Source organism: Micromonospora sp. SL1-18, assembly GCF_047921505.1.
Classification (GTDB): Bacteria; Actinomycetota; Actinomycetes; order Mycobacteriales; family Micromonosporaceae; genus Micromonospora.
Window position 1 is genome coordinate 1 of the sequence record NZ_JBLROA010000038.1, and the last position, 55,244, is coordinate 55,244.

The following is a 55,244-nucleotide window of genomic DNA, read 5'->3' on the forward strand; positions in this document are numbered from 1 at the left end:
TAGAAGTGGCGGCAGCGGCGCGGCCACCCAGCAGGGACCAGCCCGCCATGGCGGCGGCCCCACCCACGCTTGCCTCGAGAAACCTCCTCCGCGATAGTTCGCCTCGAGCCGTTGTGGCCCGACTGTTTTCTGCGTCCACCATGGCAGCCTCCTCGTTGGCCGTCGCACGACAGCAAGCCTGAACGAGTAACCATTAAGCGTGCTCGATTTGCAGGTCTGAGGTTAGACCACTGACGACAGTGCCTCAAGCCTCGCCGACCGCTGAATGGCTGCCGACGCTCGCCTCCGTGATGGCCCGCGTGGGAGGGCCGCCAAGGCCCGAGCGGCGCGGGTCACGTCGGGACCGGCCGGCACCGGGGAGGTGTCGGCCGCTCGACGGTGCGCGACCACCTGCGGCACGGCCGGAGTGTGCCCGGTGCTATCAGGCGATCCTCCTGTTTCTACGACATATCGGGCTGTCCTGGCTAGTCTCGACCCCGTCAGTTTGGCTGGACGGTACCGGGGGTCCGCGAGGATGGAAGTCGAAGTCAACATCCGGGTGGACGGGGCCCCGCGCCGACTGACCGTGGATGTCCGCACCACGCTGCTCGACGCGCTGCGCGAGCGGCTGGGTAACACCAGTGCCAAGAAGGGGTGCGACCACGGGCAGTGCGGTGCGTGCACGGTGCTACTCGACGGCCGGCGGGTCAACAGTTGCCTCGCGCTTGCCGTGGCGCACGATGGTGCGGAGATTGTGACGTCCGCTGGGCTGGCGTCGGACGGTGAGCTACATCCGATGCAACATGCCTTCATCCGCCACGATGCCTTCCAGTGCGGCTACTGCACGCCGGGTCAGGTTGTCTCGGCGGTCGGCATGCTGCGGGAGGCCGAGGTCGGCTGGCCGAGTGCGGTGACGGCAGGCCAGCCTGCTGGCATGGGCAGTGGCGGGGGTGACGGCCCGGCCGTGGTGATGTTGACCGACGACGAGGTCCGCGAGCGGATGAGCGGCAACCTGTGCCGCTGCGCCGCGTACGCCAACATTGTGCCGGCGATCCAGGAAGCGGCCCGGCGATGAGGCCGTTCCGCTACGAGCGCGCCGCCAGTGTGTCCGGCGCTGTTGCGCTGCTCGCCGAGGCGCCGCACGGAGCGTTCCTCGGCGGGGGGACCAACCTGGTGGACCTGATGAAGCTCGACGTAGCCCGTCCGGACCTGCTGGTCGACGTACGGCGGCTGACCTGCGACCGGGTCGAGGAGTTGCCCGACGGCGGTTTACGGATCGGCGCTGGTACTCCCAACAGCGAACTCGCCGCCGACGCGCTGATCCGGCGACGCTATCCGATGCTCTCCCAGGCGCTGCTGTCCGGAGCATCCGGGCAACTGCGCAATCTCGCCACCACCGCCGGGAACCTGTTACAGCGCACCCGCTGCCCGTACTTCCAGAACGTCACCACCCCGTGCAACAAACGCGAACCCGGGACCAGCTGCTCTGCCATCGAGGGTCACCAACGCGACCTCGCCATCCTCGGCACCTCCCCGGAGTGCGTAGCGACCCATCCGTCGGACCTGGCCGTCGCGCTGGCCGCGCTGGACGCGGTGGTGCGTACCGAGGGGCCGGACGGGGAACGGGTGATCCCGATGACCGAGCTGCACCGGCTGCCCGGGCCGGAACCGCAGAGGGACACCGTGCTCCAGCACGGTGAGTTGATCACCGCGGTCGACCTGCCGCCGCTGCCGTTCGCGACCCGCTCGTCCTTCCGCAAGGTCCGCGACCGGGCGTCGTACGCCTTCGCGCTGGTCGCAGTGGCCGCGGCGATCGACGTCGCGGATGGCGTCGTGCGTGACGTACGGGTGGCGCTCGGCGGGGTGGCGCACAAGCCGTGGCGGGCGATCAGGGCCGAGGATCTGTTGCGCGGTGGATCGGCCCGCGAGGAGCGGTTCCGCCAGGCCGCCGAGGCCGAGCTCGCCGGCGCCCGACCGTTGCCGGGAAACGCGTTCAAGGTCCCGTTGGCTCGCAACACCATGGTGCGTACGCTGCTGGATCTGACCGAGGGGTTGCGATGACCACCATCACGCCCCGGGCCATGGGCCAGGCGCTGGACCGGTTCGACGGCGCGGAGAAGGTCCGCGGTCTGGCCAGGTACGCCTTCGAGCAGCCGGTCGAGCACCCGGCGTACCTGTTCGCGGTGCAGAGCACCGTCGCCGCCGGCCGGATCACCGGAATCGACTGCAGCCAGGCGAGCGCCCAGCCGGGCGTGCTGGCCGTGCTGACGTACCAGAACGCGCCTCGAGTCGCCACTGACAACGGTGACCTGCGCATCCTGCAGTCCAACGAGGTCGCCTTCCGGGGCCAGTTCGTCGCTGCGGTGATCGGGGAGACCTCGGAGGTCGCCCGGCACGCCGCCAGCCTGGTCCGAGTGGACTACGAGGCGCGGCCCCATAACGTCGACCTACGGGGCGAGGTGCGGGCCCACCGGGAGAAACTGCGGGTGCCGAATGAGGTGATGCCGATCTTCCCGATGGGCACCGCCGAGGGTGACGTCGACGCCGCGCTGGCCTCGGCGGCCGTCCGAGTGGATCAGTCCTACAGCACCCCCTGGTGCACCCACAATGCGCTGGAGCCGCACACGACGATCGCCTGCTGGGCGGACGGCCGGTTCACCCTGCACCTGTCGACGCAGGGGGTGAACCGGATTCAGGCCGCGATAGCTGGTGCGTTCCGGCTCGCCCCCGACCGGGTACGGGTGATCTCGCCACACGTGGGCGGCGCGTTCGGGTCGAAGGTCTATCCGTGGGCCGACGTCGTGCTCGCGGCGATGGCAGCTCGGCTCGTGCCGGGTCGCCCGGTGAAGTTCGCGCTCACCCGGCAGCAGACGTTCTCCCAGACCGGCTACCGGCCGCCGACGATCCAGCGGGTCCGACTCGGCGCCGGCAGCGACGGGCGGCTGGTCGCGATCGACCACGACTCGATCGAGCAGACCTCGAAGGTCAGGGAGTTCGTCGAGCACAGCACAAGAGCCACCCCAGGCATGTACGCCGCACCGAACCGTCGTACCCGGCAGTGGGTGGCCGACCTGGACGTCCCCACGGCGACGATCATGCGGGCGCCCGGGGAGGCGTCCGGCATGTTCGCGCTCGAGTCGGCAATGGACGAGCTGGCCGTAGCCTGCGGCCTGGACCCGATAGAGCTGCGGATCCGCAACGAGCCGGACGTGCACCCCCACTTCGGCCTGCCGTTCTCCAGCCGTAACCTGGTCGCCTGCCTGCGCGAGGGTGCACGCCGGTTTGGCTGGGAGCAGCGCGACCCCACCCCCCGGGCGCGTCGCGAGGGGAACTGGCTGGTGGGCACCGGGGTGGCCGCCGCGTCGTACCCGGTGCTCCGGCTGCCCGGGTCGAAGGCGACCATCCGGGTCGGCCCGGACGGCCGCTACGTCGTGCTGATCGCGGCCGCGGACATCGGCACCGGCACCCGGACCGCGCTGACCCAGGTCGCCGCCGACGCGTTGCAGGTCGACGTCGAGCAGGTCGACCTGCGAATCGGGGATACCGCGTACCCGCCGGCCACCGAGGAGGGCGGATCGTCGGGGATCACCAGCTGGGGCGCGGCGATCTGCGCGGTCGCCGACCAGTTGCGCCAGCGGCTGGCCGCCGAGCACGGCGGTACGGTGCCGGCCTACGGGCTGGAGGTCACCGCCGATATGCCGGAGAATCCCTACCTCACGCAGTACGCGATGCACAGCTTCGGCGCGCAGTTCGCCGAAGTGCGGGTACACGAGGAGACCGGCGAGGTACGGGTACCCCGGCAGCTGGGGGTGTTCGCGTGCGGCCGGATCGTCAACCCCAAGACCGCCCGTTCGCAGCTGCTCGGCGGAATGACCTGGGGCCTGTCCATGGCCCTGCACGAGCAGAGCGTCCTCGATCCCCGGTTCGGTCACGTGGTCAACCACGACCTCGCCCAGTACCACGTCAGCAGCAACGCTGACGTCGGCGCGATCGAGGTGCACTTCATCGAGGAGGAGGATCCGTACGTCAACCCGATGGGGACCAAGGGCGTCGGTGAGATCGGCATCGTCGGCGCGGCAGCGGCGATCGCCAACGCCGTCCACCACGCCACCGGCGTCCGGGTCCGCGACCTGCCGATCACCCTGGACAAGCTCCTGCCTCCCGGCCCGGGTCATGGCCTGCCTGCCGCTGCCATGTGACACAGCGGCACACCTCGCGCTGCTGACGTACGACGACGCCCGCGCCGCCGCCGACCCCCGCGCGACGGTCCTCGCCTTCCTGGAGAGTGCCTACCAGGCCGGCGCCCGCCGCGCCGGCTGGGATACCAGCAAACTGCGCACCCAGTACGCACCCTGACCGCCGGCACCAAGGTGACCCGGTGTCCGTCGTGCCGATGGACCGGCAAGGTCATCTACCGGCCAGATAGGGCGGCGACCAGCGGCCCGGCGGATGACGCCGTCACCGTGCCTGCTCCGGCGACTGCCTGCGGAACAGCGGCGGGCCGGCTGTTGGCAGCTGCCCGGCTCGGCCGCTCAGGAGACCGAGCGCCCCCCGCGTGGTGGTCGACAGCAAATCTGCGAACGCGCGCAAGGGTGGGGTGATGGCCGAGGCGCGCGGATATTGTGGTGCGCGGCGACGACCGGTCGTCGCGCTGCTCGCCGAGAAGGGGGTGTCTTTGATGGCCGATGCGCCGATCTTGGTGCTTGACCGAGAAGGCGATCCTGGCTGGCGGCTGCCTTTGGCAGGCAAGACTCATGCGCAACCGCGCCGGTGTGCTCGCACCGCAGCGCTGGACAGATTTCGACTTCACTGCCATTAGAGAATGGCTGCCCCGGCTGTCAGACGACGCGGGACGGGTGCCACCAGTCGGCCCATCGGAGAAGAGCCTGACGGGGGGACCGCTGGATCGGGTGCCTGTGCCGTCGAGCGCTGCGGCAATGCCGGCCTGGTGCTCGTTTTCCTGCCGCAACGATCCGGGACGTAGGCCCGGGGTCGGGTGTCGACCACGAGACGCTGCGCAACTAGCTCAGCCGCAGCAGGAACCAGTGCAGCAGGGTGGGTCTCGACATGGTGGCACGACCCGTTAGGTGAATGATTACCAATGGTAGTGACGGCTTGGGGGTGGGCGATTGGCCGGAGGTGGCAGGTTGACCCGGCTGTCCCGTACCGTCGGTCTGCTGGGGCTACGCTATCCCGGCGGGCCGGAGCTGAACGAAGAGCGGCACGCCACCTGGCTTGAACTCTTCTTCGACCTGGTATTCGTCCTGGCCCTGTTGGGCGTGACCGCACGGTTGGACACTCGGGCATCGCCGAGTGCAGCAGAGCTCGTCGTGGCCGTCGTGCTCTACGTGCTCATCCAGTGGTCATGGATCGGCCAGTCTTTCTACGACACCCGCTACGACCCGGACGACACTCTGCACCGACTGCTCGTGCTGACTGCGACGGTTGGTGCTGGCGCCATTACCCTCGGTGTGCCGGAGGCGCCATCCGGGCTGCTGTTGCCAGTCGGGTACCTGATCGTGCGTGGCTGTCTGCTCCTGATGTACCTGCGAGTCCTCGCAGCCGATCGGTCCGCCTGGGATCTGGTCGCCGTCTATCTCACCGGATTCGGTACCGGGTGGTTGCTCTGGGCTGGGTCACTGGCCATCTCCCCGGCCGCGCGACCGGCAGTGTGGATCACCGCCCTGGCTATCGAGCTGCTCACCCCGTGGCTCGGCCGCCGCCGGCTCCGCCGCCATCCCGTACACAGCACCCACCTGCCTGAACGGCTGGGGCAGTTCACCATCATTCTGCTCGGCGCCACGTTGACCAACCTGCGTGACGCGGTACCCACCGCCCACCCGCCCGCCCGCGTGGTGGCCGCCGCCTTTGCGGCCTTCCTTCTGCCAGCCAGCATCTGGTGGATTTACACCACCTATGTGAACAGCAGGCTCGCCGTGCCGCAGTTGGGCAGCGGTCAGGGCTACGCCTATCTCCACTCACCCGCTGGGGCCGCCGTGCTCTTCCTAGGCTGGGCGCTGGGTGTAGTGGTGTACGAGATCGGTCAGTCGCGTCAGATGCCGCTCAACGCGCGACTCGTGCTGGGCGGGTCGATCGTCACGTGGATGCTGTGCGGGTTGGGTCTGCACCGCTTCGCTCTCGGTCGCATGCCCCGGCGCCGGTTCATCGTTGGCCTGGTGGGAATCACGCTGGCCATCGTGGTGACGCTGGTGGTTACCGAACCTGGCCTGCTGCTCGGGCTCACCTCGGCGCTTCTCGTCGGGTACGCCATCGTGGTCAGCCCGCAGATCGTCAAGGCCACTAAAGGCTATCGATGAGCTTTCCTGCGGTATCGGTGGCCGCCCGCCCGAACGGTGCCCGCTCAGCCTGTTCGACCCATCGCGCCCAAGGGGGCTAGTCGGGGGCTAGTCGCTACGCCGGTCAGTTAGGCGGTGAGGGCTTCGGTCACCAGACCAGGCATCGCCGGCGGCTGGTTGTCCGACTCCGGCTGATGGGTGACACGGCGGCTTCACCTGATGGGTGACAACGATCAGCAGCCGGCCGGGCCAGCGCGTAACCGTCCGTGACCAGATGCGCCGAACTGACGACGCTTCCGGCGTTCACGTCGCTTCCGCTTCCGGCCGGTGTGCGGACGGCTAGGATTTCACGGGAGCGACCGGCGACCCGGAGGCGGTGCAGAGCGTGCGCCGGCGGGCCGCGACTTCATCCCTGCGGCGTGAGGTTACCGCTGTCTGAGGGTTCCGACGATTGCTGCAGCCCTTCCGAAGGAGCATCATGAGCGAGCCGACGACCAATGCCCTGCCGATCGTGCTGATCCACGGGCTTTGGATGACCGCCCGAAGCTGGGACCGCTGGGTGGAGCACTACCGGGCGAAGGGCCATGAGGTCTTCGTGCCGACGTACCCGGGATTCGAGATCGAGGTAGAGGCGTTGCGGGAGAGACCCGAGGTCATCGCCGAGGCCTCCGTTCCCGCAACGCTCGACCATCTCAGCGAGGTGGTCGAGAGCCTGGACCGTCCGCCGATCATCATGGGCCACTCCTTCGGGGGGACCTTCACCCAACTCTTAGTGAACCGCGGGTTGGGCGCCGCCGCGGTGGTGATCGACTCGGCGCCACCCGAGGGCGTGCGGGTGAACCCGCCGGCCCAGACCAAGTCCTTGTTCCCGATCCTCAAGAACCCGGCTAACCGGCACCGCGCGGTGGGCTTCACCAAGGAGCAGTTCCACTATGCCTTCGCCAACACGGTCAGCCGGGAGGAGTCCGACGCCGCGTACGACCGCCTCCACATCCCGGCGCCCGGCAGTTGGGTCTGGACCTATGGCCTGACAGCCAACTGGAGGCCGGGCCACCAGGAGACCTGGGTCGACTACGACCTGGACGATCGTGCTCCGTTGTTGTTCATCGTTGGCGGCAAAGACCACCTGATGCCGCCCTCGGTGATCCGCTCGAACGCGAAGAAATACCGCAACTCCGAGGCGACGACTGAGACCTACGAGTTTCCGGACCGCTCACACTTCACCGGTGTCGAGCCTGGCTGGGAGCAGGTGGCCGACTACGCGCTCGAGTGGGCGACGAGCCACGCGCGAACGTGACAGGGCTGACCAACCGCTGCTCGGCCCGTCGATCGTGGGTCAACAGCCAGTCCGGGAAGCTGCTTGGCCTGCGGGCACATCGCCAAAGCCAACCGGCCAGTCCACTTTCCGATGCACGTCGTGCGGCTTCGCTGAGCACGCCGACGTGAACGCAGCCCGCAACATCGCCACACGCGGTGCCGCGGACTGGGCAGCCGTCAGCCTGCCGAACGCGGCGTGAACGGTGCAGCCAGCACTGGGCACGATCTGCAAGCTCGGCCCTTCAGCTTCAGGGCCGAGAAGCTGACCCGCCCGGCTTCGAACATGCAAGATCCAAAAGACATCCCCGCCCTGGGATCTTCACGAGCAGCGCCTGATTCGGACGCCGCCCGTTGTAGTGGCGAGCGTATTGATCGAGTGTTCGCCGTAGGTGTGGTCCACCGACGATGAGCGCCCCACATCACCAGCCTGATGACCAAGACCGGCAGTCCCAACCCGGGTACGCCTGGCCCTGTTCGCCCGCGGCGCGCCTTCGTCACCGGGCTTCCGCACTGGTCGACGACCTGCCGTAAACATCCCAGAGTTCGCCGAGGAACAGCCGGCCGAACTGCTCGAGCGCGTGCGCCCGTTGCGGCCCGTGCGTCCGGAACGTGGTGAGCTGGCGCAGGAAGTCCGGTAGGTGAATGGTGACGATGCCGCTGGCGACCGTAGGGGCGGCGGCATCGCCGTCCGGTGCCACGTGGCCGCCGAGTACGCGTAGGTAGAGCGTTGACGTGTCGCGCCAGACGTCAAAACCCGGGTCGTCGTGGACGTCCTTGTGGCCGACCAGGGTGAGCGGGTTCGCGCCGCCGTCCAGCAGGTGCAGCCGAAGCCGGTGACACCGCGTTCTGGACGCCGAGCCGCTCCTTCGTGAAGGGTGACGCCGTCATGTACGACCGCGCCCGGTACACCGCCACGCGCCCGACGCGGAACGAGAAGCCCGGCACCGTGAGCGGTGCCTGGAAGGCGTCCAACGGCTGAGCGCGTCGACCGCCGGTCGGTGGGGTCCGGCTCGCAGCTGCTGCGGGTCGGGCCCCACCCCGTGAGCGGGGCGGGCCCGAAAACTGAGTAAAGACCCGATGAAATGATCGATTGGAGCCAAAGAATCAAAGGTTCTATTCCTTTCTCTGGTCCATACATCCGATGACTGTTACCGTCTCCGTGAACTCACCCTTCGACGCAACGGAGCAGAAGGAATGCGTGTCCCCCTCACCCCTCACTGTGGGCGGTCCGCTGCCCGAACTGTCCGCGGCGCGATCGCCGCGGTCACCGCGGCCGTGGTCATCGGAGCGCTGGTGACCCCCGGCGCGGCATCCGCCGCCGAGACCGACGACCTCGACATCACCTTTGCCGGCTCGCTGGTCGGCACGACGGCGTACACCACCGTCGAAGGTGAGACCATGCGTGGCGCCGTGCACCGCATGAACGGCGCCGAGGAGCAGATTCCCGGCGGTGGCGTTGCCCTCGACGGAGGCACGCAGGGCATCCGCTTCGATGCCTCCGCGTTCAGCCTCGCCGGCGCCTCACCCACGACCGGATTCGTCGCGGAGCTGTCGGTCAAGCCGCAGAGCTCGCAGGTGAACATGGCGACGCTGTTCGCCGTGGGCGGGAACCTGTTCGTCCGCATCGAGAACGGCATGCTCCACTACGGGTTCGACTCGCTCAGCGGCAGCACCTGGACCAAGCACAGCCTCACTGCGCCCGCCCCCGCGGGCGGTGCGGACCACGACCTGTCGGTGCAGTACATCCGGGTCGGCGCAGGAGCGGAGCTGCACGTCGCCCTCGACGGCGTCGTGCTCGCCCCCGTCATCGCATCCGCACCCGCGCGGATCAACGACTACGCGGCGGCTTCGTTCGGCTTCGGCAACGACGTGCACACAGCCGCAGGGAACCGCGGCTACAAGGGCGACCTGCACCGCGTGCGCGTCGCATCAGGCCTGACCGCGTACAGCCCGGAGCAGAACACCTATCAGCCGGCACCGGCAGCCAAGAGCCTGCTGAACACCGCATTCTCGGGATCGCTATCGGGCACGAGCTACTCCGCCGTGTTCGGCGAGACCGTCGACGGGTCGCTGACCGTGCGTAACGGTGCCACCCTCTCATCGGGCCGGCTGGTGCTTGCCAGCGCCGGACAGGCGGCTGACTTCACGGCATCCGAGACGCCCTTCGCCGGCACCACTCTCGACGCCGGTTTTGTGACGGAGGTCGAGTTCACCGCGGACGCCGCGCAGAAGGACCTTGCGACGCTCGTCGCGGTCGGCGGCAACTTCTCGGCGCGCTACCGCGCGGGCGGCCTGCAGTACGGGTTCAGCTCGAACAAGTCGGGCACGTGGGTCGACCACATGAGCACGGTCGCGCTGCCGGCCACGGGCAAGGCGCACATCCTCTCGGTCGCGTACCAGCCGCTCGACGGTGGTGGCGCCGAGGTGATCGCCTGGCTCGACGGCGTCGAGTTGCCCAAGGTCACCGCGGCCGAGCGCTCCACCCGCAACACCGGCTACACGGGCACCGCGGCGTTCGGCAACGAGATCCCGAACATCGGCGGCCGCGCGTTCATTGGCTCGATCGACCGGGCTCGCTTCGCACTGCTCACCGAGCCGTTCAGCGCCAAGGCCTTCGAGTTCCAGCAGCTCAAGCCCGTCATCCCCTGCGCCGACATCACCGACATCGAACCCGGCAACTACGTCAGCATCTCGGTCGACGACTGCCCGGCCAACGTCATCGCCAAGTCGACGCTGGTGCGTCCGACGCCGCAGCAGCTGCGCTGGCAGGAGCTGGGCCTCACGGCGTTCCTGCACTTCGGTATCAACACCTTCTACAACCAGGAGTGGGGCCACGGCACCGAGGATCCGGCGCGGTTCGACCCGACCGGCGAGGTCGATGTCGACGGCTGGATGAAGACTCTGCGCGACTCCGGTCACCGCATGGCCATCCTCACGCTGAAGCACCACGACGGTTTCGTGCTCTACCCCTCGCGCTACACCGACTACGACATCGCGGCGACGCCGTGGAAGGGCGGCAAGGGCGACCTCGTGCGCGAGTTCACCAATGCCGCCCGCAAGTACGGCATGAAGGTCGGACTGTACATGTCGCCGGCGGACTCTCATGAGGAGCTCGTCGGACGCTTCGGCAACGGCAGCCCCAAGTCCACCCGCACGATCCCCACCCTCGTCGAAGGCGATGACCGCGCCGGCAAGGACATCCCTACCTTCACCTACCAGGCGACCGACTACGGCGCGTACTTCCTGAACTCGCTGTACGAAATCCTCACCCAGTACGGTCAGATCGACGAGGTCTGGTTCGACGGCTCGAACGGCAACACCGAGAAGCAGGAGCTGTTCGACTACCCGGCGTTCTACGATCTGATCGGCAAGCTGCAGCCGAATGCCGTCGTCGCCGTCGGCGGCCGCGACGTGCGCTGGGTCGGAAATGAGTCGGGCACCGCGCGCCAGAATGAGTGGGCGCCGATGGCCGTGAGCGTTCCCGCGGACGGCGGCAAGATCGGCGTCGTCGCGGGCGGGTCCTTCGAGCAGGTCGGCTCGACGGACACGCTCATCGCTGGCTCCCGCGGCGGGGCGAACGCCCTGCACTGGTGGCCCACCGAGTCCGACATGAAGCTCACCCAGGGCTGGTTCGCACACCCTACCGACACGCCCAAGAGCGGACCGACGCTGCTGAACCACTACCTGAACACCGTGGGCCGCAACTCGGTGATGCTGCTGAACAACCCGCCCACGGTGAACGGATCGTTCGCCCCGGCATCCGTCGACGCACTGGAGTCGTTCGCGGCCGAGCGCCGCAAGGCCTTCGGCGCCGACCTCGCCCTCGGCCTGCCCGTGGAGGCACCCGACGGCGCGACGACCGCGCTCACCGACGGCAGCCGACGCTCTGCGTGGAAGGGCGATGGGGCTCCCTCGACCTTCGCGATCGACCTGGGCACCCCGCAGACGGTCACCCGGGTGACCCTCGCCGAGGGTGTGGATGTCGCAGGGCAGTCGGTCGACGCCTTCCACATCGAGGCCGAGGTCGACGGCGCGTGGAAGCGCGTGGGCGCCGCGGGCACGATCGGTGTCAGCCGGATCGTCACCCTCAGCGCACCGACCACCGCACAGCGATTCCGTGTGGTCGTCGACTCGGCGCGCGGCTCATTCGCCCTGGCGAAGCTGGCACTTCACCCCACCCTGACCGCTGACCCGGGCCGGCTCTCCGAGGTGTGGCTGGACTGCACCGCCGAGCGGGCGGGCGATGGTTCGCAGGAGCGTCCGTTCTCGTCGCTGGAGCAGTTCCGCGAGGCGGAGCTCGCGCCGGGCGCGGCCGTGCACCTGCGTGCAGGCACGACGTGCGCCGACTCCGACACCCCGTTCTGGGGCTACGGCACCGTGGACGAGCCGATCGTCGTCGATCTGTACGACGGCCGCGTGCCGCCCACCTTCGGCGACCGCACCGCCCGCGACGTATTCGCTGGTCTCGAGGCGCAGGGCTGGCGACTCGACTTCCGCGACAGCCCGGCCGACGTCGTCGTCGACTCCGACCGGGTAGAGGTGGGAGACAGCGTCGTCGTGTCGGTCACCGGCTTCGCCGCCGAGTCCGAGGTGGCCGTCGGGTTCGAGGACTCCGCCCGCCCCCGTGGCACGATCACGACGGATGCCGACGGCGCGGGATCGGTCACGCTCCGCATCGCCGGGATCGCCCCGGGAACCCACCTGCTGGTCGCGACCGGAGCCGACGGGACCCGCGCCGAGGTGGAGGTCGTGATCCGCGCCGGCCGCAGCGACGGGCACCGTCAGGGCGGCGGCGGGATCGAGATCGCGCCGGCCTGATCGGCGACGATCGCAGCGCCGGATGCGGGTGACACCCGCATCCGGCGCTGTCGTGGTCCGGGCGCGGGTCTGTGAAGGCGTCAAGAGGGCATTGGTAACAAGCGACGCGCTGAGGTTTGGTGTCGCCGGCGGGGCCTTGGTGTCGGTGCGCTACCGCGGCGTGTTCGCCTATGTCGACGGCCGACTCGCCGACGGCACCACCCTGCCCCTGTTCCGGCTGCGCTACGGCGGCTACGCCAACCAGTGGGGCTTCGCGATCTACCTGGCCAGCAAAGACGGATACGAAGACTCGTACCTGCCCAGCGGCCACACCGCCGGCACCGCAGAGGAAGAGGAAGCACTCGACTGCGCCTGCGGCCTCTACCTCAACGACCCCACCGCCTGGACCCAACCCCCGACGAATTAACGCCGAGCAGCACTTGGTCGACGTAGTTGCCGCAGCTGGCGAGTTCAGCGATGCCTTCACACAATCCGTTAAGCCGTACCGGCATGGCGTCATCCGGAGGTCGTATTCCGGCAGCCCGATCCGCGACCGTGGGATGACCCGGTGCCGACTGCGGTACGACGACGCCACGGGTCCGCCCGTCCGATGCTGAACGCGCGCCGCCGAGGGGCGGCATCACACGCAGCGCGGGGCGCTGTAACTCGTGGAGGAGACCATGACCATAAACGTGAAGCGCCTTGGCGGATGGGCGCTCATCATCGGCACAATCCTCACGATGGTGGGCTACCTGGCCGCCAATCTGCTCGCGCCCGGCAGCGGCGAAGAGGTGTTCCGCTACCAGAACTGGCCGCTGTTCGAGGGAGTCGCTCTGGTCGGGAACGTCATCATCGTGCTGGGACTGCCGGTGATACTGACCTTCGCGGGACGTGCGCCGAAGCTGCACGCCATCGGCTACGCCGGCGTATTCGCTTCGCTAGTGATGCTCAACATCGGCGAGGGTACGACCGAGGCGTTCGTCAAGCCGTACCTGATCGCTCACGGCGGCCTTCCCACAGAGGAACCGTCGGGCTTCGCCATCTTCGGCGGTATCGCGCTGCTGGCCCTGGTCGTCGGCTCGATCTGCCTCGGCATCGCCATCCTCAGGGCCCGGACGCTGCCCTGGTGGATCGGGGTCGGGCTGATCCTCTCATGTGTCGTCGGCGCCGTCGGACTGCCCGGCGCCTGGTTCCTGCTGCCCGCCGGCGTCCTCTTCGCAGCGCTGTTCGCCATCGGCGTCGTCGCCGTGCGTGGGCGTACGCAGCCCGCTTCCGCGACCATCGAGCGGGGGGCGGTCAGCGCAGCGGCGTGATCCTCCCGCTCCGGCGGTCGCGCACGATTCCGTCCCATTGAGACACCTGTTCCTTACGCCCGGATGGCCGGACCACGAGTGTTACCGGCATCCCGCAATGCCCGATCGAAAGGACTATCAATGCTTTCCCGACGCAGATGCGCCCTGCTCATCGGCGCCGGTGCCGTCGCGATCGTCGCGATCAGCGCAGGCTCGGCAGTGGCGGGCTCCGTGCTGTTCAAGCCCGTCGACGACGCCGGCGTCATCCACGCCTGCGCCAACAGCGAGAACGGTCAGGTCCGGGTAGTCGCCACCGACGTGGCATGCAGGACCAACGAGGTCGCGTTCACCTGGAACCAGGCCGGGTCGGCGGGCCTTCCGGGCACGATCGGGCCAGCCGGCGCTAATGGCGCACAAGGACCGGCAGGCGCCGACGGGGCGACCGGCTCAATCGGTCCCGCCGGACCCACGGGGCCGGCAGGCGCCGACGGAGCCCCGGGCCCGACCGGACCCCAAGGCCCCGCCGGCCCGCAAGGCCCCGCAGGCGGCATCAGCGGGTACGAGGTTGTCGCCAAGGGGACCTCGGCGCAACACGTGGAGGAACGCTGGGAGTGCGGCGGGCGCAACGTATTCGGCGTCTGCGACTATTACATGCAGGTCTCGATCTACCGCCTCGACGTCGCGGTGGCCGAGTGCCCCAGCGGAAAGGTCGCGCTGTTCGGATGGGCCGAGGGCGACGCCGTCGGGAAACCCAAGATGAGCGGCGGTGTTCTCGTTGGCTGGCAGGCCGGAACAACGAAGACCGACAACGCCGCCTCCACCGACAGCTACACCGCGTACGCCGTCTGCGCGAATCAGGCAAGCTGAACGCTCCGCCCAGGGCTGGGCGGCAGGAGCGGTGTGCGGTCCGCTACAGAAGCGGGCCGCACACCGCTTCTTTGCTACAGCAGGGTGGCCTGGCCCCGCAATGGCCCTGCACGGCCAGTCGATCCTGGTAGGGGCGCATCACGTCGATCTTCCGGTCGTCCTTACCGAAACGCACGACAGGGATGTCGCCCGCTTCGGCGAACCTGGTCACCGCCCGGCGGAACCGGTTGCCCATCTGCTCGAAAACCGCAGGTGACGGGATCGGCTTGCCCAGGTGCCGGGTCAGGAACGTGACGACCTGCCCCCCGACTTGAAGATTCGGCACGTACCCGTTGAGGTAGATGCGGTCCAGACACTCGATGTCCAGCCCGACATGCCCATCGAGCAAGTCATTGACCGTGGACACTGAAGCCGCCATCGGGGCACCTCCCAGAGCGACATCGATAGCATCCAGGATGAATGTCAACGACCCCGCACGTCACCACCTGCAGCGACCACCCGCCTCGGCGGTCCGAGGCGAAGCCTCTTTAGGTGAGCGGTCGCAAAGACCTGGGCAGGTGAGGGTAGGTACCGCGGCGGCGGTGCAGGGTCAGGAGCTGGTCAGTCGCCGGTGGAGCAGGTGGGTACCCAGGCTGACCACCCCGCTGCCGGCCGTTGTGCCGATCAGCACCAACGTCGCGCCCACCGCCCACAGCCCGCTGCCATCGATCGACGCGGCCTGCACGGCCCAGGGAACCGTGAAGGCGACCGCCATCACCGGCGCGACCAGCCACGGGCTGAGCCACCAGCCACCGGCGGCGGCGACCACGGCAAGCGTCAGCACGCACCCGGCCACCTGCCACACCGCGTACGGGCCGCTGCGCGCGCCGGTCTCCGGATCGACCCGGTAGCCGGTGTTCCAGCTCAGCCAGGCGAGCCAGGTGCCGACCGTCGCCGCCGCCAGGAGCAGGCCGCCGAGCAGGGTTCGTTGTGCGTCGGGCAGTACCGATTGGGAATGCGTCGTCATGGTCCCTGATCCTCCCGGCCACGCCGGCCGGGTGCATGAGCCCTCATACTCATCGGCCCGCAGCGGTAAGTTCCGCTTCAACGTCTGACATCCCGGCTGGGTGACCAACTGGGTGACGACCGGGGCGGCCAACGCCGGACGCCCACGGACGATGGTGGACCGTTCCGGCAGCTCATCCCGGCTGCTCGCCCAGCTCATCGACGAGTGATCATTCTTTCACACCGAAGCGGTCACTGGTCCGATTCAAGTATTGGACGCCGCCCAGTGACTGCCTCGGCGAGATCGAACCAACGTGGTGCGCGGAAGTATCTAGTGTTCTGAAAGATGAAAACGTAAGGGCGACCGCCGTCGGAGAGCTGAAAGCGCAGGCCGGACCCCGTCATCTCGAAGCCCTGAACGTCCCCAGCGGCGCGAAGCGGTGACGCCCCACGGGGTTGCGTACCTCGATCTGTCCCGCTTCGAGCTTGACCCGTGGGTGGAAGGCCAGACGCCAAATCAGCACGAGGAGTATGGCCAAGAAGATGTATCCGTCGCGAACCTCCCCAGGAGCCATCTCGCCCCGTCCGACTCGCCGGATGACGTCTGCCTGTTCAGCGGCCAGCGCCAAGAGTGACGCAGGACGGCGGCCATTCGGGCGACGAGGCGTACCGGGCCGAGTTGTCGGCGTTGGTGCGGAAGTACCTCGCGGGACGTCCGGAGGCGTGGGCGTTGGCGCTGACCATGCTGCCGGCATTTGAGGGGACGGTGCCGGAGCTGGTGAGTTCCGCTGGTCTGGCGGCCGGCTGACCGGCGTCCGCACGCCGCCGGTCAGGTCCCGGCTTGTCGGCAGTGGGATGATCGGCACACGTGGCCGAGCTCGGCGGAAATGGTATGGACGTGCGGCGGTTACTGGGTATGGTCCGGATCATGTCGCGACTGCCCGAGCTCTACATCGCCGCCGACGTGGAGGCGGACGGACCGATCCCCGGTCCGTACAGCATGATCTCGTTGGGCATGGCGGTCGTCGGGCGGCCGGAGCTGACCTTCTACACCGAGTTGCGGCCGATCTCGGACGACTTCGTACCGGCGGCCCTGGCGGTGTCCGGGTTGGACCGCGACCGGCTGCTGCGCGAGGCGCCGAGCGCTGAGAACGCGATGACGGCGGCCGCCCGCTGGATCAACGGGCTGCGCGAGCTCGGGCGCCCGGTCTTCCTCGCCGGGCCGGCGGTCTGGGACGGCATGTTCGTGCACTGGTACTTCGTGCGGTTCGCCGGCCACAGCCCGTTCAGCGCCACCGGCGCCGGTATCGACCTGCGCAGTTACTGGATGGGACTTACCGGCTGCGAGTGGTCGGCGTCCCGCAAGGGCAGCATCAAGCATCGGCTATGCCTCACCGATCTGCCGCACACCCACCACGCCGGGGAGGACGCCGCCGAGCTGGCCAAGGTCTTCGAGGCCGTGCTGCACAGCCGGCCCGACGGCCCGGTGCCCGACGTGAGCTGAAACCATCCGGCGCGCTCGCACCGCGTCGCCGCCAGCCCACCTGGAACGATTGCCGTCCGTCCACTCAGAACGGCCGGTGTCGCCCCGAGCAGGCTGGATGACCACCGTGATGCCGGCGTGATGGCGTGGCGGTGGCCGGCCCCTACATGCTGCGGACACTTCGATGTCTGTGGAAGGGGTCTGCGATGCCTGCCCGGAGCTTTTCCGCCGCACTCGCGGCACTGGTCAGTATGGTGACCGTGGGATCAGCCCTCGTGGCCGTGCCGCAGGCGGTATCCGCGGCGCCGTCCGGTCCCGGCGAGATGGACGAAGCGGGCGCCCGGGCGGCAGCGGTGGCCTCGGGGGTACGGGTGGAGGCCACCGCCCTGAGGACGGAACGGCAGCAGGTCTTCGCCAACCCGAACGGCACCTTCACGCTGGAGCAGTCGGTAGAGCCGGTACGGGTCCGCCGCGGCGCGAGCTGGGCGCCGGTGGACACCACGCTGCGGCCCGCCGCCGGCGGGACGGTCATGCCGGGCGCGACCACGTTGGACATGGCCTTCTCCGCGGGCGGCGACGGGCCCCTGGTACGGCTGCGCCGGGACGGCAACGAGCTGGCGCTGCACTGGCCGGGGCGGCTGCCCGCCCCGACACTGACCGGCGACACGGCCACCTATCCGGAAGTGCTGCCCGGGGTCAACCTGACCCTGCGGGCGACCACGGAGGGCTTCTCGCAACTGCTGGTGGTCAAGTCGGCGCAGGCGGCGGCGAACCCCGCACTGGCTACCGTGCGGCTGCGCACCACGACCAAGGGGCTGGCGGTGCGGGCGGCGGCAGACGGCAGCCTGGCCGCCACGGACCAGGCCGGGCGCGCGGTGTTCCAGGCGCCCACGCCGTACATGTGGGACTCGTCGGGCGGCACGGACGCCCGGCGGGTGCCGGGTGGTCGGGTCCGGTCGATGCGGGTCGCGGTCGACCCCGGTGAGCTGGCCCTGGTGCCGGACCGGCAGTTGCTGACCGCCCCGGGCACCAGGTATCCGGTCTACATCGACCCGTCCTGGTCCGGCGCCAAGCTCGCCTGGACGCAGGTGTGGAGCAACCTCTCCACCACCTCGTTCTGGAACGGCGCGAACGACACCGAAAAAGTGGGGCGGGTCGGCTACGACGCGACCGACGGCAAGTTGACCCGTTCGTTCTTCCGGTTCGACACCACGGGCATCAAGGGCAAGCACATCCTGAAGGCGACGCTGCAGACCTTCGAGGTGTGGTCCCGCTCCTGCACGGCACGGCAGGTGGAGGTGTGGGCGACCAACCCCATCTCGTCGTCGACGACCTGGAAGAACCAGCCGACCTGGTCCTACCGGATGGACTACAAGAGCCTCGCGAAGGGTTACTCGTCGAGCTGCCCGGCCGGTGGCGTGGAGTTCGACGTGACCAGGCAGGTCGTCAACGCGGCGGCGGGCGGTTGGAGCAACGTCACCCAGGGACTGCGAGCCTCCAGCACCGCCGAGACCAACAAGGACACCCTGTCCTGGAAGAAGTTCCGCAGCACCCCGTCCATCACCATCACCTACAACACCGTTCCCGGCGCGCCGACGAACCTCACCACCGAGGGGTCGGCGACCTGCACCACCGGCGCCGGGCGGCTGATGCTCGGCACGACCAAGCCCACCCTGCGGGCCACGGTCAGCGACGTGGACAACGCGGTCAAGGCGCACTTCGAATGGTGGGCGGTGGACGGGACGGCGCCGGTCGGCTCGTACACCTCCCCGTCGGTGGCCGGCAAGACCCCGACGGTGGTCGCGGCGGCCGTACCGTCCGGGGCGTTCGTCAACGGCTCGATCGCCAAATGGCGGGTCCGTGCCGAGGACGGCACCGACAACAGCGCCTGGAGCACGTGGTGTGAGTTCCAGGTGGACACCACCGTGCCGCCGATCCCGACGGTGAGCTCGACCGCGTTTCCCGACGGTGCCGAGGGCGACGCGGTGATGGGAGTCAACTCCTCGGTGACCATCGGCGCCAACGGCGGGGCGGACATCGCCTCGTACGAGTACACGCTCAACGGCGCCGCCACCGCGCTGGACAAGAAGGCGGCCCCGGCCGCGGAGGGCGAGTCGGTGACCATCACCGTCACCCCGGACCGGTTCGTCAACTGGCTGCACGTCCGGTCGGTGGACACGGCGTCGAACCGGTCCGAGGTGGCGACCGTGGTGTTCTACGCCGGCTCGCCACCCGGACCGGTCGGGGACTGGGCGCTGGACGAGACCGGTGACGGCACCGTCGCGGTCGACTCCACGGCCAACGCCCGCAACGCGCCCCTCGGCGGCGGTGCCACCTGGTCAAACGGCGTCGAAGGCGGCGCCCTGCACCTGGACGGGGTGAGCGGTTACGCCGCCACGGCCGGACCGGTCGTCGACGCGATGAAGTCGTTCTCGGTCAGCGCCTGGGTGCGGCTCACCAACCTCTCGCACAACTCCGTCGCGCTGACCCAGGTCGGGGCCCACGCGAGCACCTTCACGCTCTACTACTCCAGCTACTACAAGCACTGGATCTTCAACCGGACGCCGGCCGACGCCGACGCCGACAACTACACCCGGGCCGTCTCCACCACGGTGCCGGCGGTCGACACCTGGACCCACCTGGCCGGCGTGTACGACGCGCCGGCCCAGCAGATCCGGCTGTACGTCAACGGCGTACTGGAGGCGACCACCGCCTTCACCTTCCCCTGGGCTGGCGCCGGCGGGCTGCAGATCGGCCGGTCCAAGGTGAACAGCGTCCTCGGCGAGTACTTCGCCGGTGACATCGACGCCGTCAAGGCGTACGACCGGGTGCTGCTGCCCGGGGAGTTGCAGCAGGTGCCCCGGCTCGCCGGGCACTGGAAGCTGGACGAGACGACCGGCACGACCGCCGCGGACTCGGCGGGCGGCCACCCGGCCACCTGGTCGTCCACCGGCGTGTCCCGGACCGCCGGGGTCAGTGGCAACGCCGTGGCGGTCGACGGCATCAGCGGGGTGCTGACCGCGTCCGGCCCGGCCGTGCGTACCGACGGAAGCTACACGGTGACCGCCTGGGTGCGCCCGGACAGCCTCACCAGGAACGGGATCGCGGTCAGTCAGTCCGGGGGCGCGGTGTCCGGGTTCAACCTCGGCTACTCGTGGAGCGACGACTACGGGATGTACCTGTGGTCGGTGCGGACCTCGGCCAGCGACGCGTCCGGTTCGGCGTTGCGGGAGGCGGTCGACCCGTTCGACACCCCGATCACCGGGACCTGGGCGCAACTGACCGCCGTCTACGACGCCCAGACCCACCAGCTCCGGCTCTACGTGAACGGCCAGGCGGTGGCCGAGACGGCCCACGCCAGCGCCTGGAACGCCGGCGGTGGCCTGCTCATCGGCCGCGGCCAGGCCCCCAACGTGTCCTTCCCGCAGTACTTCACCGGCGGGATCGACGAGGTGCGGGTGTACGCGGGGGTGCTCTCCGACCAGGAGATCTTCGACAGCTACAGCGCTATCGCCTTCCCCCAGTAGAGCGCCAACGCCAACCCCAGTAGGAGGCAGACCGTGAAAGCCAGGTGGGTCCCGTGAAGATCAGCTGGAAGAGAATCCGGGGGCGCGTCGCGGGAGTGACGGCCGCGGCGCTCGTGGCCAGCGTGCTGGTCGCGTCGCCGGCGGCCGCCGCGCCAGCGCCGTGGCGGACGGCGGCGCAGGCGGAGCGATCGGTGCCCGGGCGTAACCACGTCGCGCGTTTGAAGCCGGCGGATCCGGGGGACCGGTCGGTGTTGCGTGCGGCGCCGGCGGTGAACTGGCCGGGCGCGGGGACGGCGGACGTGTTCGTCCGGGCTGATGCGGGGACGCGCCGGACGCGGGCGGGTCTGCTGCCGGTACGGGTGGGTCAACCGGCCGGCGGTGACCGGACGAGGGCGGCCGACACGGTTCCGGATCGGGTACGGGTGCGGGTCCTGGACCGGGCCGCCACCGACCGGGCCGGCGTCTCCGGCCTGCTCTTCACGGTTGGTGGATCCCGAACCGGCCGGGCTTCGGTAGAGGTCGACTACTCCTCGTTCCGCTTCGCGTACGGCGGGGACTGGGCGTCCCGGCTGCGCCTGGTCCAGCTGCCGGAGTGTGCCCTGACGGCGCCGGAGCGCCCGGAGTGCCGGTCGGTGACCGAACTGCCCACCCGGAACGCGGTACGGGACGGGCGGCTCACCACGGACGTTGGGGTCGGCACGAACGCGACCGTGTTGGCGGCGACCGCGGCCCCGTCGGGCAGCGCCGGCAGCTACCAGGCGACGCCGCTGTCCGCGTCGTCGTCCTGGGAGGCCGGCGGACCGGCGGGCGACTTCACCTGGTCGTACCCGATGGACGCGCCGCCGGCGTTCGGTGGCCCGGTGCCGGACCTGGACCTGGCCTACGCGTCGGGCAGCGTCGACGGTCGTGTCGCGTCCACCAACAACCAGGCGTCCTGGGTGGGTGAGGGCTGGAATCTCGACGAGGGATTCATCGAGCGGCGCTACAAGTCGTGCTCGGACGACGTCACGTCCAGCCCGAAGCCGTACGACCTGTGCTGGGAGACCGACAACGCGTTCATCGCCCTGGGCGGAAACACGACCGAGCTGGTGAAGGACGACACTACCGGCGCCTGGCGGCTGCGTATCGACGACGGCTCCCGGGTGGAGCGGCTGACCGGCGCCAGCAACGGTGACAACGACGGCGAGTACTGGAAGCTCACGGTCCGGGACGGTACGCAGTACTTCTTCGGGCTCAACCGGTTGCCGGGCTGGAGCACCGGCAAGGAGGTGACGAACTCGGCGTGGACCGCGCCGGTGTTCGGCAACGACGCCGGAGAGCCGTGCCACGCGTCGACCTTCGCGGCGTCGTACTGCACGCAGGCGTGGCGGTGGAACCTCGACTACGTGGTCGACCCGAACGGCAACGCCATGTCGTACTTCTACACCACGGCGACCAACTACTACGGCCGTAACATGACCGCCAGCGCGGGCACCGCGTACCACCGGGACGGCTACCTGAGCCGGATCGACTACGGCCAGCGGTCGGACACCATCTACTCGGCGTCCGCGCCGATGCGGGTGGTGTTTGACGTCGAGGAGCGCTGTGCGGCCGGGGCGACCTGCGGCACCGGCGCGATCACCAGGGACACCGCGAAGAACTGGCCGGATGTGCCGTACGACCAGGCCTGCGCGGCCGGTGCGACCTGCACCAACCTGTACGCGCCGACGTTCTGGTCGCGTAAGCGGTTGGCGAACGTCACCACGCAGGTGCTGGATTCCGGGACGACCTACCGGGGTGTGGACTCGTGGGCGCTGGGCTACCAGTTCCGGGATCCGGGCGACGGCACCACGCCGGCGTTGTGGCTGGCCTCGGTCACCCACACCGGCAAGGTCGGAGGCAGCCTGGCGGAGCCGGCCGTCACCTTCGAGGGCGTCCAGATGGAGAACCGGGTGGACGCCCAGGAGGGCATCCCGCCGATGATCAAGTGGCGGCTCTCCGACGTCTACGACGAGTCGGGCGGCCACGTACGGGTGAACTACTCGGCCAGGGAGTGCACCCGGGCGGCGGCGCCGAAGCCCGACTCGAACACCAGCCGCTGCTTCCCGGGCTACTGGACGCCGGAGGGGGCGACCACGCCGCAGCTGGACTGGTTCCACAAGTACGTCGCGGTGCAGGTGCTGGAGGATGACCAGTCCGGCATCGCCGGTATCGAACAGACCGACTACGAGTACCTCGGCGGCGGGGCCTGGCACCACGACGACAACGAGCTGACCCCGGCGAAGTACCGCACCTGGAGCGAGTGGCGCGGCTACGGCAAGGTCCGGGTCACCCACGGCGCGCCGAACGAGGTGCGTTCCCAGCACGAGACGACCTACCTGCGAGGAATGGACGGCGACGCGCTGACCAGCGGCACCCGCAGCGTCTCGGTGACCGACTCGGAGGGCGTCGCGATCCCCGACCATCCGGCCCTGGCCGGGTTCACCCGGGAGTCGATCACCTACGACGGGGTGGGCGGCGCCGTCCTCGACGGTGACATAGACGATCCGTGGATCTCGGCACCCACAGCCACCCACGGGGCCAGGAAGGCGTACCTGGTCGGGGTGGGCAGGGAGCGTTCCCGGCTCGCGGTGTCGTCCGGGGGCTGGCGGCGCACCGAGACCCGGACCACCTTCGACTCGTACGGGCTGCCCAGCCAGGTCGACGACCTGGGCGACACCTCGACGTCGGCGGACGACGAGTGCAACCGGACCACGTACGCGCGCAACACCGATGCCTGGATGATGGACTTCGAGGTACGCGTCGAGCGGGTCAAGGTGGCCTGCTCGGTGACCCCGTCCCGGCCGGCCGACGTGCTCTCCGACGTACGCACCTTCTACGACGGGTCGACCACCTTCGGCACCGCGCCGACCAGGGGCGACGAGACGTTGACCCAGGAGCTGGCCTCGTACTCGGGTTCCACCCCGGTGTACGTGCAGGCGACCCGCTCCACGTTCGACAGCTACGGCCGTACGCTGGCCCGTTACGACGAGCTGGACCGGGTCACCACCACGGCGTTCACCCCGACCAGCGGTGGCCCGACCACCGCCACCACCGTCACCAACCCGTTGGGTCACGTCCTGACCACCACGCTGGAACCGGCCTGGGGTGAGGCGACCTCGGTCGTCGACCCGAACGGCCGGCGCAGCGACCTGGCCTACGACCCGTTGGGCCGCCTCACCGCCGTCTGGCTGCCCGACCGGTCCAAGTCCACCGGCGACCCGGCGAACCTGAAGTACTCCTACCTGACCCAGACCACCGGGCCGAATGTGGTGACCGCGCAGACCCTGCGCGACGACAACGGCTACGACTCGGTGTACACGCTCTACGACGGGCGGTTGCGGGCCCGGCAGACCCAGGTGCCGGCCCCCGACGGTGGGCGGGTGGTCACCGACACCTTCTACGACTCCCGTGGCCTGATGTCGAAATCCACCGCCGCGTATTGGAACAACGGGGCGGCCGGCGGCACGCTGTTGACCGTCGCGGACAACACGGTGGCGTCGCAGACCCGGTACGTGTACGACGGCGACGAGCGGGAGACCGCGCGGATCCTGCTGTCCTACGGTGCGGAGAAGTGGCGGACCACCACCACCAACAGCGGTGACCGGATCGACGTGGATCCGCCGGCGGGGGACACCGCGACCAGCACCTTCACCGACGCCGAGGGGCGGACGGTGGAGCTTCGCCAGTACGCGTCGGGCTCGCCGACCGGCAGCTACGACGCCACGAAGTACACCTACACCCGGGCGGGTGAGCTGGCGACGGTCACCGACCCGGCCGGCAACGTCTGGCGCTACGACTACGACCTGCGGGGCCGCAAGGTTCGCGACACCGATCCGGACAAGGGGGCCACCAGCTACACCTACGATGACGCCGACCAGTTGGCGACCAGCACCGACGCCCGTGGCGTGACCCTGGCGTACAGCTACGACGCGCTGGGTCGCCAGACCGGCGTGTACGACGGGTCGACGTCCGGCACGAAGCGGGCCGGGTGGACGTACGACACGCTGGCCAGCGGCGTGGTGGTGAGGGGACAGCCGGCCACCGAGACCCGGTACGTGAACGGCAACGCCTACACCACCTCGATCAACGGCTACGACCCGGTCTACCGTCCGCTCGGCAGCACGGTCACCATCCCGGCCGTCGAGGGTGCTCTGGCCGGTAACTACCGGGTCAACACCGGCTACACCGCCACCGGGCTGCCGCTGTCGGTGTCGTACCCGGCCGCCGGTGGCTTACCGGCGGAGACCCTGCGCTACGGCTACGACAGGACCGGTCGGCTGCAGACCGCGCAGACCGGGCTGGCGAAGCTGCTCACCGGGGCCAGCTACACCCCGTACGGCGAGCCGTCTCAGTTCAACCTGGAGGCGGTCGCCGGGAAGCAGCTCGCGCAGACGTTGTTCTACGACGACGCCACCCACCGGCTGGCCCGGTCGGTGGTCGACCGCAACGTCGCGCCGACCCACCTGGCCGACGTCAACTACACCTACGACCCGGCCGGCAACGTCACCAAGGTCGCCGACACGCCGGTCGGCGGCCCGGCCGACATCCAGTGCTTCGGCTACGACTTTCTGCGCCGGCTCACCGACGCTTGGACGGCCACCGACGACTGCGCCGCGGTGCCCAGCCCGTCGGTGGTGGGCGGCCCGGTCCCGTACTGGCAGTCGTGGACCTACGACAAGACCGGCAACCGACTCACCGAAACCAACCACGACACCACCACCGGCGCGGAAACGACCAGCACCTCGACCTACCCGGTACCCGGGTCGGCGCACCCGCACGCACTGTCCACCGTCACCACCGGCGGCCAGACCGACAGCTACGGCTACGACGCCAGCGGCAACACCACCCAGCGGAAGGTGGCCGGCTCGACCCAGACGCTGACCTGGGACGCCGAGGGCGAGCTGACCAACGTCACCGAGGGAACCAAGAGCACCGATTACCTGTACGACGCGGACGGCGACCGGCTCATCGCCCGGGACCCCGACGCCGTCACCCTCTACCTCGACGGCACCGAGCTGAAGCTGACGAAATCGACTGGGGTGGTGTCCGCCACCCGCTACTACAAGATCGGCTCGGTCACCGCGGTGCGGGGCACGACCGGGCTGTCCTTCGAAGCCGCCGACCGGTTGGGCACCGGTCAGTTGTCGGTGGACGCTGACGACCTCGCCGTCACCCAGCGCCGCTACCTGCCGTTCGGCAAACAACGCGGCGCGGCACCGACCTGGCCGACCACCAAGGGCTACGTCGGTGGCACGATGGACGCGTCCACCGGGCTGACCCACCTCGGCGCCCGCGAGTACGACCCGGACACCGGGCGGTTCATCTCGGTCGACCCGATCATCGACCACGATGACCCGCAGCAGATGAACGGGTACGCGTACGCCAACAACACCCCGATGACGCAGAGCGACCCGGACGGGCTGTGGTCGTACGACCCGGGTACCGGCCACTACTGCGACGGGTGCGGCGGCCACAACACCTCCCACAAGAAGAAGCACCACAAGAAGAAGCACCACAAGAAGAAGCACAAGTCGCGCGGCCATCGCTCGTCCGGGCTTCACTTCTGCGACGGCTGCGAGTACGGCGGCAGCGGCGACCACCATTACCACCCGAAACACAAGAAGATCTACCCCGGCGATCTCCACATGTACGAGAAAAGGATCACGGCCGAGAGGCGCCGGTTGGCCCGGGAGCACGCCGCCAAGCAGCGCCGCCAGGCGGCGGCCAAGCGGGCCCGGCTGGCCGCGCTGCGGGCCAAGAAGCAGAAGTGGATGAACTGCATGCGCCAGAACGTCGGGTACACCCGGATCTGCGGCAAGGATCCGATACCGCGGAAGGGCGGTCTCTTCCACCACCTGCACCAGCATGTCGGATTTACCTGGACAGCCTGCCCGCCAACTTCGCGCGTATGCCTCAAATACAAGATCCAGAACGGTAGGCAGAGCATTCTGGTGTCGTACATGACCAGCCCTTCCGCGTTGGGAGCGGCGTCGCTCTTCCCGTCCATCTCCTACTCCCACTGGTCCCACGGTCGGAAGAAGGTCAGCGTCTCGGGAAGCGTCGGCCGCTGGGGCGGCGGTTACGGCATCAGCAAAAAGACCGGATTGCCCGTTTGGGAGGACTGGGACGTCTCGGTCGGCCTCAATCCCGCGGGCGGCCTTGCCGGTACAGAAAACACTGGCATCAAGGCGGTCGGCCTTAGCTACACCGTGACCATCTGGACCAGGTGCGCGAGAGGTACCTGCCGGTAGCCGTCCCGATCAACCGGCTCGCCGCCGGGGCGCACCCGCCCCGGCGGCGAGCCCGCGCGTGGTGGCGGCACGCCCACTTGCCGACCGTGCGCCACCGACCGCACGCCTGGCGACGACGTCATCCCGCGGACCGGCCCGTTACCGTCCCGTGATCAATAGACCGGCCATCGCAGGTCGAACCGTCACTACGGTGTGGTCAACACCCCCGGGGGGCACAAAGGCGTCAGCTTACCCAGAGTGAAGGGGTCGGTCCATGGAGTTGACTCACGACGACAACGAGACCGCCGGCCTGGGCTTCGGCATCCTCGGCCCGATCAAGATGCACACGCGGTCCGGCCCGGTGGCGCTTACCGCTGCGCGGCTGCGGGTCGTACTCGCCGTGCTGTTGTTGCGGCCGAACCAGGTGGTGCCGCTCGACGACATCGTCGACCGGCTCTGGCCGGAGCGCCCCCCGGCGACCGCGCGGGACCAGGTGGTCAACGTGGTCTCCGCGCTGCGCCGGCTGGCCGGGGAGGCCGGCCGGTCGGCCGCCGGGCAGTGGTTGACCACCCAGCCGCCCGGCTATCTAGCCCGGATCGATCCCGAGCAGCTCGATGTCGAGAACTTCGACGCGTACGTCCGGCAGGCCGACGCCCAGACATTGGCCGGACGCCCGGCCGAGGCCGCGCTGGCGCTGCGGGCGGCGCTGGCGTTGTGGCGCGGTCCGGCGCTCGCCGACGTGCCGGCACCGTTCGCGGTCGCCGAGGCGCAGCGGCTCGCGGAGTCGCGGCTCGCCGCGACCGAGAAGCTGATCGACGCCGAGTTCGCGGTGGGTCGGCACCGGGACGTGGTGCCGGAACTCATCCATCTGGTGGCCGAGCATCCGCTGCGGGAGGGGCTGCGCGGCCGGCTCATGACGGCGCTGCACGAGGACGGCCGTACCGCCGACGCGCTGGCCGTCTATCGCGCCGGGCGGCGGCTGACGATCGACGAACTGGGTCTAGAACCGGGCCCCGAGCTGCGTCGGATCGAACGCGCGATCCTCAGCGGCGTCCGGTCCGACGCGCTGGCGGACGCGCCTGCGGCCGTACGGGTGTCGGCCGGCCCACCGGCCCAACTGCCCCGCGACATCGGCGATTTCATTGGCCGGCGGGACGAGGTGGCCGAGATCAGCCACCGACTCGGCGGCCCGGCCACTGGCACCGCGCTACCGGTGATCGCGGTCAGCGGACCGCCCGGCGTAGGCAAGAGCGCGCTGGTCACGCACGTGGCGCATCTGATGCGGGCGCACTATCCCGACGGGCAGGTGCACGTCGATCTGCGGGGCACCCGCGGTGGCCGGGAACCGGCGGCGGTGCTGCTCGGGATGCTCCGCGCACTGGGGATGCCCCGATCCGCCGTACCGGACGACGTCGCCGATCGAGTACGGCTGTTCCGGTCGCTGACCGCCGGCCGGCGGGTGTTGCTGGTGCTGGACGACGCGGCCGACGCGGCGCAGGCCCGCCCGCTGCTCCCGGGCTGGACGGGCTGCGCAGTGCTGGTCACCAGCCGGGCCGAGCTGGCCGGCCTGGAGGGAGCCCACCGGATACGCCTCGACGCGCTGCCCGGCGAAGAGGCGTTGGCTCTGCTGGCCGCCACGGCCGGCCAGGAGCGGGTGTCGGCCGAGGCGACCGAGGCATGGCGGATCGTCGGACTGTGTGGCCGGTTGCCGCTGGCGCTTCGGATCGCGGGCGCCCGGGCGGCGTCCCGACCGGAGTGGTCGCTGCGCGGGCTCGCCGATCGGTTGGCCGATCCCGACCGGCGGTTGGACGAACTGCGGACCGGCGACCTCGACCTGCGCGCCAGTCTCGAACCGAGCCTGCGCAACCTGGATTCGGACATCGAGTTGGCGGCGGGACGGTTGGCGTCGCTGGATGTGGCGGACTTCCCTACCCGGGTGGTGGCCGCGGTGCTGGGCGTATCACCGGCCGCCGCGGAGAGTCTCGTCGACCGGCTGATGGAACGGCAGATCCTCGGGTTCGCGGGCCTAGACACCGAACGCCGGCCCCGGTACCGGTTCCCCGAATTGATCCGCCTGTACGTGCGGGAACGCGACGCGGCGCGGCGCGCGGCGGCGGATCCACCGCCCGGGATCCCGACGGGACCGAATCGTCCGGGGCCTGGGCCGCACACCGAGATATCGCTCGTCGAACCCGTTTCGCCCTGGCCCCGGGCGTGGGACCTGCCGCACCTGATCTCCCGCGAGGCACGGGACCCGTGTTTCATGACGGCCGGCCGGGCCTGAATCCTGAGGCGTGCTACGCCCCCGGACGTACGGCGGTCGCCGCGCGTGAACGGACGGCCGGACGGTCCGGGCGCGACAGGATCGAAGCCGTCACGGTGAGCCGCCCCGGCGGCCACCACCAAGGCCGACCGACGGGGATGTGGTCCCGCATGGCGAGCGTCGCGACGGGTGGTAGCCGGCGATTCCGGCTCGGAAACCGCACCCGCAAGACAGTGCTGGTGGTCCACATAGCGTCGGCCGGCAGTTGGCTCGGTATCGACGTCGTGATGGGTCTACTCGTCGTGACCTCGGTCTTCACCGACGACACCGGCACCCGGGCGCTCTGCTACCAGGCGCTCGGACTCTTCACGGTCTGGCCGTTGTTCACGGTGGGCATCCTCTGCCTCGCCAGTGGCGTGGTGCTGGGCCTGAGCACCAGGTACGGGCTGGTCCGTTACTGGTAGGTCGCGACCAAGCTGGCGCTGAATCTCGTGCTCACCGCCCTCGTACCGCTCGCGCTGCGGCCCAGTGTGGCCGAATTGACCCAGCTGGGCCGGCAACTCGCGGCCGGGGAACCGGTGAACGCCGTGCTCGGCAACATGGCCTATCCGCCGATCGTGTCGCCGACCGCCCTGCTCGTCGCGATGACCCTGGCGGTGTTCAAGCCGTGGGGCCTGATCCGAAAGCGTCCGGCGTCCCGCTCGGCGGCGACGGCCGAGGCCGCTGGCGGCCAGTCCGTCGACGGCAGGGCGTGGCGGTAGACCCCCGCCGGTTCACCGGGCCGACGCCTCCGGTCCCGGGCCGCCGTTGCCGATCGGCGGGAACCGCTCGTCCGGCATCACGGGACCGACCCCCGCCGCGTACGCCGCGCCGAACTGCAACTTGGTCGAGCCCGCGGGATCGGCAGCCCTGGTGCTCGTGCTCACGAGCGCCGGTTGGCCAGCCCTTCGTCGACGAGGTCCCAGAAGTAATCCGCGTCGGCGAACCGGATGAGCGCCCGCATCTGGGCCGGGCCGTCGACGGTGCCGAACCTGTCACGCTGGCCGGTCACGGCTTCTCGGACGAGGGCCCGGTTGCGGGCAGCGAACGCCTCCAGTGCGACGGCCATTCGGTCGGCGTGCTCGATCGCCGGCAGCAGTCCACCCGGGTCCAGCTCCAGCAGGGCGCTCTTGGCGGCGAGCTGGATGATGCGGCGTTGGGCGGCGGAGGGGACGCGGTCGAAGTATGCCGCCTGTAGGTGCGCCGGTGTCGGGGAAAAGCTGGAATCGCAGATGTAGCTCTTGAACTCATCGAGTGCCCGGCTGCCCTGCGTCGGTGGATGGGTGAGCAGGGCGGTGAGCGCGACGACGAGATGCCCGCGGGCCACTTCCGCGTGGGGCTCGTAGGTGCCGCCGTGCAGCCGCAGGGACGGGTGCACGCAGAGGTTGCGGTCCTCCTGGATGCGGCTGAGCTCGTGGGCGTCGATCGCGTCGATCAGTTCGAACTTCTCCGCGTCGGTGAGCAGGTCGGCCTCGATGGCCTGCATGGCTTTGACGCCTTCGCGGTTGAGCCCGTGCGCCTGCGCGTTGGTGACAGCCGTGCGGAACGGGATCGCCGTCGAGTCGCCGTCGTCGGCGAGCCCGATCAGCTTCGTGATGATGTCGGCGGTGACGGCGGTCCACGTCGCGGCGATGCTGGCCCGGAACGCGCCAGCGTTGTAGCAGCGCAGCGCCTCCCCGGCTAGGTGCCGGGTCTCCGGGCTCCATACCTGATTGACCAGGGTGTCCAGGTCCGCCATCAACTGCCTCCGCCGCCTGCCAAAACCAGGCTGGCGCACAGCGGGCACGACATCCCATCAGCGATTCCGTCTCCCGACCACCGGCAGGGGCACGATCTGCCAATAGGACTGCCACGCGTCCTGCAATGGGGAGTGCCCACCTGCCAGCGGCTACCGGACCCGACGGCAGTGACTAGTCAGCGACGTGGATGACGATCTTACCGCGGCGTTTGGCTGTCTCGAGTGCCTCGTAACCTGAGTGCGTCTCAGTGAGGGGCAGCACTCGGTCCAGCACCGGCCTCAACTGGCCGTTATCGACGAGCTCGGCGATGGAACGCAACGCGTTCTGGTTGGGCTCGACGATGAAGTACACCCCACGAGCGCCATGCCGGGCTGCTTCCTGCTGGTCGGGTGGGGTGACGAGGGTGACCAGGACACCGCCCGGTTTCAGGACTGACCAGGACCGCGCCTGCGTGGCTCCTCCGACAAGATCAACGACCACGTCCACGTCGCGGACGTGGTCCTCGAAGCGGTCGTGCGCATAGTCGATAACCTGCTCGGCACCCAGGCCCTTGACGAATTCCAGGTCGGCCGCCGCCGCCGTGGCGCTCACGCGAGCACCGAGGCCGGCTGCGAGCTGCACCACGTAGCTCCCCACGCCGCCGGCGCCGCCCTGCACCAGCACGTGCTGGCCGGCCTGCAGGTCGGCGTGGTCCACCAGTGCCTGCCAGGCACTCAACGCGGCCAGTGGGAGCGCTGCGGCGTGGTCGTGGTCAACGGTGGCGGGTTTGGCCGCCAGGACGGCCGCGGGCACGGCGACGTACTCGGCCGCCGCGCCATCGCGGGTGAAAGGGATCAAGCCGTAGACGGCCTCCCCCTCGGCGGGGCTCTCCACCCCCGTCCCGGACGCCGCGACGACTCCGGAGAACTCATGCGACGGGATGATCGGAGTGCGCTCAGGCCCTGACTCGTCCGAGCTGTACGTCCAAGTCTGCGGCCAGGTGAGCTCAGTGGGTGTCATGGAAGCAGCCTTCACGGCCACCAACACCTCACCAGGCCCCGGCTCAGGCCGCGGCGCCTCCTCGTACACGAGCTGCTCCGGCCCGCCTCTGGTGTGAGCTCTCACGGCGTGCATCGTGCTCATCCGACTGCTGCTCCCTCCCGACCGTATTTCGATCAGCCCACCGGCCGCCCTGGGGATAAACCGCAGGCCAACTCCCGCATTATCTGGCGGTTCGGCAGCGCGCCTGTCGGACTTCCGTAACCCATGCCCCTTCGGCGCAGAAGCGCGCTGGATCAGGGGCTCCGGGGCAGCAGCACGCGGCGGTCGTCTGACGGCGACCGCCGAAGCCAAGCATGTGCGGATTACACGATCAACGTTCAAAGACGAGGCACCAGAGAGGCTCCGCCTCGGACCGCCGAGCAGGCCAGTTGAGCTGGACCCACAGCCTGTGGCCCTACCTCGGGCCAAGCTCACGCAGTGACCCGCGGCCCGATCTTGGCCGGCCGCCGCCACCCGCTGCGCCGGGCCGAGACAAGCACCGGTCGGCGCGAATCGCTCGCTCTTCGGCGTCCCCTACCTGAGTGGGTAACGGGGCGGATTGGAGGGCAACGCCAGCATCAACGCTCACGGCGGGCGCGGCCGTCGGGCGGTAGCTCGATGTATCGGTGAATCGGGCGCTGGCGGATGGGTGGGTTGTCATGGGAGAGGTCCTCCGAGAGTTGGTCGTGCCGGTTGCTCCGGCGGGCATGAAGAAGCGGCCGGTGCCGTCGGGCACCGGCCGCTCATTGAGCAGGGCGTACATCTTCAGTTGTCATGCCCGGCAGCGACGGGGACGGGAGAGCGCTGTTGATGGCGGGCCCGCTGCCGCGCGTCCGTTTGGACCAACGAACCTTTTTCAACGTGGTCAGGGCGGCAACACCCGGCGCCGGCCAATGGCCCGGATGCCTCGGCCCGATGCCAGGTTGAAAAAATTCAGAGGAGCTGCGCGGCCCGCGACTCCAGATAGCGCTGCTCGGGCTGGCTGAGCGTGAGCCGCGCCGCCAGCCGGTAATGCTCCTGCGCCCCGGCCTGGTCGCCGGCCAGCTCCAGCAGATGGGCCCGCACCGCCGCGGTCCGGTGGTGCCGGGCCAGCACCGGATCCTCAGCGATCTGGTCTAGAGCGGCGAGCCCGGCTTCCGGGCCGTCGACCATGGCACGCGCCACGATCCGGTTCAGCGTGACCATCGGGCTCGGGGCGAGTGCGTGCAGCATCCCGTACAGGGCGAGGATCTGCGGCCAATCGGTGTCCTCGGCGCGCGCTGCCTCGTCGTGCACCGCCGCGATCGCGGCCTGCAGCTGGAACGGGCCGATTGGGGCCCGCGCCAGCGTGTGGGTGATGATCGTGACGCCTTCGGCGATCGCGGCCGCGTCCCAGCGGCGCCGGTCCTGCTCGGCGAGCGGGACCAGGGTGCCGTCCGGCCCGGTACGCGAGGGCCGGCGCGCGTCGGTGAGCAGCATCAACGCGAGCAGCCCGGCCACTTCGCCGTCGTCCGGCAGGCGCCGGTGTAGCTGCCGGGTCAGCCGGATCGCCTCCCGGGTCAGCTCCACCCGGTTCAAGGCGTCGCCGGAGCTGGCCGTGTAGCCCTCGTTGAAGATCAGGTAGAGCACGTGGCGGACCGCGGTGAGACGCTCGCCGAGCTCGCCCGGCGCGGGCATATTGAACCGGGTGCCGGTGTCGCGGATCCGCTGCTTGGCCCGGCTGATCCGCTGGCCGACGGTGGCCTCCGGCAGCAGCAGCGCCCGGGCGATCTCCGCGGTAGTGAGCCCGCCGACCGCCCGCAGGGTGAGGTTGACCTGCGCCGGCACGCTCAGCGCGGGATGGCAGCAGAGCAGCAGCAACGCCAACTCGTCGTCGCCACGGACCTGCGGCGCGGGCTCGTGGCGGACCGCCTCCTCGCGGCGCCGGCGGGCCGTCTCGTTGCGCAGCAGGTCCACCCGTCGGCGGCTCGCCACATTGATCAGCCAGTTCCGCGGCTGCTCCGGGACGCCGGTATCCGGCCACTGCCGGGCGGCCGCGATCAGCGCCTCCTGCACCGCGTCCTCGCAGGCCTCGAAGTCGCCGTAGCGGCGCACCACGGCGGCCAGGACCTGCGGCGCGCATTCGCGCAGCAGGTCCGGCAGCCCGGTCACAGCTCCCATGTGCTCATATCGAGGATCGGGCGCACCTCGACCCGGGTGTACGCGGCGTCCGGCGCCTTCGCGGCCCAGGCGACCGCCTCGTCGAGATCCGCGACGTCGATCAGGTAGAAGCCGGCCAGATGCTCCTTGACCTCGGCGTACGGGCCGTCGGAGGTGATCGTCCTACCGTCGCGCACCGAGACCTGGGTGGCCAGGGCCGGGTCGCCCAGCCCTTCGCTGACCACCAGCACGCCGGCCTCGCGCATCTCCTCGGTCAGCCGCAGGTGACCGAGGCCGAAGTCGGTCCGCTGCTGATCGGTCAGCGTCTCCCAGACGGCCAGCGACTGCGGGTTCGACTGGATCAGGATCAGGTATTTCATGGCTTCTCTCCTTCTCTCTTGCCCGGGATGTCGAAACCGGCCGGCCCGGCTTCGACATCCCGGACAAGAGAGAAAGGTAGGACCTGTCATGGACGAGATCCGGGAAGCCATCGAGGGCAAGGCCGCGCTGCTGCAGAAAGGTGACGCCAAGGCCATCCTGTCGTACTACGCGCCCAGCTTCGTCGAGTACACCCTCGCCCCGCCGCTGCGCCAGCCCGGCGACGGCCGGAACCCGGCCGCGCTGGAGGCCTGGATGGCCACCTTCGAGGCGCCGCCGCGCCGCGAGGTCACCCAGTTGGAGATCACCACGGACGGCGACGTGGCGTTCGCGACCAGCCTCGACTGCCTGACCGCTGTGCCTCGCGGCTCCACCGAGAGCTTCAGCCTGTGGTTCCGAGTGACGCTGGGGCTGCGCCGCATCGACGGGCGCTGGCTGGTGACGCACGAGCACGAGTCGGTGCCGTTCGAGATGGACGGCTCGTTCCGCGCCTCGACCGGGCTGACCCCCACCGACTGAGGTGATCAGGGGCGCTGGGCCCGCCGCCGACGCCCCTCGGTGGCGTTTCCGCGCAACCCGGAGATGGTCGCCGCCCGGGGCGGGGCCAGCCTGGTCGTGGCGCTGCTGGTGGGCTGGCTGTGGCTGTGGCTGCGTCGTACCGAGTCGATCCGCCTGCCACATTGTCGGCACCCGCAGGGTCGTCGATGACCTGGATGCACAGATCCTCAGCCTGTTGCTGACCGGCCTCACCGATCAGGCGCTCGCCACCCAACTGCGCACATCCCTGCGGACGGTGCAGCGCAGGGTCGGGCACCTGATGGATATCGCGAAGGTGCGTACCCGCATACAGCTGGGGTTCCAAGCGGCACGGCGGGGCTGGCTCGAAGCCAGCCCAGGCGGCCATCGGACCGCATGAGGTCGCAGCCGCAACCGGCGCCGCGCCTGGCTACGGGATAATGCCGCTACGGCGGCCTTCGGCGACCATCCACAGGATCTCGATCTCGCGTGTGGTCAGCGCCCGCTCGGGAGAGTTGGAATCGATCAATCTGCCGTCCCGCGCCCGCCCCGGTCAGCTGGCTGGCTTGGGTCAGCTGTGACGAAAATTGACGGCGGAGAGGGACTTCCTCTCCGCCGTCGTCCAGGTGGCCTCGGTTAGGGACAGTTGATCGGCGGGTAGGGCACCTGCCGCACTTGGTAGGACGGCTTTCCGCTCGCGGCGACGACCGTACCGTTCACGGTCACCTTCCCGGCGGGAAGCGATACCGACCCGGTGGGGAAGGTCTGGGAGACCTGCATACCGGGCGGCACATCGCGGAACTCCTTGGTGCCCCAAGGAGTGGTGATGCGGACACCGGCTGCCAGCAGCTCCCGGTTCGTCACTTCGACCGCGACGGCGCCACCGGACGGAAGGCATACCGTCCGTGCCTGTGTCGACAGGTCCACCTCGTCACCGCCGGGAGGCATGAGCCGCAGGGCGTGGAACAGACTCGGATCCTTCGACTCGGCGACACCCTTGCCCCATGTGCTCCAGCCACGGCGGCCCGACCCGTCGTTGTCGTTGATCGCGATCGTGGCGGCCATGATGCGATTGGCCGGGTCGACCCCGAGCGCCGCCCACGTCACTGCCAGCTCGTAGGTCGTCGTCTTCGTCTTCTCGTCCCGCTTCACCATGGTCGTGATGCCGTCCGTCCCGCCGCTCACCGGTAGCCATCGGGTGACATCGACCGGTCCCACGTCGGTCAGGGCCGTGCCGACCTCGCCTACGGGGCGACCATTTTCGCCTGGCCAGCCGGGGGACGACCCGAGCTGGAGACTGTCGCCCTGCCAGATGGCCGCACCCCTTGTGGGCTGCGCCTGGACGTCGTCGGTGATCTGCGCCGTGAGGTAGAGCCGGCTGTCGTCGTGGGTGATCCACAGGCTCCCGCTGAGGTCGTGCGGGCCCTTCCATCCGGTGATCGCCTGCTCGTCCTTCCCAAGCGTCTGCGCCGGGAGCTTCTCCAGGGCGCGGTCCACCACGCCGTCGATCTTCACCGTCTGGTATGGGATGTCCACCGCCACTGAACTCGCAGCTACAACGATGCCGCTCGCGGTACCGGTCGCAGGTCCGGAGACGGTCGCCGCCCACGCACCGAAGGTGGTGAGCGGAACATCCTGTACGGCCATGGCTCCGCCCGCCACCTGCGCATCGGCCAGCACCGTTCCCCTCGAACCGCCGACGGCCCAGGTGACGCCGTCGAGGCGTACCGCATGCGTGCTGCGATTGAGAACCTTGAGCCGCAGCACGTCCGCGCCGGCAGCGCTCAGCGCGTGCTCACCCGTCAGCTGCAATGCGGGAACGACCTGCGCGGCGGCGGTAAGGACGCCGATCGCGTGACCTCCCTCCCGCACGACCGCGGTCCAGGTGCGCTGCCCGACCTGAGCGGGCGCGAGCCCCGCCGCGACGTCCTGCGTCGCCCCGGCGGGCACGGTCGCCTGCGTGGTCAGCCCATCGGAGACGAGCGAGAGGGTGCGTGCCGACGTCCCCGTGTTGGCGATGTGCCAGGTGGCATCCGGCGCGATCCCACCGACGGCGCCCGTCACGGCCAGCGAGAATGGCGAGGTGGTCGCGACCTGGCCCAATGCGCCTTGCAGATAGATCGGTTCCGCACCCACCGAGACGTGCACACGTCCGGCGGCGTCGGGTTCAAGGACGGTCGTACCGCCGTAGAGGTTGGTGGCTGTTACCGATCCGGTCGCCTGGACGCTCCACGTCTGCGGCGTCAGTGCCCACAGCGCCTGCATACGCGTGTCAGCGGATTCGCCCGTACGCGGGCCGAACTCGACGCCGTAGTGGCCGGTGCCGAGCGACAGAACTGCGCGTACGGGGCGCTGCGCCGTCTGACGCGTGAGTACGCCCTCAGCGGTGAACGCGGGCTTCGGAGCGTACGCACCACGAGCGTCAACCTCGTTGCGGATCATCCCGAAGTTGTGCTCGGCGTCGGCCGGGTTCGTGCCGTCGTCCTTGAAGTCGTAGACGGTGTAGCGCCCGATTCCGTCGCCGAGGCTGAGCAGTTGTGCGCGCGCGAGGTTGCGGGCCTGTACGCCAGGTGCTACGCCGGGAGGGTTCTGCGTCGTGTACCAGCCCTGCTCGGTGAACCAGATCGGCATGTCGGGGCGCCCCGCCGCGGCGAACTTCTGCCGCAGGATCGCCACGTGGGTTCTGAACGCCTCCGGCTCGGCGGTGAAGTCGTACGGGTGAGTCGAGAACGCGTCGATGTGGTCGAGGCCGCCGGCGGAGATGAAGCCGTCGAGCCAGCCCTGCCAGTCGTTCATCGGCGCGAGGGCAGGCCCGGCCAGCGTCGCGTCCGGATGCGTCGCCTTCACTTTCGTGGCCGTGGCGGCGAGCAGCGCGACATAGTTTTGCGGCGTCGCCCCTGCGGGGCCGTTTACGTCGCGGATGTTCCATTCGTTCCACACTTCGTACGCCGCGCGCGCGGTGCCGAAGTGGTTGACGGATGCCTGGGCGTACCCGGCGAAACCGGCTCGCCCCGCATTGGTTGCGGGCGCTTCTCCCTGGTGGTAGAGCGCGTTGCCGTAGTCGAGCACCGGTAGGAAGTCCACGTCGTTCGCGCGCAGCGCCGCCGTGGCGTTCTCCACGCGCGAGGGGAAGGCGTACGTGCCTTTGACCCGTTCGACTTCCGACCAGTACGCCTCGTCGCGAGCGAAGCCGAGACCAGCCTTCCCGAGCAAGGGGGCGGAGGCTGTCGGCCACCGCTGACCGTAGTGCGTCGCGGCACCAATGCGCCGTTCACGGAGCGTGCTCGCGGGCAACACCGAAACGTCCGTGCCGCCGTTGACGGTGGTGCCATCGGGCTGGACGGCGGCAATGTCAACCGTGTACCAGCCGGTCCCGAGCGTACCGAGGGAAATGGTGTTTCCGAGCTGTGCCGGGGTGCCGGAGCCCGCGGCGACGACGGCCCCGTACGCGTCGCGCACCGACCAACTGAGCGACGTGGCGGCCGTGTCGACGCCGAACGACACGGTGTCGTCGGTCGTGAAGGCGTTGCCGAGCGTGGTCGGCCTGATGGCGAGCGGGGGCGGCGGTCCCTGGGCGATGACATCGTCGACGTCGAGCGTCACGGCGGGGCCGGGAGAAATGCGGAACGCGTCGATCAGCAGCGAGATCTGCGTCAGCGGGCCGTGCCACACGCCGTCATTGGCGCCGCCCCAGTGAACGTACTGAGCACCGCCCGCGAAGGCGGTGACCGACAGTGTCTGCCATTGTGTGCCGGGCGAGAGCGTGAGGGTCTGCTGGTGCGCCTGCCCGGTGCTGTCGACGAGGCGCAGGACCAGGCCGGTCAGCTGGGCGCTGCGTACCGAGAGGTCGAGTCTTTGCAGGTCAAGCGAGGGGACGGCGCGTGCCATCTCGATCGTTCCGCTCGGCGCATTCGCCTGGATGCGGGCGGACGCTGTTCCGCCCGCGGGCGCGTCGGTCGTGGTCGTGAGCGTCGCTGTGGCGCCGCCCGTCGTCACCGGGAACCACGGATCGGTGCCGTGTTCGAAGTCGCCGATCACGACGGGCCCGGTGTTGGCGGCGGCGGACTGTGGGACGGATAGCGGCGCCATGACGGCAGCGAGGGAAGCCAGCAGGGCGAGCGCTCGGCGGGGGAGCGCTCTTTCGGAGCGAGGAGGGATGGTCCTGGGCATGAGCACTCCTCGATGAGGCGTCGGATGATCGCGATCGAGAGGACGGGGAGGCTTTTGCGGTGCGAAAGCGGTTTCGCAGTGCGGCAATTTTCACCGGCCGGCCGGACTCTGTCAATGCCCTCGCGCCGGTATGCTTCCGGCATGCCGTCCAAGCGCAGCGTCCGGTTGAGCGACATCGCGGCGATTGCCGGCGTGTCGCTTTCCACCGCGTCCAAGGCCCTGAACGGGGGCGATCGGATCTCGGAGGAGACCCGGGCGCGCGTGCGTGAGGTCGCGGAGCGGCTCGACTTCCAGCCGAACGCGCTCGCGCGCTCCTTCGCGCTCGGGCGAAGCCGGACCATCGGGATCTTGACCTACCGCGCGGCCAGTACCTTCGCGGGTCCGGTCCTCATCGGCGCGGTGCTTCAGCTCGGCGAGCTGCAACAGGCGTCTCTCGTGTTCGACGAGGACCTGCTCGTGCCGCGCCAGATGACCGACAGCATCCGCGCGCTCCAGGCACGCCGCATTGACGGTCTTCTCGTCGTCGGGGACGGTCACGAACGCGTGTCGCCCTCGGTGACGCACCACTTCGGCGTACCCGTGACGTACGCGTTCGCGGCGTCGGATCACCGCGAGGATGCCGTCTACCTGCCCGACAACGAGGGTGCGGGGCGCCTCGCGACGCGGCACCTGGTGGACGGCGGGCATACGCGTATCGCCCACATCACGGGCGATCGGGACAGCATCGCCGTGCGCCTGCGTGAGCGCGGGATGCGTACGGAACTGGAGGTTGCCGGGCTGAAGCAGGCTGGCGAGACCCGGCACGGGTCCTGGTCTCACGACTGGGGCGCCGAGGCGATGTCTGAGCTGCTCGATTCCGGTGCCGAGGTCGACGCCATCTTCTGCGGCAACGACCATATCGGCCTGGGCGTACTTGAGGTCTGCGCCGCGCGCGGCCTCCGGGTGCCCGCGGACATCGCCGTCGTCGGCGTCGACAACTGGGAAGGCATCGTCCTCGACCAGGGCATCCGCCGGCTGACCACCGTCGATCTGGAGCTGCAGCGGCTCGGCCGGCTGGCCGCCGCCGATGTCCTTTCTCCCGAGCGGGCACCCGGCGAGCACCTCGTGGCGCCGACCCTCGTGCTCGGTCCTTCCTCCTGACGGCACAGCCCGACAGGGCAGCGTTCCTGACAGCACGGCCGTCCTGACGGGCCTGCCGCGTCTCGGCGTGTGCCGGAGTCCTCCGTCGGCATTTGCGTATTGACATCCTCAGTTGGCGTGTGCTTCTCTGCTGCGAAAGCAGTTTCGCAACCCGGTTCCGACAGTGAGGATCATCGGCGTGCCTGAGCTCATCCACCCCGCCCGAGTGCTGGTCACAGGTGCCGACGGGACCCTTGGCCGGCCGATGGTCGAGGCGCTCCTCGCCCGCGGCATCGCCGTCACCGCGCTGTCTCGCACGTGGTCCGCGCCGACACCGGCGGACCGGGTCTTCACCGGCGACGCCGCCGATGAAGTCCTGGTGCGAGACGCGCTGGCGGACGCTGACGCGGTCGTGCATCTCGCGGCGACGGCACACCCCAACCTCGACACGCCGCGGGCCGTGTTCGTCGGGAACACCTCCGCGACGTTCACGGTCCTTGCATGCGCGGGAGAGGCGGGCATCCGCCGGGCGGTCATCGCGAGTTCCATCAACGCCTTCGGCGTACCGATGAATCGGCATGACGTGATGCCCGCATACTACCCGCTGGACGAGGCGTCGCCCGTGGCGCACGACGACGCGTACTCGCTGTCGAAATGGGTTGACGAGCAGATCGGCGCGTTGGCCTGCAGCCGATGGGACATGACCGTCGTCGCCCTGCGCTTCCCGCTGGTCCGCGAGCTCGCCGCGTTGCGGGACACGGTGCGGCGCATGATCACGATTCCCGGCGAACCGGCACGCCTCGCGCGTGAGGGGTGGGCGTACCTGGAGATGTCGGATGCCGTCGATGCGATCCTTCGCGGCCTCACACAGCCGATCTCCGGGATGCATACGCTCCTGGTCGCCGCAGCGGACACCATCATGACTGAGCCCACGGAGAAGCTTCTCGACCGCTACGCCGCCCACGTCGAGCGCAGGCAACGCTTCGACGGACGTCGCGCGCCGATCGACACCTCCGCTGCTCACCGCGTACTCGGCTGGGCCCCCGTCGTCTCGCTCACCGACGGCGAGGCATCCGTCATGGAGGCATCCGCATGAGTCCGCAAGACGCGACGTCCCCCTTCGCCCAGCCCTGGGAAGCACCCGACGACGTGCGCATTACCCGGGTCCGGGCGATCGCGACCGCACCAGAGGGCATCCCACTGCTGGTCGTGAAGGTCGAGACGAACGACGACGGCCTGTACGGGTTGGGCTGCGCGACCTTCACGCAGCGCTGGCGGGCGGTCGCGACCTATGTGGAGGAGCACCTCGCCCGGCTGGTTATCGGCCGGTACCCAGGCGACATCGAAGATCTCGTACGCCTCGCCCGGTTCTCGTCCTACTGGCGCGAGGGCCCGGTCGGCAACAACGCGATCTCCGGGCTCGACCAGGCGTTGTGGGACATCGCGGGAAAGCGGGCCGGACGGCCGGTGCACGAGCTTCTCGGCGGCAAGGCACGCGCAGCGGCCGACACCTACCTACACGCTGCTGGTGCGACCGTGGAGGAGACGCTTGACCAAGCGGAACGCCTCCTGGAGGAAGGGCTACGGCACATCCGGCTTCAAACGGGTCAGCCGGGCGCCGGTCACTACGGTGCCCCGGCAGTGCCCCAGACCGCAGCCGTCGACTATCAGTATCCGGGCGGCTGGAACGTCGAGGAGTACCTTCGGCGTACCCCCGAACTCTTCGCGGCGGCCCGAGCCCGGCTTGGCCCCGACGTCGCTCTGCTGCACGATGTCCACTCGCGGCTCACGCCGAAACAGGCGGTCGTGCTCGCCCGCTCGCTTGAGGCGTACCGCTTGTTCTTTCTGGAAGACGTCGTCGCGCCCGAGCATTGGGACCGCCTGCCCGAGGTACGGGCGGCGTCGCCCGTGCCCCTCGCGGTGGGCGAGCTGACCACATCGCTGACGGACGCGGCGCGCCTCGTGCTCGGCGGGGGCGTCGACTTCATCCGCTCCCACGTCTCCGACATCGGTGGCCTCACCGCGGCGCGCAAGATCGCCGCCGCCGCGGAGCTCGTCGGGGTACGCACGGCGTGGCACGGCCCGGGCGACACGTCGCCCATCGGTGCGGCAGCAAATGTCGCGTTGGATGTGACCAGCCCGGCCTTCGGCATCCAGGAAGGCCACGTGTACGCCGCCGCCGTGCACGACGTCTTCCCCGGGACGCTGCGCATCGAACGCGGCTGGCTGCGCCCCAACGAGGCACCGGGTTGGGGGATCGACCTCGACGAGGCCGCCGCGGCCCGGTTCCCCGCCGGGCTGTCCGGGCACGACGCGTGGGCCGCGCGGGTCCGCGGCCGGGACGGAGGACTCATCGCTCCCTGACCTGCCGCACCGCTCACACCGAGTGATCCACCACCAACAACGTCCGAGGAGACCCATGAAAAGCACAAGAACCCGGCTTCTCGTGCCGGCAGCCCTGGCCGTCGCGGCGCTCGCCCTCGTCCCCGGGTGCAGCGGGTCAAAGAGCGAGTCATCCGGGCCCGTGTCGATCACCGTCGCGGGCATGCCCAACAACCAGCAGCCGGAGGAGCTCAAAAACTTCAACCGCGACATCACCGACTTCACCGCGGCAAACCCCGGCATTAAAGTCACTGGCGACGAAGCCACCTTCGATGTACGCACGTTCCAAGCACTTCTGGCCGGCGGCAAGCTCCCGACCGTTTTCTACGTCCCCTTCACCGAGATGCAGGGACTGATCGCTCGCAAGCAGATCGCCGATATCACCGGCGCCATCCCCAAGGATTCCGCGATCGCCCGGATCAACCCATCCGTTCAGAAGATCGTCAAGGACTCCAGCGACCACATTTACGGGGTGCCAGTTCAGGCGTACAGCATGGGTTTGCTCTACAACCGCGACCTGTTCAAGAAGGCGGGTCTCGACCCCGACAAGCCGCCCACGACGTGGGACGAGGTACGCGCCGCCGCGAAGGCGATCCAGTCGGCCACCGGCGTACAGGGCTTCGCGAGCATGACGAAGGACAACACCGGCGGCTGGGCGCTCACCACGATGAGCTACGCCAACGGCAGCACCATCGAGTCGGCGGACGGCAAGAACGCGACCGTCGACAACGACGCCACCCGCAGCGCACTGGAGTTCTACCGCTCCCTGCGGTGGGAGGACAACACGTTCGGCTCGAACTTCCTGATCGGCTACAACGATGCCATGAAGGCGTTCGCGGGCGGCAAGATCGGCATGTTCGTGCAGGGCGCGGACGCGTACAAGATGCTGGTGTCGAACCTCGGCATGAAGCCCGACGACTTCGGCCTCGCGCCATTGCCGCAGGCGGCCCAGGGGCTGGGTACGCTCGGCGGCGGTACCGTCGCGATCATCAACCCGCGCGCCTCGGCGGACCAGGTGAAGGCCGCGATCAAGTGGGCGGAGTACGTGTACCTCCGCAAGTACGGCAGCCAGGAGGCTGCCGTCGCGGACGCAAAGGCCAAGGCGGCCGACAAGCAGCCGGTGGGCGAACCGGCGCTTTCGCTCTTCGACCAGGCGACGACCGACAGCTATCTCGGCTGGGTGAAGGACTACGTCAATGTGCCGCGGCAGAACTACGCGGCGTACCTCGCCTCCGCTCAGACGATGGCTCTGGTCCCCGAGCCGCCGACGAATACGCAGGAGACGTACGGGACCCTCGACACCGTGGTCCAAGCAGTGCTGACGCGCCAGGATGCCGACATCAACGCGCTCCTCAAGGACGCCCAGCGCAAGGTCCAGGCGACCATCGACGCGGGCTGATCTCCGCTCCCGGCTCCCCGTCGCGCCGCGGCCGCCGTGATGCGACGGGGAGCCCACCAGAACAGACGAGGTGATCTCGCTGACTGTCCAGGCCCCGTCCCGGCCGGCATCCCGCATGCATCAGACCGTGGCGAACCGTCCTTCGCGCCGGCTCATGGGCTGGATACGCCGTGGCGGGCTGTCCACGCTGGTGTTCTTCCTGCCGCTCTTACTGTCGTTCGGCCTCTTCTCGTGGTGGCCGATCCTGCGGTCGCTGCCCCTGAGCGTCCAGCGCACCAATTTCCTGACGACCGACTGGGTCGGCCTCGACAACTTCACGCGAGTCCTGACCGACCCACTACTCCTGACAGCCACGCTCAACACGCTGTGGTTCGCGCTGCTGGCACTCGTGATCGGGTTCCCCGTGCCGGTGATCCTGGCGGTCATCATCGCGGAATTGCGTCGCACCCGCGGACTGGCCTCGGCGCTCGTGTACCTGCCCGTGATCTTCCCGCCCGTGGTGGCCGTCCTGTTGTGGAAGGCCTTCTTCGACCCGAGCCCGACCGGCGTACTCAACACCATCCTCGGGTGGGTGGGGTTGGGGCCGTTGGCGTGGCTCAACGACGGAAACCTCGCCATGACCTCGATCGTGCTGCAAGCCACCTGGGCGTCGTTCGGAACTGCGACAATCATCTATCTCGCCACGCTGATGAGCGTACAGACCGAGCTGTATGACGCCGCGGAGACAGACGGGGCGAATGCGGTCCGGCGGTTCTGGCACGTCACTCTCCCGCAGATGCGCGGCGTGCTGCTCGTGATGATGCTGCTGCAGTTGATCGGCACCTTCCAGGTCTTCACCGAGCCTTACATCATGACCAACGGTGGTCCCGAGAACCGCACGGTCACGATCCTCATGCTGATCTACCGGTACGCCTTCGTATCCGGGGACTACGGACGCGCGACGGCACTGAGCCTACTGCTGGCGATCGCTCTGTCGGGGTTGTCCTGGATCTACCTCCGCGCGACCAAACGCTGGAGCACATCATGACCGCCGACGCCGAACGCAGCATCCTGTCCCGCCTCGATCGGCGCCGCCCCGGCGTACGGATCGCACTCGTCGCCGTCCGAGTGCTGATGTTCGCCTCCCTCGCCGTCCTGTGCTTGGGACCGCTGTTCTGGCTGTTCAAGGCCGCGACATCGACCTCGACCGAGACGCTTTCCGCGCCGTTCTCGTTCTGGCCGAGCGGGATCCACTGGAGCACCTTCGACGAGGTGTGGACGAAGGTCGACTTCGCGCGCTACTTCTTCAACACCCTCTGGCTCATGACCGGGTCGCTGTTCCTCGGGCTACTCGTCGCGACGACCGGCGGCTATGGGCTCGCCGTCCTGAAACCAAGGTACGCCAAGGCCGTATTCGCAGCGATCCTCGCGACGCTGTTCATTCCCGGCGTCATCTCGCTCATCTCGCTCTACCTGACCGTGATGGATATACCGCTCGTGCACGTCAACCTCATCGGAACCCTGTGGGCGGTGTGGTTGCCCGCCTCAGCGAACGCGGTCAACGTGCTGCTCATGCAACGGTTCTTCGCGGCCATCCCCGCCGACCTGTTCGAGGCGGCCCGAATCGACGGCGCCGGTCCCTTCCGAATCTTCGTCTCGCTCGTGCTGCCAATGTCACGGCCGATCCTGGGCGTGGTGAGCCTGCTGACACTCGTCGGGGCATACAAGGAGTTCCTGTGGCCGCTGCTGGTGCTGCCGAATCCGCAGGACCAGCCGATCTCGGTCGCGCTGCCGCGGCTGGAAAGCTCCATCGACTTCGCACAATTCATGGGCGCCCTGTTCATCTCCGTGATCATCCCGGTGGTGCTCTTCCTCGTGTTCCAGCGACAGTTCCTGCGGGCCGCGGGCAACTCGGGAGCGCTGAAGGGTTGAGCGTGGACCTCGCCAATCCGGTCCGCGTCGGAACGGACCGCCTCGGACCGAATGCCTGATCTCGGAAGGAACCCCATGCCTCGATTTGACCTCAACCTCGACGAGCTCCGCGCGTACCGGCCCGATGTACGCGAGCCGGCGGACTTCGACGACTTTTGGACGCGTACGCTCGCCGAGGCGCGCGCCGCAGGCGACAAACCGTCGTTCACGCCGGTCGAGTCGCCCCTGACTGCATGCCGGGTCTTCGACGTGCGGTTCTCCGGGTACGCGGGTGACCCGGTCGCGGGGTGGCTGCTCATTCCGGCCGACGCCGAGGCGCCGCTGCCCACCGTCGTGCAGTACCTCGGCTACGGCGCGGGTCGCGGCCTGCCGCACGAGTGGCTTCCCTGGGTTGCCGCCGGATACGCGCACTTCGTCACGGACACGCGAGGGCAGGGGGCGATGTGGGGCGTCGGCGGCGCCACACCCGATCCGCACGGCAGCGGCCCCGCCGCGAATGGCGTCATGACCCGCGGCATCGAGAGTCCCGACACGTACTACTACCGCCGTGTGTTCACCGATGCCGTACGCGCGATCGACGCTGTCCGGGAGCATCCGCTGGTCGACGCGGGTCGCGTGTCGGTCTGCGGAGGCAGCCAGGGCGGCGGCATCGCGTTGGCCACCGCCGGGCTGTCCGACGGCCTCGTCGCCGCCCTGCCGGACGTCCCGTTTCTATGTCACTTCGAGCGGGCAGTCGGCTTTACCGACCGTGACCCGTACCAGGAGATCGTCCGATACCTCGCGGTGCAACGAGGCATGACGGAGCGGGTCTTTACCACTCTGTCCTACTTCGACGGAGTGTCCTTCGCCTCTCGCGCGTCAGCGGCGGCGCTCTTCTCCGTCGGTTTGCTGGACCAGACCTGCCCCCCGTCCACGGTGTTCGCTGCCTTCAACGCGTACGCGGGGGAGAAGACGATCACAGTCCACCCCTTCAATGATCACGAAGGCGGAGCCGCGGGACAGTGGGCGCTCCAAGCATCCTTCCTCGCGGATCGGCTGGGCCGGTGAGCACCCCAGTCCGCTACGGCGTCAATTACCTGCCCAGCCGCGACTGGTGGTACGCGTGGGTCGACTGGAACGAGGCTGACATCGCCGGAGACCTCGACGTCATCGCCGGACTCGGCTTCGACCACGTGCGCATCCAGTGCTTGTGGCCCTTGTTTCAGCCGAACCCGGCGTACGTCTCCTCGGCGATGCTCACCCGGCTCGTACGCCTGCTCGACCTCGCCGAAACGCGCGGCCTAACAGTCTGCCCGACCGTGCTCGACGGCTGGTTGAGCGGCTTCGACTTCCGTCCCGCCTGGCTACGGGATGCCAATCCTTTCACCGATCCAGACGCGGTGGAAGCGGCCGCGCTGTTGGTGACCGCAGTCGCCAGGGCTGTCTCGGCGCACCCGGCCCTGTGGTGTCTCGACATCGCGAACGAGCCGAACGTGCTGATGCGACAGTCCGGGCTCGCATCAGGCACCTGCGATGGCTGGGCGCGTCGCATGGTCATGGCCGCACGCGCTGGGGCTCCGGGCGTGCCGGTGACTGTTGGTGTTGATCACGAGCCCTGGATGACCGGGGACTGCGCGCTCACCGCGGCGACGGTTGTGGACATCTCGGACCTGGTCGCCATCCACGCCTGGCCGTACTTCACCGGCGCCTTGGCACGGTTCGGTGATCAGGAGCGCGGCGCATGGGCGATCCCGGACTACCTCGCCCAGGTCGCGTTAGCGATCCTCAACGGACGACGAAAACCGCTGTGGGTGCAGGAGGTCGGCGTGTCCGACCTCTGGCTCAAGCAGGCGACGGTGCCGGACTTCGCCGAACGGATGCTGCGGCGGATCGCAGCGATCCCAGAGGTGACCGCCGTGACGTGGTGGGCATCGCACGACATCGATCGCCGGTTGCGCGGCTTCGACGAACTCGAATACGGGCTCGGTCTCATTGATACGGAGAACACCGTAAAGCCGATCGGGGAGCGCGTCCGCGACGTGATCGCTGAGCTGGGGACTCACAGCACGCCTCCCGAGCATGCCATCCGTGGCATTCCCCTGCCGCTGGGAACCGTCCCGGACCTGAATTTCGCGTCGGAATGGTTCACCCAGATGAGCACCGACGCCGGTCCGCGGATCGTACGCGAGAGCCCCCGATGAGTGCCGGTTTCAGCTTCGCTCTTGCTTGCCGAGAGAGTGCGACGCCTGACGCACGACGAATGCCGTGACAGCCTGCGCCGGATTAGAACCCCCCAAGACGTCAGCTCGAACAACTTGATGCCGTGACCAATGCCTGCCAAGGGTCACCGTCAATAGCGCCAGCACGCGCCGGCAGCCAGCTCGTGCCCTACCAACTCGTCGGCGATGACACCGCCACTGGAGCCCAACCCCGGCCGACCGGCCGATAAACCCGAGGCGCGAAAGGGAAACGACCGCGTGAGTACACAGCTGCAGACGGACGTCCTGGTGGTCGGCGGGGGAGTCGGCGGCGTCGCCGCCGCGCTGACCACCGCCAAACTCGGCCGCAAGGTGATACTCGCCGAGGCCACCGAGTGGCTCGGCGGCCAGCTCACCAGCCAGGCGGTGCCACCGGACGAGAACGCCTGGATCGAGACCCAACTGGCCGCCGTCAGTTACGCCGACTTTCGGCAGCGCATCCGCCGTCACTACCGGGACAACTACCCGCTGACACCGCGGGCCGCGGCCGATCCGCTGCTCAACCCGGGCCTGGGACTCGTCAGTCGGCTGTGCCATGAACCCCGCTCGGCCCTCGCCGTCATCAATCAGCTGCTGGCACCGTGGCAGTCCGCCGGTCGCGTGACGGTCCTGCCGCAGCACAAACCGGTCGCGGCCGACACCACCGAGGATCAGATCACCGCAGTCACCCTTCGCCGCCCCGACGGCAGCGACATCACCGTCACCGCCGACTACATCCTGGACGCCACCGAACTCGGCGACCTGCTGCCCTTGGCCGGAGTGGAGCACGTCATCGGCGCCGAAGGCCAGGACGCCACCGGCGAACCCCACGCGCCGCCAGTCGCCAACCCGCTCGACCAGCAGGCGATCTCGTGGTGCTTCGCCCTAGAACACCGACCCGGCGAGGATCACACCATTAACCGCCCGGCGGGCTACGACTTCTGGCGTACCACGGTCGCCCCATTCTGGCCCGGCCCGCAGCTGTCCTGGATCGACGTCGAACCGATCACCCTCAGTACGCGCAACCGGCCCATCTTCCGCGACGACCCTGGCAGCGGGCCCGCAGACGACCTGTGGCACTACCGGCGCATCCTGGCCGCCCGCCAGTTCACCGGCACCGCCTTCGCCGACATCACCCTGGTCAACTGGCCGCAGATCGACTACTGGCAGACCCCGCTGCTCGGCGTCGACGACGCCACCCGGGCCGCCACGCTCGACGGTGCCCGCGACCTGTCGCTGTCGTTCGTGCACTGGATGCAGACCGAGGCACCGCACCCGGGGGGCGACGGCGCCGGATACCCCGGGCTACGGCTGCGGGGCGACATCACCGGAACGACCGACGGATTGGCCATCGCCCCCTACATCCGCGAATCGCGCCGCATCCAGGCCGAGTTCACCGTCCTGGAACAGCACGTCGGCGTCGACGCCCGCCCACCCGGAGCCGGCAGCCAGATCTTCCCCGACAGCGTCGGCATCGGCCACTACCGCATCGACCTGCACCCCAGCACCGCCGGGCGTACCTACGTCGACGTCGAGTCCTACCCGTTCCAGATCCCGCTCGGCGCCCTCATTCCGATCCGGGTCGACAACCTGCTCGCCGCAGGCAAGAACATCGGCACCACCCACATCACCAACGGCTGCTACCGGCTGCACCCGGTCGAGTGGAGCATCGGCGAGGCCGCCGGCGCCATGGCAGCGTACTGCCTCGACCGGGGCGTGCCACCCCGCAAGGTCCGCGTCGACCACACCCACCTGACCGACTACCAGCGCCTGCTCACCGACACCCTCGGCATCACCCTCACCTGGCCAGACGAGATCCGCAAACACCGAGCACCGTGAATCAGCGCGGGAAGAGAAGTATTCCGGTCCGTCCCCGACCAGCTGCATCAGAGGCACACCGACGAGCAGACCGCATATCGCGGCTCACGCCGACTTCTCCACCAGCTTCATCTCTCGCGGCCGCAGAGGGGTTCGGCCCGCCAGGCCGAAAACTGCTACGGGTCAGCTTGGCCGTGAGCCCGTCGCTACGTTCAGCTAACACACAGAAATGACCGTTTGGCTGATCCGAAGGTCGACGGAAGGACCGTACGTTCCTTCCTTTGGTTGTCATGCAAAGGTGGAAAGGATCCCAAAGTGGACGGTCAGACCGACTTCCTACTGTACGTGGGTGCGTTGGGCCTCAGCGGTGTGCTGCTCGCAGTGCTCGCGATCTTCGGCCTGGGAAGCCGCATCGTCAACGGACTCATCGGGCTCATTGCACTCGGCTACTCCGGCTACCTGTTGTACGAATACCTGACGATGGAGGAGTTCACGTACCAGCGGTTCGTCTACGCCTACATCCTCCCCGCCATCGCGATCTATCAGCTGTACAAGGGCATCAAGGACCGCAAAGCGGCCGCCGCCGAGCCCGCTGCCACAGGAGCCGAGGCCAGTTAGTCATCGGCCGGCGCGGTCGCCAAGAGATATGAACGGCCCGGGACGGCCAACTGGTCGTTCCCGGGCCCGTCCAAGTCGCCAGGCGGGACTGTAAAACAACGGCTCTGGTGCACTTTCGGTGATGATCACGTGTGATGCTCGTGCATATTGCGTACTTGTCATGGTGCTGGTTGGCGGTCTTCGCGCTGCGGCTGTCTTACCATCCACCGCGATCTGCGGCAACCGCGGCCGAACCTTTTTTGGATCGCGGGCAGAGCGGCCTCTACGAGCCTCGCGCCCGAGGCCAGGGAGCTCACGTCCACGGTCAACGCCGCGCCCGCAATACCTCCCTGACGCGGAGCTAGCATCGGTGCCGATGTGGCAGCCGTACGTAATGATCAGGACTTCGACGCGGTCGCGGATGTGATATTGCCAAGCGTCCAGCAGCGGGCCACAGGTCACCTGCCAGCCGACCTCCTCGGCGGTCTCCCGGACCACGCACTCGGCCCGTTCCTCACCGAGGTCCAGCTTCCCGCCAGGCAGCTCCCACTCGTGGATGTGCCGCTGCACGGTGCGGACGCTCCAGCCGAAGGTGCGGGCGATGACCGCGTCGGTGGCGCCGCCGGCGAGCAGACCGAGCAGTGCTGGTCGCGGTGGTCAAGCTGAGTCCTGCTGTCCTGGGACTCCGAGCGGTCGAGGGGACGGCGCGATCCCAGATCGCCTCGAAGAGGCCGGGTGCAGCGTCATCATCGGCATTGCCGCCAACACCAGCTTGGCCGAACACCGGTCGGTCCAGATCAAGGAGCCTTGCGTAACACCCTGACCGTCGGCCTGGCCTTGCGCGACTCTGTCGCCTAATTCTGTCTATGCCGCGAGGGTGAGATCGAGCATGCTCAGATGGGCGTTCGGGTGCGTTGCATGGGTGTGCCGCTCCACCATGGGTAGAGGCGGATGAGGGTGACCGCGGTCGCGGCGAAGGCGTGTTCAAGGTTGACTATGCCGAGACCGACGCATCAAGCCTGGTGGATGTCGGTGGCTGCGGTGGCCTGGTGGATGGTGCCTTGGATTCCGGCGCTGGTGCGGTAGGTCCGTTTCCAGGCGTCGGTTTGCTGCTCGCGGCGGGCGTTGCAGAGGACTTCGGGCAGCGCTGCCGGTCGATACGGCTGTGGGGCTGGGTGGTGATGGCCGTGATGACGGCAAGATGCTCATCCCCGCATACTCAAAGCATCCCGGCCATCATCAACCGACTTCGCTTCGGCTCTGCTGCGTCCATGAACCATCCTGCTCCAAAAAGGAGGGATAGGCCTGACGTGACCGCATCCGGCCATGCGTACGCATCCATAAATAGGACTGCCGCGCATAGAGTGACTGAAACGGCTCATAGGAGGGCAGGTATGACGAGTATCGCCCATGCGCCGTTCTCTTTTCATCTGCAGATCATTTAAGCGAGCGGAGCAGTGGCACTTGGCGCAGCGGCGCCCGCGACCGGCAGCGCGCCCCGGGCGCAAACCCGCACAGCGACACGCGCCGTGCGATGCACGACCCGAGGCGCGGCAGGATCCCGACGGCTGAGACCACGGAGGGGTAACCATGAGCACCGAGATCACCAGGCGAACCGCCCTCGCCCTGATCGGCGTCGCGGCCGCGGGCGGGACGCTCGCCCGCCCCGGCCGCGCGATGGCCAGCGACATCGTCCGCGTCCTGCTCGACGGCGCACCGGTCGCCCCGGGTACGTATGCCTACCCATCCGAGGTCCGGGAGCTGGTGCTCGACAACGGCCTCGTCCGCTTTACCTTCGGCGCCCGCAACGCCACGGTGAGCTCGGTCGTCGTCGATGGCGTAGAGCTCGCGCACAACCTCACCGGGCAGTCGTTCTACGTTGACGCGAGCGGCGGGGCCACCCGCCTCGTCTGCTCCGAAATCAGAGTGCTCCGGCTGACCCCGGACCTCGCCGAGGTTGCCGTGGTCGACACCACCAGCACCCTGCTGCGGCACGAGCACCACCTGGTGATGCGGCGCGGTCGGCGAGGGCTCTACGGCTACAACATCCTGACCGCAGTAGCCGCCACCACGATCAACGAGGTGCGGATGAACAGCCGGTGGGATCGGAGCATCTTCGACCACGCCTTCAGCTGGGAGCGGGGCAAGGGGCAGCAGCCGACGTACGCCTACCTGAACACGCAGATCCGCGTCCAGGACGAGACATGGCGCATTGACGGGATCAACAACCCGGATCTACCCGCACCGGAGAACAATGCGGGCAACCTGCCGCCGGGCACCGTCTACAGCAAATACAACTGGAGCCTGTACCACCACGAGAACCCGATGTTCGGCCACTACGGGCACGGCTTCGGAGTCTGGTTCACCCCGCTCGGCGGGGTCACCGACCAGACCCTGTGCGCGTTCTACGGCGTCGGACCCAACCACCAGGACCTGGCCATCCACCAGGACGCCATCATCCTCAACTACTTTGGCGCCAACCACTACGGCCTCCCCGCGTATCCGCTGCCCGCTGGCTACCGCAGGCTGTACGGGCCGTGGTACACGTTCCTCACCACCGGCGACCCGGACGACCCGGACGCGATGATCGCCGAGGCGGCCGAGATCGCCAAGGCGGAGATCGAGGAGAACCGGGCCGGATCGGCCTGGATCGACGATGCGCTGTACCCGACGCCGGCGCAGCGCACCACGGTTACCGGCAAGCTGCGCATTGCCGACGGCCGGCCCGCTGGCAGGCACTGGGTCCTGCTGTCCACGCAGGACGTGACCGACGTCTACACCATCCACGAGCCGACCTACTTTATGAAGACAGCGGAGGACGGCAGCTTCAGCCTGCCCGGGATCCCGCCGGCCTGGCAGCCGGGGACCACCACGCCCGGCAGTTACATCCTGTACATGTTTGCCGCGGACGGCTCGGTCAGCGAGCAGTTCAAGCTGACCGGGATCACCGTCAGCGGGGCGATCCAGGACCTTGGCGAGATCGTCTGGGCACCGACGAACCGCACCACGTTCCTCTGGCAGATCGGCCGGGCCGATCGGATGGGCGGCGAGTTTGCGCTCGCCACCAACCCCGCGGACTTCTCCCACCCGCGAGCGTTCGAAAAGCCGGCCCAGATACCGGGGAACTTGACGTTCACGATCGGGGAGAGCTGGGAACCACAGGACTGGTACTACGCCCAAACGAACGCGGGCACCTGGACGATCGCGTTCGAGCTGGACCGCTTGTACACCGGCACCGGGTACCTCACGGTCTCCAGTTCGATGCAGCAGAGCGGCCGGCCGACCGTGGCCGTCAACGGTTCCACGACGGATGTCGCGGGCTCGCTGCCGAACAACAACGACTCGACGATCGCCCGCCAGGCCGACCGTAGCGGCTTCCCCCGGCTCGCCACGCTGTCGTTCCCGGCGTCGATGCTGGCGGTCGGGACCAACACGATCACGTTCACCCGCGGCGCTGGCACCGCCGCAGGCACCGGGTTGGGGTGGGACACCCTGCTGCTGGAGGTGGATGAGTCCGCGGCGCCCGGCCCGGCGCAGCTGGTCGGCCAGGTGGCCGGCGTCGACCGCGACCACCACGGCCGCCCAGGCGCGACGGTTTGGACGGTCGAGGTGACCAACACTGGCGGCGGCGCAGCCAACGACGTGCGGCTGGACGGCTTCGCGCCGACCGGACCGGGCAAGACCGGCAAGTCCGGCCACTCCATCACGAGCCGGGATCCGGGCCGGTTCCCGGTCCCCGTCGCGGCCAGCATCCCGCCCGGCGGGACCGCGACGTTCGAGGTGTCGGTGGACTTCACCGGTGCCCCGAATCTGTTCCAAAGCGAATTCGAGGTCCGGGTCAGCGCGAACGGCGGGCGGGCCCGGACCGTGTTCACCGGGCGCTGACGGCCGTGTCGGAGACCGACCAGATGGCAACGAACGGTGACTACTGACAAGGGTGCTCCGCTGGACCAGAGTGACAGCGATGGCGGCGGGCTCACCGGCACCCCTTGTGGTGTACAGGGTGCTGGGCATGCTGGCGCGGCGGCTGGTGGCAGAGGGCGCCCGGTGGGGCGTGGCGGCGATCTGCGTCGGCGTCGGGCAGGGGATGGCCGTGGTGCTGGAGAATGTGCGCAAGGGGGGTGCAGCATGACGGCGCGGTTTGAAAGCGCCCTGGGTTCCGTGAAGGATGCGGCCAGGGCTTCCTGGGCGTGATCTTGATGGTATTCGGACTCGTACTCGAGCGGTGGCCGGTGGCCGACCGCGGAGCAGGCGCTCGTGGTTGAACCAGGAGATCCAGTCGGCGGTCGCGGTCTCAAGCTGCTGGCGCGCTCCAGGACCGGCGCCGGTTGATGACCTCGGTCTTGTAGAGCCTGATGCTCGATTCCATCAGTGGCGTTGTCCAGCAACACCCCGGAATCGTGCTCCGGCAACCTCGGCTTCCGTTGCGCGAACGACGGCGCGGTGCGCCGCCCGTCGATGAGCTGAACGCTACGGGGACGTCAACCGCGTGATCATGTAACCCACCGCAGCTGACCTCTTCGAGCACTCGCCGAAGTGGTCATGCCCGCAGACCGTGCCTGGTCAAGCATCTTGATCTATTGCCTGGTCGAAGTAGATGGTGGGGCGGATGACGCGTTCAACATCGTCGTCTGCTCGGGTAGTCGGGGGTGTCTGAACGAGTAAAGGTACAGGGCCCATGATCACTAGATGATCATGGGCCCTGTACCTTTTATGCCAGCATCGCTGTTCGTGCCCATGGTGCGCGGTCGTTTGAGGATGCCGTG

The 55,244-nt window shown here is 68.9% G+C and carries 43 protein-coding genes and 1 pseudogene; 34 read left to right on the plus strand and 10 right to left on the minus strand.

Translation table 11 applies throughout. From position 1 onward, the window contains the following. Nucleotides 1-514 precede the first annotated feature (514 nt). The 7 genes from ACNAW0_RS18925 (at nt 515) to ACNAW0_RS18955 (ending at nt 7,792) form a co-directional block, all read left to right on the plus strand. Nucleotides 515-1,054 (plus strand): 2Fe-2S iron-sulfur cluster-binding protein, encoded by a 540-nt coding sequence (locus ACNAW0_RS18925; RefSeq protein ID WP_416289235.1) that lies wholly within the window; start codon nt 515-517, stop codon nt 1,052-1,054. Continuing rightward, nucleotides 1,051-2,040, plus strand: coding sequence for an FAD binding domain-containing protein (locus ACNAW0_RS18930; RefSeq protein WP_416289236.1), 990 nt, complete (start codon nt 1,051-1,053; stop codon nt 2,038-2,040). Before ACNAW0_RS18925 ends, ACNAW0_RS18930 begins: the two co-directional genes overlap by 4 nt. Then, the gene (locus tag ACNAW0_RS18935) at nt 2,037-4,178 is read left to right on the plus strand and encodes a xanthine dehydrogenase family protein molybdopterin-binding subunit (RefSeq protein WP_416289237.1); all 2,142 of its coding nucleotides are present in this window, start codon (nt 2,037-2,039) and stop codon (nt 4,176-4,178) included. Before ACNAW0_RS18930 ends, ACNAW0_RS18935 begins: the two co-directional genes overlap by 4 nt. Then, nucleotides 4,153-4,335, plus strand: coding sequence for a DUF5996 family protein (locus tag ACNAW0_RS18940; RefSeq protein ID WP_416289238.1), 183 nt, complete (start codon nt 4,153-4,155; stop codon nt 4,333-4,335). Before ACNAW0_RS18935 ends, ACNAW0_RS18940 begins: the two co-directional genes overlap by 26 nt. A 791-nt stretch (nt 4,336-5,126) precedes the next feature. Next, complete coding sequence (locus tag ACNAW0_RS18945; RefSeq protein WP_416289239.1) at nt 5,127-6,296, plus strand: low temperature requirement protein A; 1,170 nt, start codon at nt 5,127-5,129, stop codon at nt 6,294-6,296. Between the two features lie 457 nt (nt 6,297-6,753). Then, nucleotides 6,754-7,572, plus strand: coding sequence for an alpha/beta hydrolase (locus ACNAW0_RS18950; RefSeq protein ID WP_416289240.1), 819 nt, complete (start codon nt 6,754-6,756; stop codon nt 7,570-7,572). A 34-nt stretch (nt 7,573-7,606) separates the two neighbouring features. Next, a complete protein-coding gene (locus ACNAW0_RS18955; protein ID WP_416289241.1) occupies nt 7,607-7,792 on the plus strand; it encodes a zinc ribbon domain-containing protein in 186 nt (61 codons plus the stop codon). 294 nt (nt 7,793-8,086) lie between these two features. On the opposite strand, the gene ACNAW0_RS18960 is transcribed toward ACNAW0_RS18955, so the two are convergent. Further along, nucleotides 8,087-8,290, minus strand: coding sequence for a hypothetical protein (locus ACNAW0_RS18960; protein WP_416289242.1), 204 nt, complete (start codon nt 8,288-8,290; stop codon nt 8,087-8,089). A gap of 496 nt (nt 8,291-8,786) precedes the next feature. On the opposite strand from ACNAW0_RS18960, the gene ACNAW0_RS18965 reads away from it, so the two are divergent. The 4 genes from ACNAW0_RS18965 to ACNAW0_RS18980 all read left to right on the plus strand — a co-directional run bounded on the left by ACNAW0_RS18965 (nt 8,787) and on the right by ACNAW0_RS18980 (nt 14,548). Further along, nucleotides 8,787-12,410 (plus strand): alpha-L-fucosidase, encoded by a 3,624-nt coding sequence (locus ACNAW0_RS18965; RefSeq protein WP_416289243.1) that lies wholly within the window; start codon nt 8,787-8,789, stop codon nt 12,408-12,410. Between the two features lie 160 nt (nt 12,411-12,570). Continuing rightward, nucleotides 12,571-12,816, plus strand: a complete 246-nt coding sequence (locus ACNAW0_RS18970; protein WP_416289244.1) for a hypothetical protein — start codon at nt 12,571-12,573, stop codon at nt 12,814-12,816. A 241-nt stretch (nt 12,817-13,057) separates the two neighbouring features. Beyond that, nucleotides 13,058-13,702 (plus strand): hypothetical protein, encoded by a 645-nt coding sequence (locus ACNAW0_RS18975; protein WP_416289245.1) that lies wholly within the window; start codon nt 13,058-13,060, stop codon nt 13,700-13,702. 198 nt (nt 13,703-13,900) lie between these two features. Continuing rightward, nucleotides 13,901-14,548 (plus strand): hypothetical protein, encoded by a 648-nt coding sequence (locus tag ACNAW0_RS18980; protein ID WP_416289246.1) that lies wholly within the window; start codon nt 13,901-13,903, stop codon nt 14,546-14,548. 43 nt (nt 14,549-14,591) lie between these two features. Here ACNAW0_RS18980 and ACNAW0_RS18985 read toward each other — a convergent pair whose 3' ends face one another. Together ACNAW0_RS18985 and ACNAW0_RS18990 are read right to left on the minus strand one after the other, a co-directional pair. Further along, nucleotides 14,592-14,966, minus strand: a complete 375-nt coding sequence (locus ACNAW0_RS18985; protein WP_416289247.1) for a hypothetical protein — start codon at nt 14,964-14,966, stop codon at nt 14,592-14,594. A gap of 171 nt (nt 14,967-15,137) precedes the next feature. Beyond that, nucleotides 15,138-15,554 carry a hypothetical protein gene (locus ACNAW0_RS18990; protein WP_416289248.1) on the minus strand — a complete coding sequence of 139 codons (417 nt, stop codon included), beginning with the start codon at nt 15,552-15,554 and terminating at the stop codon, nt 15,138-15,140. Between the two features lie 609 nt (nt 15,555-16,163). On the opposite strand from ACNAW0_RS18990, the gene ACNAW0_RS18995 reads away from it, so the two are divergent. The 7 genes from ACNAW0_RS18995 to ACNAW0_RS19025 all read left to right on the plus strand — a co-directional run bounded on the left by ACNAW0_RS18995 (nt 16,164) and on the right by ACNAW0_RS19025 (nt 29,817). Further along, nucleotides 16,164-16,340 (plus strand): hypothetical protein, encoded by a 177-nt coding sequence (locus ACNAW0_RS18995; protein WP_416289249.1) that lies wholly within the window; start codon nt 16,164-16,166, stop codon nt 16,338-16,340. Between the two features lie 120 nt (nt 16,341-16,460). Then, nucleotides 16,461-17,036, plus strand: coding sequence for an exonuclease (locus tag ACNAW0_RS19000; RefSeq protein ID WP_416289250.1), 576 nt, complete (start codon nt 16,461-16,463; stop codon nt 17,034-17,036). 239 nt (nt 17,037-17,275) lie between these two features. Continuing rightward, the gene (locus tag ACNAW0_RS19005) at nt 17,276-20,542 is read left to right on the plus strand and encodes a LamG-like jellyroll fold domain-containing protein (RefSeq protein ID WP_416289251.1); all 3,267 of its coding nucleotides are present in this window, start codon (nt 17,276-17,278) and stop codon (nt 20,540-20,542) included. A gap of 53 nt (nt 20,543-20,595) precedes the next feature. Continuing rightward, nucleotides 20,596-26,814 carry an RHS repeat-associated core domain-containing protein gene (locus ACNAW0_RS19010; protein WP_416289252.1) on the plus strand — a complete coding sequence of 2,073 codons (6,219 nt, stop codon included), beginning with the start codon at nt 20,596-20,598 and terminating at the stop codon, nt 26,812-26,814. A gap of 253 nt (nt 26,815-27,067) precedes the next feature. Next, nucleotides 27,068-29,077 (plus strand): BTAD domain-containing putative transcriptional regulator, encoded by a 2,010-nt coding sequence (locus ACNAW0_RS19015; RefSeq protein WP_416289253.1) that lies wholly within the window; start codon nt 27,068-27,070, stop codon nt 29,075-29,077. Nucleotides 29,078-29,226: 149 nt separating this feature from the next. After that, nucleotides 29,227-29,520, plus strand: a complete 294-nt coding sequence (locus ACNAW0_RS19020; protein WP_416289255.1) for a hypothetical protein — start codon at nt 29,227-29,229, stop codon at nt 29,518-29,520. Nucleotides 29,521-29,547: 27 nt separating this feature from the next. Next, complete coding sequence (locus ACNAW0_RS19025; protein WP_416289256.1) at nt 29,548-29,817, plus strand: hypothetical protein; 270 nt, start codon at nt 29,548-29,550, stop codon at nt 29,815-29,817. Nucleotides 29,818-29,829: 12 nt separating this feature from the next. Here ACNAW0_RS19025 and ACNAW0_RS19030 read toward each other — a convergent pair whose 3' ends face one another. The 5 genes from ACNAW0_RS19030 to ACNAW0_RS19050 form a co-directional block, all read right to left on the minus strand. Continuing rightward, nucleotides 29,830-29,982, minus strand: coding sequence for a hypothetical protein (locus ACNAW0_RS19030; RefSeq protein WP_416289257.1), 153 nt, complete (start codon nt 29,980-29,982; stop codon nt 29,830-29,832). Then, nucleotides 29,979-30,833 carry a hypothetical protein gene (locus ACNAW0_RS19035; RefSeq protein WP_416289258.1) on the minus strand — a complete coding sequence of 285 codons (855 nt, stop codon included), beginning with the start codon at nt 30,831-30,833 and terminating at the stop codon, nt 29,979-29,981. Before ACNAW0_RS19035 ends, ACNAW0_RS19030 begins: the two co-directional genes overlap by 4 nt. 172 nt (nt 30,834-31,005) lie before the next feature. Beyond that, nucleotides 31,006-31,956 (minus strand): NADP-dependent oxidoreductase, encoded by a 951-nt coding sequence (locus ACNAW0_RS19040; protein WP_416289259.1) that lies wholly within the window; start codon nt 31,954-31,956, stop codon nt 31,006-31,008. A gap of 831 nt (nt 31,957-32,787) precedes the next feature. After that, nucleotides 32,788-33,993: an RNA polymerase sigma factor gene (locus ACNAW0_RS19045; protein WP_416289260.1), complete on the minus strand. Its 1,206-nt coding sequence runs from the start codon at nt 33,991-33,993 to the stop codon at nt 32,788-32,790. Then, a complete protein-coding gene (locus ACNAW0_RS19050; protein ID WP_416289261.1) occupies nt 33,981-34,352 on the minus strand; it encodes a YciI family protein in 372 nt (123 codons plus the stop codon). The genes ACNAW0_RS19045 and ACNAW0_RS19050 overlap by 13 nt, the downstream gene beginning before the upstream one ends. A gap of 88 nt (nt 34,353-34,440) precedes the next feature. Between ACNAW0_RS19050 and ACNAW0_RS19055 the strand changes: the two genes are divergently transcribed. The 3 genes from ACNAW0_RS19055 to ACNAW0_RS19065 are packed head-to-tail and all read left to right on the plus strand — an operon-like array spanning nt 34,441 to nt 35,266. Further along, nucleotides 34,441-34,869: a YybH family protein gene (locus ACNAW0_RS19055; RefSeq protein WP_416289262.1), complete on the plus strand. Its 429-nt coding sequence runs from the start codon at nt 34,441-34,443 to the stop codon at nt 34,867-34,869. Nucleotides 34,870-34,908: 39 nt separating this feature from the next. Next, a complete protein-coding gene (locus ACNAW0_RS19060; protein WP_416289263.1) occupies nt 34,909-35,058 on the plus strand; it encodes a hypothetical protein in 150 nt (49 codons plus the stop codon). A 25-nt stretch (nt 35,059-35,083) separates the two neighbouring features. Beyond that, complete coding sequence (locus ACNAW0_RS19065; RefSeq protein WP_416289264.1) at nt 35,084-35,266, plus strand: hypothetical protein; 183 nt, start codon at nt 35,084-35,086, stop codon at nt 35,264-35,266. Nucleotides 35,267-35,502: 236 nt separating this feature from the next. Here ACNAW0_RS19065 and ACNAW0_RS19070 read toward each other — a convergent pair whose 3' ends face one another. Then, nucleotides 35,503-38,904, minus strand: coding sequence for a sugar-binding protein (locus tag ACNAW0_RS19070; RefSeq protein WP_416289265.1), 3,402 nt, complete (start codon nt 38,902-38,904; stop codon nt 35,503-35,505). 273 nt (nt 38,905-39,177) lie between these two features. Here ACNAW0_RS19070 and ACNAW0_RS19075 point away from each other — a divergent pair, with 273 nt between their 5' ends. The 10 genes from ACNAW0_RS19075 (at nt 39,178) to ACNAW0_RS19120 (ending at nt 50,499) form a co-directional block, all read left to right on the plus strand. After that, nucleotides 39,178-40,176: a LacI family DNA-binding transcriptional regulator gene (locus tag ACNAW0_RS19075; RefSeq protein ID WP_416289266.1), complete on the plus strand. Its 999-nt coding sequence runs from the start codon at nt 39,178-39,180 to the stop codon at nt 40,174-40,176. A 163-nt stretch (nt 40,177-40,339) separates the two neighbouring features. After that, nucleotides 40,340-41,251: an NAD-dependent epimerase/dehydratase family protein gene (locus ACNAW0_RS19080; protein ID WP_416289267.1), complete on the plus strand. Its 912-nt coding sequence runs from the start codon at nt 40,340-40,342 to the stop codon at nt 41,249-41,251. Continuing rightward, nucleotides 41,248-42,519, plus strand: coding sequence for an enolase C-terminal domain-like protein (locus ACNAW0_RS19085; RefSeq protein ID WP_416289268.1), 1,272 nt, complete (start codon nt 41,248-41,250; stop codon nt 42,517-42,519). The genes ACNAW0_RS19080 and ACNAW0_RS19085 overlap by 4 nt, the downstream gene beginning before the upstream one ends. A gap of 181 nt (nt 42,520-42,700) precedes the next feature. Next, nucleotides 42,701-43,936: an extracellular solute-binding protein gene (locus ACNAW0_RS19090; RefSeq protein WP_416289269.1), complete on the plus strand. Its 1,236-nt coding sequence runs from the start codon at nt 42,701-42,703 to the stop codon at nt 43,934-43,936. 115 nt (nt 43,937-44,051) lie between these two features. Beyond that, nucleotides 44,052-44,963 (plus strand): carbohydrate ABC transporter permease, encoded by a 912-nt coding sequence (locus tag ACNAW0_RS19095; RefSeq protein ID WP_416289270.1) that lies wholly within the window; start codon nt 44,052-44,054, stop codon nt 44,961-44,963. Further along, nucleotides 44,960-45,847 (plus strand): carbohydrate ABC transporter permease, encoded by an 888-nt coding sequence (locus tag ACNAW0_RS19100; RefSeq protein ID WP_416289271.1) that lies wholly within the window; start codon nt 44,960-44,962, stop codon nt 45,845-45,847. Before ACNAW0_RS19095 ends, ACNAW0_RS19100 begins: the two co-directional genes overlap by 4 nt. 75 nt (nt 45,848-45,922) lie before the next feature. Further along, nucleotides 45,923-46,894 carry an acetylxylan esterase gene (locus ACNAW0_RS19105; RefSeq protein WP_416289272.1) on the plus strand — a complete coding sequence of 324 codons (972 nt, stop codon included), beginning with the start codon at nt 45,923-45,925 and terminating at the stop codon, nt 46,892-46,894. After that, the gene (locus ACNAW0_RS19110; protein WP_416289273.1) at nt 46,891-48,027 is read left to right on the plus strand and encodes a glycoside hydrolase 5 family protein; all 1,137 of its coding nucleotides are present in this window, start codon (nt 46,891-46,893) and stop codon (nt 48,025-48,027) included. Before ACNAW0_RS19105 ends, ACNAW0_RS19110 begins: the two co-directional genes overlap by 4 nt. 276 nt (nt 48,028-48,303) lie before the next feature. Beyond that, nucleotides 48,304-49,902, plus strand: a complete 1,599-nt coding sequence (locus ACNAW0_RS19115; protein WP_416289274.1) for an FAD-dependent oxidoreductase — start codon at nt 48,304-48,306, stop codon at nt 49,900-49,902. Nucleotides 49,903-50,196: 294 nt separating this feature from the next. Beyond that, nucleotides 50,197-50,499, plus strand: a complete 303-nt coding sequence (locus ACNAW0_RS19120) for a hypothetical protein (protein WP_416289275.1) — start codon at nt 50,197-50,199, stop codon at nt 50,497-50,499. Nucleotides 50,500-50,841: 342 nt separating this feature from the next. Here ACNAW0_RS19120 and ACNAW0_RS19125 read toward each other — a convergent pair. After that, nucleotides 50,842-51,081, minus strand: a pseudogene (locus tag ACNAW0_RS19125) (NUDIX domain-containing protein); the annotation flags it as partial. 377 nt (nt 51,082-51,458) lie between these two features. Between ACNAW0_RS19125 and ACNAW0_RS19130 the strand changes: the two are divergent. The 3 genes from ACNAW0_RS19130 to ACNAW0_RS19140 all read left to right on the plus strand — a co-directional run bounded on the left by ACNAW0_RS19130 (nt 51,459) and on the right by ACNAW0_RS19140 (nt 54,610). Next, complete coding sequence (locus ACNAW0_RS19130; RefSeq protein WP_416289276.1) at nt 51,459-51,923, plus strand: hypothetical protein; 465 nt, start codon at nt 51,459-51,461, stop codon at nt 51,921-51,923. A gap of 145 nt (nt 51,924-52,068) precedes the next feature. Further along, a complete protein-coding gene (locus ACNAW0_RS19135; RefSeq protein WP_416289277.1) occupies nt 52,069-54,363 on the plus strand; it encodes a polysaccharide lyase family protein in 2,295 nt (764 codons plus the stop codon). 79 nt (nt 54,364-54,442) lie between these two features. Further along, nucleotides 54,443-54,610: a hypothetical protein gene (locus tag ACNAW0_RS19140; RefSeq protein WP_416289278.1), complete on the plus strand. Its 168-nt coding sequence runs from the start codon at nt 54,443-54,445 to the stop codon at nt 54,608-54,610. Nucleotides 54,611-55,244 lie beyond the last annotated feature (634 nt).

What these genes read in the sequence shown, in the direction of transcription:
- ACNAW0_RS18925 (WP_416289235.1), top strand. Translation starts at nt 515, where the DNA reads ATGGAAGTCGAAGTCAACATCCGGGTGGACGGGGCCCCGCGCCGACTG.
- ACNAW0_RS18930 (WP_416289236.1), top strand. Translation starts at nt 1,051, where the DNA reads ATGAGGCCGTTCCGCTACGAGCGCGCCGCCAGTGTGTCCGGCGCTGTT.
- ACNAW0_RS18935 (WP_416289237.1), top strand. Translation starts at nt 2,037, where the DNA reads ATGACCACCATCACGCCCCGGGCCATGGGCCAGGCGCTGGACCGGTTC.
- ACNAW0_RS18940 (WP_416289238.1), top strand. Translation starts at nt 4,153, where the DNA reads ATGGCCTGCCTGCCGCTGCCATGTGACACAGCGGCACACCTCGCGCTG.
- ACNAW0_RS18950 (WP_416289240.1), top strand. Translation starts at nt 6,754, where the DNA reads ATGAGCGAGCCGACGACCAATGCCCTGCCGATCGTGCTGATCCACGGG.
- ACNAW0_RS18965 (WP_416289243.1), top strand. Translation starts at nt 8,787, where the DNA reads ATGCGTGTCCCCCTCACCCCTCACTGTGGGCGGTCCGCTGCCCGAACT.
- ACNAW0_RS18985 (WP_416289247.1), bottom strand. Translation starts at nt 14,966, where the DNA reads ATGGCGGCTTCAGTGTCCACGGTCAATGACTTGCTCGATGGGCATGTC.
- ACNAW0_RS18990 (WP_416289248.1), bottom strand. Translation starts at nt 15,554, where the DNA reads ATGACGACGCATTCCCAATCGGTACTGCCCGACGCACAACGAACCCTG.
- ACNAW0_RS19000 (WP_416289250.1), top strand. Translation starts at nt 16,461, where the DNA reads ATGTCGCGACTGCCCGAGCTCTACATCGCCGCCGACGTGGAGGCGGAC.
- ACNAW0_RS19015 (WP_416289253.1), top strand. Translation starts at nt 27,068, where the DNA reads ATGGAGTTGACTCACGACGACAACGAGACCGCCGGCCTGGGCTTCGGC.
- ACNAW0_RS19020 (WP_416289255.1), top strand. Translation starts at nt 29,227, where the DNA reads ATGGCGAGCGTCGCGACGGGTGGTAGCCGGCGATTCCGGCTCGGAAAC.
- ACNAW0_RS19035 (WP_416289258.1), bottom strand. Translation starts at nt 30,833, where the DNA reads ATGGCGGACCTGGACACCCTGGTCAATCAGGTATGGAGCCCGGAGACC.
- ACNAW0_RS19040 (WP_416289259.1), bottom strand. Translation starts at nt 31,956, where the DNA reads ATGAGCACGATGCACGCCGTGAGAGCTCACACCAGAGGCGGGCCGGAG.
- ACNAW0_RS19045 (WP_416289260.1), bottom strand. Translation starts at nt 33,993, where the DNA reads ATGGGAGCTGTGACCGGGCTGCCGGACCTGCTGCGCGAATGCGCGCCG.
- ACNAW0_RS19050 (WP_416289261.1), bottom strand. Translation starts at nt 34,352, where the DNA reads ATGAAATACCTGATCCTGATCCAGTCGAACCCGCAGTCGCTGGCCGTC.
- ACNAW0_RS19055 (WP_416289262.1), top strand. Translation starts at nt 34,441, where the DNA reads ATGGACGAGATCCGGGAAGCCATCGAGGGCAAGGCCGCGCTGCTGCAG.
- ACNAW0_RS19075 (WP_416289266.1), top strand. Translation starts at nt 39,178, where the DNA reads ATGCCGTCCAAGCGCAGCGTCCGGTTGAGCGACATCGCGGCGATTGCC.
- ACNAW0_RS19085 (WP_416289268.1), top strand. Translation starts at nt 41,248, where the DNA reads ATGAGTCCGCAAGACGCGACGTCCCCCTTCGCCCAGCCCTGGGAAGCA.
- ACNAW0_RS19090 (WP_416289269.1), top strand. Translation starts at nt 42,701, where the DNA reads ATGCCCAACAACCAGCAGCCGGAGGAGCTCAAAAACTTCAACCGCGAC.
- ACNAW0_RS19095 (WP_416289270.1), top strand. Translation starts at nt 44,052, where the DNA reads ATGCATCAGACCGTGGCGAACCGTCCTTCGCGCCGGCTCATGGGCTGG.
- ACNAW0_RS19100 (WP_416289271.1), top strand. Translation starts at nt 44,960, where the DNA reads ATGACCGCCGACGCCGAACGCAGCATCCTGTCCCGCCTCGATCGGCGC.
- ACNAW0_RS19105 (WP_416289272.1), top strand. Translation starts at nt 45,923, where the DNA reads ATGCCTCGATTTGACCTCAACCTCGACGAGCTCCGCGCGTACCGGCCC.
- ACNAW0_RS19135 (WP_416289277.1), top strand. Translation starts at nt 52,069, where the DNA reads ATGAGCACCGAGATCACCAGGCGAACCGCCCTCGCCCTGATCGGCGTC.
- ACNAW0_RS19140 (WP_416289278.1), top strand. Translation starts at nt 54,443, where the DNA reads ATGGCGGCGGGCTCACCGGCACCCCTTGTGGTGTACAGGGTGCTGGGC.